Genomic DNA, 57,671 nt, shown 5'->3' on the forward strand with positions numbered 1-57,671 from the left:
GCCCTTGCCGATCTGACGCATCGCTACCGCCGGCCGCCCGCCGACGGTGGCGAGCACGCTGATCTCCGAGGTGCCCGGCAGGGTGGTGTAGTCGGCGCCGTACCAGGGCGATCCGTCCTCATCAAGAAACGGGCTTGCATCCATCCCGGACAGGCGTGGCTCGAGCTCCACGAGTGCGTCGCCGACCTCGATCGATGCGTTCTCGGCCATCTCCTGCCTGCGGATCACCGTGTCGAACATCACGGTGTTCGCGAGGTCGTATGGCAGCTCCCCGAGGTTCTCGGAGGCGTCGATGATCACCGCGCCGCCGTTGCGCACGTAGTCGAGGAGCGCCGCCTCGCCGTCGGCGCGCTCGCGCCAGCGCACGCCGTAGACCGCCACCGCGTCGTAGGCGGCAAGTTCCTCGGCGGTCATCGAGTCCAGGAACGCCGTGCCCTCCCAGCCGTAGCGGCCCGAGTCGCCGTCGAGGTAGAAGGTGTATCCGGTCACCGTCTCGAGGTAGTTGTCCCACGCCTTGCCGAGGTAGAGCACGTGCGGCAGTTCCTCGGGGGCCGACTCGACGCGCCGCAGCACCGTGGCGCCACCGCCGGTCTGCACGGCCTCGAACCCATCGAAGGTGCGGCTGCGCAGCGTCACGTAGTAGTCGACCGGCACCTTGTCGAGCGCGTGCTGCCGGGCTTCGTCGTCGTTGTAGAAGGGCATGGGTCGCGCGGGGATGCGCGCATACCATGCCGTAAGCGGCCAGACGTCCGAGAAGACCGCCGCCTCGGCGATCCCGTCCTGATGCGAGAGCCACAGCGCGGTTTCGCGCGCGGCCTGGACTGTGCGGTTCGCCTCGCTGGATGTACCCAGCATGGCAGCCGCAATCGCGATCGCCACGAGCACACCGAGTCCCACAGGCGCGCCGAACCGAAGCCATGCGCGCATCCCGGCATCCTCGGGCACGTCCTCCTCGCGCGTGAGCGTGCGGCGGATGTCGACCATGAACATCTGCCAGCCGTAGAGAATCACAAAGACGAGGCCGGGCAGCATGGCAACGAGGTAGCGGGCCACCTGCACGGTCTGGTGTCCGTACGCGTCGAAGTAGATGAGCAGCCACGCGAGCATCGCCGCGAGCGGTGCCGAGGACGCTGTCACGCGTCGGCCCCGCTCGTCTTCCTCGTAGGGCGCCAGCGCGTGCCAGATCGCGTAGACAGCGATCGCAATCGTGACCTGGCGTGTCACGAGGCCACCCGCGATCTGGGCGAGCACCGCAGGTATCGTGAGGAGCACCGCCATCAGGAGTCGTGATGGTCTCGGCTTGTGAGTGCGCAGGAACGAGACCGTGCCGAGCAAGGTGCCCAGGAACGCGACCAGCAAGATGAGCACGCCCATCAAGACGAGCTTCTCACCTGCGAGATGGCCCGGGAGTTCGGTCAGGTACCACATCGCGGAGGACCGCACCGCGCCCTCACCGTCAGGTGCGCTGATGTTCTCAGAGACCCCGAAGGCGAGGATGAATGGGAAGAGCACGTCACCGAAGCGCTCGGCGTAGAAGCGTGCGGCCGGCAGGTAGCTTGCGATCGCGAGGACGACGCCCCCGGCGATCTGTTTCGCCTGATGGAACGGTCGCCAGCGCAGCGCCACCCAGATGAGCGCGGGGAACAGCGCGAGCAGTGCCGTGTACCGGGTCATCGTGGCCGCGACGAACAGGGGTCCGGCGAGCAGATACCACCACGGACTGTCCTCGGTGGCCTTCATGCATGACCACAAGAGCCACATCGAGAGCGCCACCGACGGGAAGTCCGTGTAGCCGCTGCCCAGGTACGCCCACAGCGGCGCCACGCCGAGGAACATGAGCGCCCCGACGCCAGACAGCAGCGGCCGGAAGCGGCGTCGCGCGATGAGGTAGAAGGCGATGATGCCGGCGAAGCTGAGGAGGCCATCCATCCACTGGATGACCCACTCCTCGAGCGGCGCGCCGAGCGCGAACGCCGCAGCGGTGAGCAGCGACAGCGCCGGGGGACGGTGCAGCTCGGTGTAGCCGTAGCCCTTGCCCGCGAACTCGGCAGCGTTGGCAAGGAACGCGTAGGTGTCCCATCCCGGTCCCGTCGAGGTGGACGCCATGACCTTGAACGTGATCACCGCCGCCGCGATGAGGGCGACCGCCGAAAGCGTGATCGCACCATCCCGCGTGGGGCGGTTGAGCCGCCTCACGGGCCGCACCTAGCCGCTCCTCCGTACCGTGTCGAACCAGCGCACGATGAGCACGTACCCGAAGAGCAGTGGTGCCACGAGCGTCGTCACGATCCGCACGGTGCGCATCCATGACGCCAGGAACATACCGAAGAGGCCCGTCGCGATCTCGATCGACCGCAGCTGGAGACGGCGGAAGTCCTTCGTGGTCTGCTGCACGGGGCCGGGCATGGTCCACTGCTGCTTCTCCGTGAGCGTAACGAGGAATCCCGAGAAGCGGAAGTGGAACACCGCGAACCGGTAGAAGGGCAGACCGATGAGCGCCCACAGGCTGCGTTCGATCCGGTTCTTCGTGTGCTCGTCGCTGAACGAGAACACGGCAAGCGTGTTCACGACTTCGAGGCCCAGATAGAAGATGTACATCCCGATTGCAGCGAGTGCTACGACCCGCATCGGGTACCCGAGCAGGGGGAAGAAGAGCAGCAGTGGCGCCCAGATGAGACGGGGGAATGCGAGGGTGTGGTCGAAGACGAGCATCTTCGGCAGCGCGAAGCGGCCAAGTCGGCCGTGTTTCTTGGTGCCGATCATGTCCTGGTTGAGGCCGCAGACCTCCATCTGACCGCGCGACCACCGGGCCCGCTGCGCGTAGAGGCTGTCCCACTCCACCACCGGCTCGAGGTAGACGCGCGCGTCTTCGACGAAGCCGATGTGCACGCCTTTGCGGTGCAGGTCGAAGGTGAGCAGCGTGTCCTCGGAGACCGTGGTGTTGGCGTACGAGAAGCCGGCGCCCACCATGCTCCGCCGGAACGCCGAGCACGCACCCGCGAGCGTGTACATGGTGTCCGAGAGCGACTGCGCGCGCCGGCCGAGGTCGAAAGACGCGAGGTACTCCAGGAACTGCGAGCGGGCGAGGAAGCTCTGCATCGGGCCGAGCTTCATCGTCTCGATGTCGCCGTTCTCGTCGAGAAGCAGGTTGCCATCCCGGTCGCGCGCCTCGAGCATTTCCCAGTCGATCTCGATGTTGCCGGTAGCGGCGCCCATCTCGGGCTTGCGCACGAATGCGACGGCGATCGCGCGGATGGCGTTGGGGGCGAGCACCACGTCGCTGTCGATGTTGACGATGATGTCGCCGGAGCTGGCCGCGATGCCGGCGTTGAGCGCGTGTGCCTTGCCCTGGTGCCCGTTCTTGATGAGCGCGAGCGTTCCCCTGTATGGACCCACCTGGATCGGCGTGCCGCGCAGCAGGAACGTGCCGTGGCCGTTGCCGTCGTAGTGGTGGTTGCCGTTGACGTGCTCTTCCACCCGGTCGGCCGTGTCGTCGGTCGAGCCGTCGTCGATGACGATGATCTCGAGCTTGTCGTGCGGGTAGTCCTGCGCCTTGACCGAGTTGAGACACCGGTCGATGACCGCGGACTCATTGTGCGCCGGCACGATCACGCTCACGGTGGGCAGGTCGTCGTAGTGGACCGGCTCCTCCTTCGCGCGCTCGCGCTTGCGCGCCGACACGCGGATGAGGCGCGCAAGCGCCTCGGCACCGTCCACGAGCACCGGCGTGATGAGCCACACGCCCCAGATGAGCAGGAACGTCCAGATGCTACTCATCGGCGATCGCCTCGCGCAGGTCGGCGCCGATCCAGTTCACGGTCGGTCGGGTGATCAGCCACCAGTAGAGCACCACCGTGCCGACGAAGAAGAGCACCCGGCCGAACACCGCATGCGCGGCGAAAACCCAGTCGGTGCCGAACGCGTTGATGAGCACTACGATCAACATGATGCGCGCGATGTTCACGGCGTAGGTCACGGCCGTGCCGATGAGCACTGAAGAGACCTTCCGGCCTGCGCTGAACGCCGGATAGAACGCCACCAGTCCGATGATCGCCGACATCTCGAGCAGCGCCGAGCACTCGATGCCCACATCGAAGACCGCCCAGCCGGTGTGGTTGGGGATCGCGAGTCCGGTCTTGCCGAGCAGGGAGAGCGCGATGCCCGTGAAGTTGGCGATGCCCACGGCCTGGCGCGCCTCGAGGGCCTCGAGTGCGGTGTCGAAGCCGAGAAAGGATGCCCAGAAGAGCACCACCAGCACGAAGCCCAGGCCGCCGGTGAGGTAGAAGGTCAGCCAGCGGCGCGAACGCCGAAGGGCGAGGGTGAGGCCCGCCCACGCGAGCGTTCCGAGGATCAGCAGGCCGATGTTCACATCCACTGCTGCTCACCACCCTCGCCGCGCCGGCGGCGCCAGAGCGCCCATGCCGCGCCGCCGATGGTGAGGCCGAAGAGCGGCCAGCCGAGGGTGGGGATCGAGTAGAACTCGGTGGTCTTCCGGTCGATCTCGATGCCGTCCTGGGTGCGCCAGACCGCCGTCACGCGGTACGTCCCCTGGTTGGGGAAGAGCGAGTTGCTGACCGTCCACGGTGCGGCCTCGGTCCAGGTGCCGCCGCCTGCCACGTCGATGTCGTAGGTGGTGTGCGTGGGGTCGATCGGGTCCAGGCCGTCCCAGGTTACCGGCCCCCCGCTCGGGCCGATGTAGACGTCGCCCGCCCCAAACGCGCCGTTACCGTTGGAGTCCCACCAGATGAGGTAGGTCATGAGCGAGTCGGTGATCGCCGAGGTATTGTGGTTGACCGCCGATGAGGTGATTTCGACCTCGTCGCCCACGCTCGGCGCGTCGGTGGCCGAGAGCGCGGTGATCTCGGCGTCGAACGTGACCGTGAAGTACACGGTCTCGAGCAGCGTGCCCCCCGAGGTGTAGACCGCAACCGACCAGTCGTCATCGGGCAGCTGACCCTCGAGGGAGGTGTACTCGTCGAACGCGGCGCCCTGGGTGTCGACCTTGCGGGTCGAGCTCGTACGTACGAGGTTCCCTGCACCGTCGCGCCACTCGAAGTACACGTTGCTTCCGGGGTCTAGTCCGGTCGCCTTGGCGTAGATGGTCCCGCCGAGGACGAACGTGTCCTCCTGGTTGACGAAGCCGCCATCGGCGAAGGTCGAGAGGCCGCGCACGGTCGTACGGTCGGTGGCCGAGTCGGTGTAGGTGGTGCCGCCCGTGGTGGTCGTGGCAGTGACGATCGTGTCATCCACGGTGTTGATCGGGGTGCCTGCCGGTACCTGGAGGCGGACGATGATGTCCTCGGTGTCTCCGTAGGGGCCGACCGTGACCTGCGTGATGGGCGTGACGCCGTCTGCGGCGAAGAAGGAGGCCGGCCACCCCTGCGATGAGACATAGCTGAGGGTCACGTCGCGCTCGATCGGCCAGCTGTTCGTGATGGTGTGGGTGTACTGCACGAACGTGTTGGCGCCGGCGAACCCCGAGTTTTCCGGAGTGATGGAGAGTCCGTCCGCCACGGTGGTGGTGCCGGTCGCGCTGCTCGTGGCCGCGGGATTCCCCTGCATCGTGGCGCGCAGTCGCGTGATGTCCTGGTCGCCGGTGCTCGCGCTCAGAGGTACGGTCACCTGCACCTTCACGATGGCAGACTCGCCCGCATTCAGCGCGACGGTGCTGATCGGGTTGCCGAGCGCATCCGTCATCGTGCTCGGCCAGCCCAGTGTGGAGGTGCGGGAGAGATCGAATACGCCGTACACCCCGGTGTTGTTCTGCACGGTGAACGTGTATTCGATCGTCTGCCCCGGTGCCATCGTGCCGACCTGGTCAGGGGAGACCGTCACGAGCCCGACGCGCGTGGCGTCGGTAGCCGAGTCGCTCACGCCCGGGTCGGACTGCGCTGTCGCGGACAGCGTGGTGACGTCCTGGGTGCCGTTGATCGCCCCTCCGGGGATGGTCACGTTCACCAGCACGGTCGTGCTCGCATCCCGGGCAAGCGTGACGCTCGAGACCGGGGTGCCGCCCGCATCGGTTATCGTGACGCTCCAGCCGAGCGACGAGAGTGCCGCAAGGTCGAACGTCTCGGTGACGTTGCCGTTGTTGGTGATGGTGTGCGTGTAGGTCACGGTGGAGCCTGCCGTGCCGCCGCCGCTGTTATCGGGAGACACAGTGACGCCGCGATTGAGGATGTACATGATCGGCTCGACGTTGTCCTCGACCTGGCCGCGATCCTCCTCGAGATACCGGCCGCCACCGATGCTCTTGTACGTGACGCTCGGCTTGTTCCTCACGCCCCACGATGAACCGTTGCCGGCGGCAAAGTGGACCGCGAACGGGTGCCCGGGCTCCACCCCCAGGTCGCTCCACGCCACGCGCGCCTCACACTCGATGCCATCGCCGTTGGGCGAGAGGTACCCGTCCATGGTCTTGAGCGGCACGTCGTAGCCGTGCACCTTGCCCGCGTAACCGTCAGGGGTCTCGCCGTCGCCTGTAGGCACGCCGATTCGGTGCGTGTCGCGCATCGGGTCGCCCTCGGGATGGTAGAGAACGCCCTGATTGTTGTGCGCCTGGTGGTAGTGGAGGATCTCCGCACCACCGTTGGCGTATGACGCATAGGGGCCACCGGTCGAGACCGTCCAGACGACGACCTTGTCACCGTCCTGCAGGAGGCCGTCGCCCTCGTAGTCCAGATACGCGCCGAAGGTGATCGCCTTCGTGCCGCCCGCTGTGCGTCGCCATGAGAAGTAGAGATACTCCTCGTCGTAGGTGGTACCCACGAGGTAGACGTCGCGGTCCGGCTGCCCCGGCCAGTCGGGGTCGTCGGGCAGCTGGGTATCGGCGACCACGTTGTCCGGGTCGGCGCGCACCCCGATCCAGTCGCTGAAGTCCCCGTCGATCGCGATGGTTGTGGTGGTGAATGCGGCGCCGGGCGAGGGCAGCACCAGGAGGTTCGCGAGGAGCGTCACCACCATGAGGGTGCGCGCAACCACGCCACGCCGGCCGTGGTCAGCCGACACGGCACGCCGGACATGCCGTCGTGTACCGTGCTGTCGCATTCCCCGCTCCCGTGCGCCTGGAGTCGATGGCGGCCCCGCGGCCACATCCGCCCCGCCTGACTCAGGGGCTTCCCACTCCAATTGCCTTTGAGTGAATGTTCGATGCGAACATCAGGCCACTCAACGCGCTCAGCAGGTCGAAATGGTGAACGATGCTGTCTGGAGTGCGAAAGCTGCGTTAAGGCTACCTGATACCGCCTGGGTATACCATGGCGGCGGCGGTCACAGCCGTTTGCGCGAGCGAGAGACAAACTCCTCGACGGCGTTCATCTCCTGCACCCAGGAGGCCACCGATGAGGTCGCTTCCTCGAGCCGAATCCTCGTGCGCTCGACGTCGGTGACATCCCGGAGCACGGTTGCGGTGCCGACCATGCCGCCGCTGGCGTCGCGCAGCGGCCAGGCGCGCGCGTCGATACGGCGTCCGGCCGGGGTCTCGAGCATCGCAGTAACCTCGCCCCGCGTTCCTGCCCCGCCGGCTCCGAGCAACCCGAGGCCCGACCACCCCGTGAGCGCTTCTTCGAGGCGGAGTCCCTGCAGATCCTGTGGGTTGGCTGCGCCGAGCAGGTCCCGTGCGGCGTGATTCGCGTCGGCGATCCGCCCGGACAGATCGAAGACGAGATGGGCGTCGGGCGTGCTGTCGAACATCTCGGCGCGGCCGACCGGGACCGCCGCGAGGAACTGAAGCCGCTCGATGGCGAACGCAACGACTCCCATCGCCACGCCCGTGGACATCGCCGGATACAGGCCCGGTGGCCACTCGGACAGGGACATGAAGACGCTGTACGTTGCGATCTGCGCCACGAGTGCGATGACGAGCGCGATGCTCTGCGTGCGGTAGAGCCCCCGGCTGCGATAGGCCGCGATGACGAACAGCAGCGTTGCCGGTGCGAACGCCGCCACCCCCAGAATGATCGTGGCGGTGTAAAGCGGCCCACGCGTGAGGATGAGGATGTCTGTCTGAGGATCAAGGGCTATGGAGGTCCAGAACCACCCGTGGAGAGGGTTCGTGGCAGCCGCGACCATCAGCAGCGCCGGCACGACGAGCAGCACGGCAGTGAGTGCTCGCGACGCGCGAAAGCCACGGATGCAGTACTCCAGCGCGAACAGGAACCAGAGTGCACCCTGGTAGACGCCGATCGCGCTCACATATGCCCAGATAGTGCGTGCCTCGACCGAGAGGGGCATGTGGGTCAGCGCATTGGCGAACATCCACACCGCGCTCATGCCGGCGAGCAGCACGAGCCATCGGCTGCCGGGCGCGCGGATGTGCCGCCGGGCGAGCACCATGCCGTAGACCGCGACGAGGCCGGAGGCGATGTAGACATAGCGTGCGAGCGCCGCAGGCGAGTACTCGATCACAGGCGCTTCTCACACTCGTCCGCGGCGAGGGGAAGTCGGATGACGAAGCGGCTGCCCGTGCCGGCCGTGCTGGTGAGCGAGAGACTCCCGCCCGCGCGCTGAAGCAGATACTGCGTCACGGCGAGCCCCACGCCTGAGCCACTGACGTCGTCCGCGTTGCTGCCGCGAACGAACTCGGTGCCGATTGTCTCGATCTCGTCTTCCGGGATGCCGATGCCAGTGTCCTCGACCGCGATCTCCACGCTCTCGTCATCGCGTGCACACGTCACCCGGATACTGCCGTCGAACGTGAACTTGACCGCGTTGTGGAGCACGTTGCCGAGGACGCGCTCGATCGCGCCCTGCGCGGCGCACACGGGCAGCGGGCCCTCGTCGGCGAACTCGAGGGTGAGGTCCAGCCCCTTCGCACTCGCCGCCGAGCGGTGAGCGTCCACGGTACGGATCAGCGCCTCCCGGACGTCGATCGCCGCATGCTCGAACGCCGCGGCGTTCTCGCCGGCATCTCCCACAGCGTAGAGCGCCTGCGCGATCGCCGTCAGGTTGCGTGCCGATTCGGCGATGAGGCGACACGTCTCCGCCTGATCGGGCTCCATCGGGCCGAACTCGCCAGCGGCGAGCGCCTCGCTCGAACGAAGGATGGAGGCGAGCGGCGACTTGAAGTCGTGACCGATGCCGCGGATGAGACGACTCTGCTGTTCGTAGGCGAGCTTCACTTGCTCGAGAAGCGCTTCGATCTCCTCGGGGACCTGCGCCCCGGTCTCATCGTGCGGTTCGGGCGCGGGCGCCTGACGCTCCCCGGCGAGATCCGCCGCGGGCACGTCGTGCCGGACTCGTAGGCGTGCAAGCAGCTTTGTCAGCATCGTGACCCTCCGCCGCGATTGTGACGGCGCTGCCCGGGTGTGTCCACGTCAGGTCGAGTCCGTACTAGTATGGAGCCGCACCTGCATGCAACGCGTCGGGGAGAACGCATGAGCGAGCGTCAGCCGCGAACCATACTCGTCATCGACGATGACCCGGTCTTCCGCCAGTGGGCCATGGCCGTTCTGCGCAACGCCGGGTACCGGGTGCTCACGCTCGCGGCGCTCGCCGATGACGAGCTGCCCCCCGAGCTGTACGAAGCCGACGCCATCCTGCTCGATCTCGCGCTTCCCGGCCGGGACGGCTTCGAGGTGCTCGATATGCTTCGGGCAGACTCGGCCGCTCGCACCACGCCGGTGCTCATGCTCACCGCGCACGACCCCGTGGCATACCGGCTGAAGGGGCTCGCCCTTGGTGCCGACGACTACATGGTCAAGCCGCCCAACAAGCAGGAGTTGCTGCTGCGCATCCAGGCTCTGCTCCGGCGTGCGGGCGCGAGCGAGGCTTTGCGGCTGGCCGTGGACGCCGCTGACCGCAGCCGCGTGCTGCTCGATCTGCGGGATGTCGTATACGTGCAGGCGGCGAACAACTTCTGCTACGTGTATGTGGCCGAACGCCGCTACATCCTCTCGGAGAGCCTGACGACCGCTGCCGAGCGCCTGCGCCCGCAGCTGCTGCGCACGCACCGGTCGTACCTCGTGAACCCCGCGCGCGTGCTTGGCGTGCGCAAACCTACGCGTTCGACGCTCGCGCTCGAGATGGACACCTCGGGCCGCGACCTGGTGCCGGTGGGCGCGCAGTACCGCGACGGCGTCCGGAGCGCGCTCGGCATGTGACCCGGCGGCAGGACGTCCACGCTACAGCGGCAGGTCCCAGATCCGCCACGTCTTGGAGCGATGGCCGCCCATCGACTCGGCCGCCCGGATGATCAGGTCGTTCACCTCGAGCAGCAACGAGACGTCGCACTGCTTGTAGCCCTTCGGCCGCGCGTACTCGAGCACCTCGCTGTACAGCAGCGCGTCGGCGCCGTGACGCCGGTAGCCGGGCACGATGCCGAAGAAGATGAGCCGCACGCGGTCGAGCTTGCGGCGGGTCGCGAACATCCTGGCAAGGCGCGTGTAGTCCGAGTCGCCGTACCACTTCCAGCGTGGCTGCAGCGCCTGGTTCGGATCGGGAAACGCGCCGAGGACGGCGATGGGCTTGCCGTCGAGGAACGCGAAGCGCACGAGTCCCGGATCGATGATCGGCTTGAGCGCCTCAACGAGTGCGTCGACCTCGTACTGCTGGATGGGGAGGAAGCCCCAGTTCTGAGCCCACGCCTGGTTGTAGATGTCGATCACCATGGCGAGTTCCTCTTCGAACCTCGACATGTCGAGCGCGCGGGTCTCGATCGCACTGCGGTTACGCACGGCAGCGGCCAGGGTTTCGATACGGTCGGGAAGCGGCGCGGTCACGTCGATCAGGTACGCGTGGTAGTCCATCACCTTGCCGAAGCCGTACCGCTCGATGAACTCGCTGTAATACTTGGGGTTCCACGTATGCTCCACGAACACGTCCTGGTCGAAGCCGTCGATCAGGCACGCCTGGCGCTCGTGGGTCACGTTGCCGTACTCGCCCGGCCCGCGCAGCACCTCGGCCCCATGCTCTTTCGCCCACGCGCGTGCCGCGTTGAGCAGCGCTTCGGCGACCGCATACTCCTCGAAGCACTCAAAGAAGCCGAAGAACGCGATCTTGCTGTTGTAGTACTCGTTGAAGCGGTGGTTGACGGACACCGAAACGCGCCCCACAACGCCGCTGTCCTGGTACGCCAGGAAGTGCGTGGTGTCGGCGGTCTTGTGGTACGGGTGCTCGGGCGTGAGAAGCCCCTTCATGCCGAGCAGACGATTGCCGAGCAGGTCGGCGTCGAGCTGTGGCACCCAGTAGGGATTCAGATGGTAGAGGTTCCAGTGGAACCCCACGAAGTCCTTGATCCGCGGGTCGCCGAGTGGAATCTCCTCCACGCGCACGCTGGCGGTCTGCTCGGTCACAGGCGTCTCCTCCGCTGCCGGTTGCAGCCGAGAGTAGCACTGCGGGTGGTGCTGGTACACTTGTCAGACGCCGGAAAAGGGGCTCGCCACGATGCTCGATTCGCTCTCAAAGACACGCGCGGGGATGCGCCTGGCGCTCGGTGCGGCGCGCGCGCTGCCGAGGCGTGCCGCCGAAGCGGCAGTACCGCTGGTCGCCTCCCGGATGATGGCCGATCCCGATTCGGAGCTCTCGCGCGCCGCCCGATCGAACCAGTACGTGGTGTCCGGCAAGACGCTCAGCGGGGCTGCGCTCGATGAGGCCGCACGCGAGAACGTCCGCAATATGGGGCGTTTCCTCTACGACCTCTATCACGTGCTCGGCCGCGAGGCTGCCGAGGAGGCCATCGTCATCCACGACGAGGTGTTCGAGGAGTTCGTGGAGCGCGAGCGCACGGACGGACCGTTCGTGTATGTGGGAGTGCACCTGGGCAACTTCGATCTCATCGGCCGCGCGCTCGGCCGGGCCGGGTGGCGCATGCAAGTGCTGTCGGTGCCCGATCCCAACGGCGGCTACGAGTGGCAGAACGACGTGCGCGCTGAAATGGGGTTCGAGGTCACGCCCGTCTCACTCGAGTCGCTCAAGGCTGCCGCACGCCGGCTGGAGGCCGGGGGTTCGGTGCTCACCGGTCTCGATCGGCCCTTGCTCGAACCCGACAAGGCGCAGCCGCGCTTCTTCGGCCACCCTTCGCCGCTGCCGCTGCTGCACGTTCGGCTCGCCATGCGTGCCGGCGTGCCGGTGATCCCGTTCACCGCACCGCGCATGCCCGACGGACGATACCGACTGCTTGCGGCCGATCCGATCCCGCTGGAGACCGGGCGTGCCACCCCGGAGGTCCTGCTCACTAACGCCGAGCGCTGCCTGGCGCCTGCGGAGCGCTGGATCGCCGAGTACCCGCGGCAGTGGGCGATGCCGCATGTGGTGTGGCCGGACATCGAAGTTCCTGACTGACGAGGAGACCTGCATGGCCGACATGAGCGACATCAAGCAGCACACGCGCGTGAACAAGATGCTCCTCGGACCGCTCGAGCGGCCCGCGCTGCAGTGGATGGCCGCGCACTCACCCGCGTGGGTGACGCCCGACGTCCTCACGGGACTTGGCGTTGTGGGCTCGCTCATGTGCTTCGCCGGCTACTGGCTCTCGGGCCAGAACGTGCTGTGGCTGCTGCTCGCCTGCGTCGGCCTCTTCGTGAACTGGGTGGGGGACAGCCTCGACGGCACCCTCGCGCGCTACCGCAGGATCGAGCGGCCCAAGTTCGGCTTCTACATCGATCACACGGTGGACGCCATCACCGAGTTCCTCACCATCATCGGCATCGGCATGTCGCCATTCCTGCGTCTCGACATCGCGGCGTTCGCCATGATCGGCTACCTGCTCATGAGCGTGCACGTCTACGTCCGCACCGCCGTGGATGGCGTCTTCAAGATCAGCTTCGGCACGGTCGGCCCCACCGAGATGCGCGCGATCATCGTCATCGTGAACATCGCCATCATGCTCGCCGAAGGCTGGTTCCTCACGCCGATCGCCGGCAGCCTGCTGCCCTTTGACGTGATCGGCATCGTGCTCGCCGTCGCGCTCTCGGGCGTCTTCCTCGTCACGTCCATGCAGCACGCGGTGCGGCTCGCCCGGGAGGGTAAGTGAGCCTGGTGGCCTTCCAACGACTGCGGGGTGAGCAGCGGTGACGTTCTTCGGTCCGAAGCGGATCGGCCTCGTGCTTGGCAGCGGCTCGGCGCGCGGTTTCGCCCACATCGGCGTGCTCAAGGTGCTCGAGGAAGAGGGTCTCGCGCCGTACGCGATCGCCGGCACGAGCATGGGCGCCCTCATCGGCGCCTTCTACGCGGCCGGGGTCCCACTCGCTGAGCTCGAGGAGATCGCGCTCGACTTCGACGTGCGACAGGTGACGAGCGTTGGGGACGTGGCGCTCGGCAAGGGCGCCGTCTTCTCGGGCGAGAAGGTCCAGGCCTTCTTGCGCCAGTACCTCCCCGCCACGTTCGAGGAGCTGGCCATGCCCTTCGGGTGCGTGGCCACCGACCTCACGCGCAACCAGCCGGTGCGCTTCACTTCGGGCGATTTGATCGCCGCGGTGCGGGCGAGCGTGTCGGTCCCCCTGGCGTTCCTGCCGGTCCGGATGGACGACGCGCTGCTCATCGACGGTTACGTGACCGAGCCGGCGCCCGTGCGCCTCGCCAGGCATCTCGGCGGCGAGACGATCGTGGCTGTGGACGTCTCGGGTGACGGCACCGTGGGCATGCCCGAGGGCGATGCTTCGCCGAGCGCCGCGGTCAGGATATGGGAGCTGCGTGACACGATCAGGTCCGGCTCGGCCTACCGGCGTGGCTCGGGAAGCCTCGACGTCCTCGGCGCGGTGTCCGAGGCGTTCGAGGGCCGGCTTGCGGCCGAGGCGCTGCGGGAGGCCGACATCGTCATCTCGCCGCCTGTCCACCACCTGACCGGCATGGACTTCGGCCAGGCCGCCGAGCTCATCGAGGCGGGCGAGTTCGCCACCCTCGTCGAGCTGGACGCGATCCGCCGCAAATCCCGCCGGCCGGCCCCTTCGGATGCGTAGCCGCGCTGCCCGGCACCGACCGCACGCCCAAGCGGCACGCCTCCTGCTAGAATCTGCGTCGCCGGGGCGCGTACCGTCCCTCTCCGTCGCAAAGGAGTTCGTGTGCCGCTCTCAGTGAAGACCCGCAACGTTCTCGTGGGCGTCATCGCGGCCGCCGCGATCGCATGTGTCGTCGCCGTGCTCTCGATTCCGCCGGACGAGCGGCTCGGGACGATGGTGCGCTTCGTGATGTTCCACGGCGCATCCACCTGGGTGAACATGGGGACCTTCACGCTCGCCGGTGCTTTCGGGCTTGCGTTCGCACTCGGCGCAGGCAAGCTCGGCAGGTGGGGCGAGGCGTTCCGCTGGTTCTCGCTCCCGCTGTGGACCGTGAACGCCGTGCTCGGCATCCTCTCGATGCAGCTCATCTGGGGCGGGATCCTGTGGAACGAGCCACGGCTGCTCATGACGTTCGGCCTGCTGGCCTCCTCGGTCGTCATCCTCGCCATCCAGCTCATCTTCGACCACCCGAAGATCCCTGCGGTGCTCGATGCGGTCCTCGCAGCCGCGCTGTGGTACCTCGTGCTCGCGCTGCCGAACCTCTTCCATCCCGACAGCCCGGTCTTCAGCTCGGACAACTCGGCGTTCATCTATGGCTTCCTGGGTATGGTGAGCTCGATCGCGGTGGCGGCGCTTGCCATCGTGACGCTGGTGGCGCGCCGGAAGCATCCCGAGCACCCACACGCCCACGCGCTGCCGTAGTATCGAGACCGTACGGCACCAACGGCTCACAGGAGGGGATGCGGCGATGGCCCGGCCCACCAAGTATGCGGGCATCATCTGTGCGGTCCTGTCGGTGATCGCCCTCGTCGGGATCATCATCGGCCTCACGGCCGAGAGCCCGATCGTGGTGCTGCTCGCGATGGCGCCGAGCGTGGCCTACGAGGTGTACCGGACCGAAGGTGAGACCACCCGTTGGGCGTCGTGGGCGCTTGCCGGCGTGCTCGTGGTCGAGTTCTTCCTCATCGTCTTCAACGTGAGCATCGACCTCGGCGGACTCCTCGGCAGCTCCACGCAGGAGGTCGCGGGCTACCGGATACCCCTCGGCGACCTGCGGGTGGTGGGCCCCGCGATCATCGCTGTGTGCGCGCTCATCCTCATCGCACGCACGCGGGGCGTCTACACGAAGTGGCTCGCCGTGAATATCATCGTGAGCGCGCTCGCGCTCACTTACGTGCTCGATCCTGGCGTGTTCGGCGAGCTGCTTCGGCAGGGTGCACAGGAAGGCCTCGACGCGCTCGACTAGCGGCCGGGAGGAGCGGCTACGCGCTCAGTACGCCGAGCTCGCGCCCGATCCGGCCGAAGGCCTCGAGCACGAAGTCCATCTGCTCGTCGGTGTGCGTGGCCATGTAGCTCGTGCGCAGAAGCGAGCGTCCGGCCGGCACCGCTGGCGGGCGCACCGGGTTGACGAACACACCCGCGTCGCGCAGGCGCCGCCAGAACTCGAAGACGAGCATCTCGTCGCCCAAGATGATCGGGATCACTGGCGTCTCGCTCGTGCCCGTGTCGAACCCGAGCTCGCGGTAGCCCGCCTGCATCCGGTTCACGACCTCCCAGAGCCGCTCGCGGTGCTGCGGCTCGGTCTCCATCACCTCGAGCGCGCCGAGTGCCGCGCCCACGTTCGCCGGAGCCATCGCTGCCGAGAAGATGAACGGCCGCGACGAGTGTTTGATGTAGTCGATCAGGAGCGCGTCGCCGGCGATGAAGCCGCCGAGTGAGGCGAAACTCTTCGAGAAGGTGCCCATGATCAAGTCGACTTCGTCGGTCACGCCGAAGTGGGCGGCCGTGCCGTTGCCCTGTGGCCCGATCACACCGGACGCGTGCGCGTCGTCCACCATCAGGCGCGCGCCGAACTCCTTCAAGACCGGCAGCATCTCGGGAAGCGGCGCGATGTCGCCCTCCATCGAGAACACGCCGTCCACGATCACGAGTGCGCCGCCACTGCCGTTTGCGCCCCGGCTCGCGCGTTCGAGACTCTCGCGGAGGCTCGCCACGTTGTTGTGCTCGAAACGCTCGACCTTGCCATACGAGAGCTTGCAGCCGTCGTAGATGCTCGCGTGGTCGTCTTTGTCGATGACCGCGGTGTCGTGTCGGCCGACGATCGCCGAGATGGTGCCGATGTTGGCGCCGAACCCGGTCGAGAACACGAGGCACGACTCCTTGCCCACGAAGCGCGCCAGGCGCTCCTCCAGCTCCTCATGGATGTCGAGGTTGCCGTTGAGCAGGCGGGACCCGGTGCACGACGTGCCGTACTTGGCCAGCGCCTCGGCCGCACGCTCCCGCACGTGCGAGTGGGTGGTCAGGCCGAGGTAGTTGTTGGAGCCGAGCATCACGAGCTCGCGCCCGTCGATCCGCACCTTCGAATCAGACTCGGACTTGATGACCTGGAAGTACGGGTAGTAGCCCGATTCGCGGGCGGTACGTGCCTCGGTAAAGTCGAACGCCTTCTGGAAGATATCCACGCTGCCCCTTCTCGTGAGTACCGTCCGCCACGTACCCCTGCGGCGCAACGCTAGGTCATTGTAGCGCTTTGGCGGGAGGGCTATGATGGCGCGGACAACCGAAGACGGTGTAGGTGCCCGGGCAACCGGGAGAATAGGGAAGCCGGTGCGACTCCGGCGCGGACCCGCCACTGTAACGGAAGCGAGCGCTTCCGAAGCCAGGAGACCTGCCTACACATCGGCGACGCGGCCTTCGTGGTAAGAGGCACACTCGCAGCGCTCGTACAGCGCTCCGAAACCACCTCGAGATCACCTCAGGACCCCGCCACCGGCGAGGGTCCTTTCGATTCTCGAGGCGCGTCTATCTTCGGCGGAGTGCTGGCATACGACGCAAGGAGGCATCATGCACCACCGGTTCCGCACCACCGTTCGCACGTTCGCACTCGTTCTGGCGCTCGCGCTCATCGCGGCGCTCGCGTTCGCGGGGCTTCCCGGCTGCACGCGTGCGGAGGAGACTGCCGAAGAGACGCCGGCTGAGGCCGCGTTCCCGGTCGTGATCACCGACGACACAGGCCGTGAGGTCACCATCGCCGAGAGGCCCGAGCGCATCGTGAGCCTCGCGCCGGCGAACACCGAGATCGTCGCCGCGCTCGGCGGACTCGACCGGCTCGTGGGTGTCACGACCTACTGCGACTATCCCGAGGAGGTCGCCGAAATCGAGAAGGTGGGCGACTTCGTCGGTCCGAACCTCGAGGCGATCGCGGCGCTCGGTCCCGACCTCGTGCTGGTCACCACCGGCGTGCAGGCCGATGTGATCGAACAGCTCGAGGCGCTAGGAGCGGCTGTCGTGGCGATCGACCCGCAGACGCTCGACGACCTGTACGTCTCCATCGGCACCGTCGGCGATGCGATCGGCGAGCCGGAGGCCGCGTCCGAGCTCGTGGAGTCCATGGAGCTTCAGATCGACACCATCAGCGAGCGCGTGGAAACCGCGCCGGTGACCTGCTTCCTCGAGATCGCGCAGGACCCGCTCTTCACCGTCGGCTCGGGCACGCTGCTGAACGACCTCATCGAGCACGCGGGTGGGGAGAACGTGGTGACCGAGGAGGGCTATGTGGCGTACTCGGTGGAGCAGCTCGTGGCCGCAGACCCCGAGGTCTACCTGGCCACCCTCGGCTCTATGAGCTCACCCACGGACATCACCGGCCGACCCGGCTACGAGAACCTGGCCGCCGTGATGAACGACCGTGTCTACCTGCTCGACGACAACCTCGTGAGCCGACCCGGCCCGCGCGTGGTCGAAGGCGTCCGGCTGCTCGCCGAGGCGCTTCATCCCGATGCGTTCGCCGAGTAGCGTGACTCCCTCCTCCGACACCCGGCGCGGCGTCCTCACCCTCACGGGTCTGGGCGTCGCGCTCGTGCTCGCGATCGTCGCGGGCGTCGCGTTCGGCGCGGTGTCGGTCCCGCTCGGCGACGTCGTCGGAGCGATCTCGCGGTCTGTCGCCGGGCGCGGTTCGACAGCGCTTGCCGATGCCGTGGTGGTGGACCTCCGCCTGCCGAGGGTGCTCCTCGCAGCGCTCGTGGGCGCGTCGCTCGCGCTTGCAGGCGTGCTCTACCAGGCGCTCTTCAAGAACCCGCTCGCCGACCCGTACGTCCTTGGCGTCTCGTCCGGGGCCGGTCTGGGCGCCACACTCGCGCTCACCGTCTTCGGCACGAGCTTCGCCGCCCGGGCGCTGGGGGTGCCGGTGGGCGCCTTCCTTGGAGCGATCCTCACGATGCTGCTCGTGGTGCGGCTCGCGTCGAGACGCGGGCGGGTGGACGCTACATCGCTGCTGCTCGCCGGTATCGCCATCTCCTACACGCTTTCGGCACTCACCTCGTTCGTGCTCGTCTTCGAGCGGCAGTCGATGACCAGCGTGGTGTTCTGGATGATGGGCGGGCTCGGGAGCCGCACGTGGGGTCACGTGGCCCTGCTCGCGGTCATGTTCGCCGCCGGGGCGATCGTGCCGCTGCTCTTTCATCGGGAGCTCGATCTGATGCTGCTTGGTGACGAGCGTGCGGGTCAGCTCGGCGTGCGTGTCGAGCGATTCAAGCTCGTCGCGCTCGGCGCCGCCTCGCTCGTGGTGGCAGGCGCGGTGTCGGTATCGGGGCTCATCGGGTTTGTGGGACTCATGATGCCGCACATGATGCGGCTGATCGTCGGGCCGCGACACCGGCTGCTGCTGCCCGCGTCGGTGCTTGCCGGCGCGATCGCGCTCGTGGTAGCTGACTTGCTCGCGCGCGTCGTGCTCGCTCCTGTGGAAATACCGGTGGGCATCGTCACAGCGCTCGCCGGTGGCCCGTTCTTCGTCTGGCTCCTGGTGCGCAAGGAGCGTCTGCGGTGACCGGCCGGGCACTCGAGTTCCGGAAGCTCGCCGTCGGGTACGGTGCCCGCACGGTTCTGCGCGAGGCGTCGTTCGAGGTGCGCCCGGGTGAGTTCGTCGGTCTGGTCGGCCCGAACGGTGCCGGCAAGTCAACGTTGCTCCGCGCGGTGACCGGTGGTGCCGACGTGCTCGACGGCGACATCTGGTGCGGCGCATCCGTGTTGAGCATGCCCGAGCGAGAGCGGGCGCGCCTCGTTGGCGTGGTGCCCCAGTCGCAGCCGGCGGTCTTCGCGTTCTCGGCGCGGGAGTTCGTGGAGATGGGCCGCCACCCGCATCTCGGGAGGCTCGAGTCACTCGATGCTGACGATCGTGCGATCGTCGCGGAGGCGATGGAGCGCACGGACACGGCGCGGCTGGCCGACGAGCTCATCGACGAGCTTTCGGGTGGCGACTTGCAGCGGCTCACCCTCGCGCAGGCGCTCGCCCAGCAGCCGCGGGTGCTCCTGCTCGACGAGCCCACGAGCCATCTCGACCTCAACCACGCGCTGCAGGTGCTCGACTTGGTGCGCGCGCTCGCCGACGGCGGCATGGCCGTCCTCGGCGTCTTCCACGATCTCGGTCTGGCTGCGCGATACGCAGACCGCATAAGCATCGTCGCGCAAGGTGGCGTCACGGTGCCGGCCCCGCCCGCCGAGGCACTGAGCGCGCGGGTGATCTCCGATGTATTCGGCGTCCGTGCAGTCGTGCGCACCGATCCGGTCACGGGAAGCGTTGCCGTCACGCCGGTGCTGCGCGGCGAGGACATCGGGTCCGGGGCCGCACGCGGAAAGGTGGGACTTGTGTGCGGCTCGGGCACCGGGAGCACGCTCATGCGCGAGCTCATGCGCGCGGGCTACGAGGTGACAGCCGGCGCGCTCAACAAAGGAGATGTCGATCAGGCGGTTGCCGAGGCGCTCGGCGCGCACCACGTGGTGCTCCCGCCGTTCGGCGAGATCGATGCCGAGTCGGCCGCTACCGTGCGGCGCGCGTTCTCCTCCGCGCGCTGCGTGATCGTGTGTCCCACACCGTTCGGCCGGTCGAACCTGCCGAACCTCGTAGCCGCGATCGAGTCCGATCGCCCGCTCGTGCTCGTTGGCGACATGGGCGCGGACCGTGACTTTGCCGGCGGCGAGGCTTCCCGGCTCTGGGCCGAAGCGGTCGGGCGGGGTGCCGTTCTGGCAGCAGGGGAGTCCGACGTGCCCGCTATAGTGGAGTCACTCGGCGCAAGGGAGGCGTGATGGCCACGATCGATCGCGGTCTCGTGCAGGTCTACACCGGTGACGGCAAGGGCAAGACAACGGCCGCGGTGGGGCTTGCGGTGCGTGCCGTCGGTGCAGGGCTCACCGTGGCGTTTGTGCAGTTCGTGAAGGGCGGCGCGCGCTCGAGCGAGCTGGCGGTGCTCGAAGGCCTCGGCGTACGTGTCGAGCGCCCGGCGCTGCGCTCCACAGGGCTTCTCGGCACGGGCCTGAACGACGAGGACCGGCGAGCGGCCGGCGAGGCGTGGTCGATCGCCGCCGACATGATCTCAGGTGCCCAATACCAGCTGGTCGTCCTCGACGAGATCAACGTAGCGATGCGCTACGGCCTGGTGCCCGAGGAGGACGTGCTGGCCGTCATCAACGCGCGATTTCCCTCGATCGAGGTCGTGCTCACGGGTCGGGGCGCCTCGGATGCGCTCATCGGGAAGGCCGATCTCGTCACGGAGATGGTACCGGTGAAGCATCCGTTCGATCGGGGGATAGCCGCGCGGCACGGGATCGAGTTCTAGCGCTCGCTCCGGGTGCGAACGGGTGCGCAAGTCGTTCGCCGCGCGCTCCTACAGCGTGCAGCCGGCGATCTCGTTGCGCGCGATGGTCTCGAGCGTCGCCGAATCGCCGAGCGAGCGGACGAGCGCTGCCTGCGCATGCTCGGGCGTGTTGTTCTGCTCCGAGAGGTGGAGCGCGTAGACGTGCGCGAGGCCCTTCCAGCCGAGGCCTCCCAATGCCACGGCGGCCGCGGCGTTCGAGAGGTGGCCATGGTCTCCCGCGATGCGTCGCTTCAGAAACGGCGGGTACGGACCGGCCTCCAGCATTCGCACGTCGTGGTTCGACTCCAGGCCGAGGGCATGGCACCCGGCGAGCGCATCAGCGATCTCGGGGGTCACCACGCCGGTGTCGGTTGCGACACCCGCCCGGTGGCCGCGCCGGCTCTCGAAGACGTAGCCGCACGATTCCGATGCGTCGTGTTCCGTGGCGAACGAGCGCACACGGAGACCGGCCACCGAGAACCGGTCGCGGCGCCCGATCTCCGTAGCCTCCGGCACATCGGCCAGGCAGCCGGCGGCGGACTGCAGCGTCCCCGCCGTGGCCATCACCGGTATGCCCAGCCGTCGTGCGAGCACGCGGGCCCCACGCACGTGGTCCACGTGCTCGTGCGTGAGGAGTATCGCCTCGATCCGCGCGCCGTCGGCTCCTGCCGCCGCGATGCGGCGGAGCGTCTCGCGCGCCGAGATGCCGGCGTCGAGGAGCACCGCACGCCCGCCCGATTCGACGAGTGCGCAGTTGCCCGACGACCCGGATGCGAGGACGATCAGGCGCACGGGTACACCGCTGGTGTGGGGTGGCATGGCATGCGAGGATTGTACCGTGCCGGCCCGACATGTGCCGCCAGGTGGCCTCGGCGGGGAACAATCCGGTGAGAAGCGATCACCGAGCGAAGGAGCGCACCGTGGCAAAGGACCGCTGGTCTCTTCGGAACATCTATCTGTATCTAGTCTGCCTCATCACGCTGATCATGGTGATCGTGTCCGTCGTCGGCGTTGTCCGGAGCGCGGTCGAGTTGGCGTATCCCGACCCCGGCTACTACTACGACGTGCCGAAGGAGGAGGGTGGCTCGTCCGAGCGCACAGCAGAGGACATCGAGGCCGAGCGGGAGTCGCAGGAGGCGCAGTCGCGTCGCTACGCGATCATCGAACTCGTCGGAAACGCGGCGATGCTCCTGGTGGCCGGGCCGCTGTACGTGTACCACTGGCGCAAGATCGAGGTCGAGCACGTGGAGAAGCCGGAGATCACGCCGACGGCTGCCGGCTAGGCGTGGCGACGACATCCTGCACCGCCCCTGACGCACGAGGAGGACACCATGGCCGTGAAGGTCTTTGCGCTTTCGACCTGCCCGTACTGCCGTATGGCGCGCGCATACCTCGACGAGAACGATGTCGAGTACGACGTGGTAGAGGTCGACATGCTTGCGGGTGATGAGCGCTCGGAGGCGATAGACGAGGTCAAGGCCATGTCGGGTGGCACGTCGTTCCCGGTGGTGCTCGTGGATGAGGAGGTCATCATCGGCTTCAACAAGAAGCGGATGAAGGAGTTGCTCGACCTGTGAGCGGCGCCTCCGACCGGCCCCGGCGTCAGCTCTTCCACCCAGGCACGACGATCGACGATCTCAAGGCCTACATGGGGCCGTTCGTGGCCACGCTCGGCTACCGGTTCAACAGCGACGATGAGTTCGTCGAGGCAGTGTTGACCGCCGAGCTCGGCATCCTTGAGACCGCAGGCGACGTGTACTGTCCCTGCCGCATTCGGACCGGGGACCCGAAAGAAGACGCGCAGATCGTTTGCCCGTGCATCCCGTTTCACCGGGAGCAGTTCGCCGCCATCCGAAAGTGCTGGTGCGGGCTGTTCGTGCGTACCGACGTCGAGGACGACACCGAGCTGTGTGGGGTGATCGACGAGCCCGGGCCCGGGCAGGAGGTGGACGTTCCCGTCTGTAGGGCGAGCGACCTCGCGCCCGGCACGGTGCGTCACGTGAAGATCGGGAAGACCGACCTCGCCGTGGTGCGGGTGGGTGACGAGTTCCATGCGGTCTCGAACGTCTGCCGTCACGCGTTCGCGCCGCTGTCCGACGGCATCGTCGAGGGATACGAGCTCGTGTGCCCCTGGCACGGCTGGCGTTACGACGTGCGGGATGGCACGACCGACCATCCCGGGGCTGACCTGCGGGTCTACCCCTTGTTCGTAGTGAACGAATGCGTGATGATACGGCTCAGCGTGTAGTTCGACGCGTGTCGGTGGCCGACAGGCCGCGGGGCCAGCATGCGTGAGAATGGAATCCAGTGACGCGAGGAGCGGACGCAGTTCGCCGACTAAGCCTGTGTGCCATCGTGACTATGGTCGCGATCGGCGTGCTTGCGTTCGCGTCTCCTGCAGTCGGCTTTCAAGAGCCGAACGGACTCCCCGGTGGGCCTGCGGACTGCCAGGACTGCCACTGGGACTACAGCGTCTATGCCGGTGAGTGCACCGACTGTCACGGCGATCTGGACACGCTCGACGAGGATTCCACGAGCGACGGCTGGGGCTTCGAGTTCGGCAACCCCGCTGGCCCGCATGGCGGCTACCAGACGGCGACGCGCAAGTGCCAGACATGCCATACCGTGCACGACGCCCCCGATGCGGGCGTACTGCTTCTCCCGGCCTCGACCATCTACGCGACTTGCTCGACGTGCCATGACGGTACCGGTGGCTGGGGCGTGTACGGAGCGCTCGATGCGCGCAACGTGCCGGTGGGCAGCGGCCACTCCTACGACCAGACGAATGTGATCCCGGGCGGCGATTCGGTCACCGGCGGTCCGAGTTCGGCCACCACGTTCGAGGGCAGTGGCGGTACGCTCACCTGCACCGACTGCCACTCCCCGCACGGCAACGATGTGGTGAGTCCGTTCATCGGCGATCGTGTGCGGATGCGCCAGTCGGTCCCGGCCTACTCCTCCTCCAAGATCCTGCGTGCGTCGCCGACAGGTGCTCTGGCCCCGATCGATGATTACGGCTCGGACTGGTGTCTCGCCTGCCACCAGGGCAGAGACTCCGAGCTCGCGGACGTTCACAACCATCCGGTGGAGACGGCAGCGTCGGCGGCACCCCTCACCGCGTTCACGTACGCGAGCGTCGCGCGGCTCGTGAGCAACGATCCCACGGGTGTCACGGAGTACGGTGCGCTGGGGGGCATCACCACACGCGGCTCCAACCACGCTGGCTTCGCCCCGGTGGTCGGTGCCGACAACCGGGGCTTCCTGATGCCGTATCCGCGCACGACGGGTGCCGCAGGTCAGGAGGGACACGACCCGATCTGCCAGCAGTGTCATGAGGACAGTCGTGTGGTAGGCGAGCTTACGGGCACTGGTTCGACCGGGGATGCCGTGCCGGCTTCGGTCGGCTACGCGGACAGCGTGACGTGGAACGGCTCGGCGTGGGTGACGTCGAGCACCGACAACCCGCGCTTCCAGAACTTCCCGCACGAGACGGTCAACGCCTACATGCTGGTGGAGACGTCGGACGATCTGTGCACCAACTGCCATCCGACGAGCGCGCTGCCGTAAGGCCGTGCGCGAGTCCGGGCGAGCGGCGCAGCGCCTCGTTCAGGTCGGCCCTAGTTCGGCTTCTCGTCCGCCTTGTCGCCCAACGGGGTGAACCCGCGCTCTGCGGCTACCGTCTCAAGCGGTACGAGCATGACCTCCTCGACCACCGGGATCGCCAGGAACTTCAGCTCTCGCTCGACGACAACCGGCGTGTAGCCGTGGCAGACCTGGCACGTGTGGACGCGATGACCGGGATCCTGCTCGTCGAAGAGGTACTCGAGCTGCTTCTGGTCGCGCGAGCCGCACCGTGCACACCGAATCCGGGCGTACTCCCAGCGCGTGCGACACAGTGGGCACTCGAGCCACCGGCGCCCGCCCTGCAGCTCGCCCTCGTCACGGACAACACCCGAGGAGGCGGGCGTGCCGCACGCGGGGCAGAGGCCCGAGTCCCACATGAGCCAATCGAACTTACCGGCGGTCTTGACCGCGGCCTTCGCCGGCTCGCGCAGGAACGGTGTCATCGCTTCGGAGAGGATGAACGCTACGAGCGTCTCGGTGAGACGTTCGTCGGCGACTGCAGTCGTGACCGCCTGTACGAAGACATCGAAGCCGGCGAGCGCGCCGGCAAGCGCATCGGCGGTGATGGCGTCACCGAGATCGACCTCCGTGAGCGCCGTAGTCTGAGCCTCTGGGAGGCCGGCTTCGGCCATGACGACCGATATCGCCCGGACTGCCTCTTGATAGGCCTCGAGTGGAATCTCAGGGGCAGCAAGCGAGAACATGGTCTGGTGGCTCATGAGCGCGCGGCTGATCTCATCTTCGGATGCGGGTTCGTAGGCGGCGGCCCGCCCGCCGAACTCGTCCTGCGCATCCCAGAGCTTCTCGAAGAACGCGAGCTGCTGGGCAAATTCAGGGCGTTCCGATGCGTAGTGCCGGATCGCCTTCGAGCGTGCGGAATCAGTCATGGTGCCTCCAGAAATGCCGATTGGTCTCCCTACCCGTCGTGACACCGACCGAGCCCCCCCGGGGGCGCCGTCACCCGTCTGCTGGACAAGGTGCGGCGGGGGTACAATCGAGAAAAGGCCACTTGGTCAGTCTACACGTTTGCGGAGGGGGATGGGGCATGAGGATCAGACCAGCACCGCTGTTTCTTGCGGGGCTCGCGCTGGCAGCGTTCGTCTTGACCGGGTGTACGGGGGATGGCGGGTCGGCTGACGACGGCGCGGACGCTGGCACGGCCGAACAGGACGGGCTCGAGGTCGGGGCGACCGCCCCTGATTTCCGCCTCAAGAACCAGGACCAGACGACCGTCGCCCTCTCGGACTACAAAGGCACCAAGAACGTGATACTCGTCTTCTATCCCGCCGACTTCACGCCCGTTTGAGAGGGCGAGCTGTCCGGGTACCGTGACAACTACGAGTTCTTCCAGGAGCGCGAGACCGAGGTCTTCGGCATCAGCGCAGACGGGTACGCGTCGCACGCGGAGTTCAGGACGCAGCTCGAACTGCCCTTCGACCTGCTGTCCGACTGGGACCGCACCGTGATGCCTGCGTACGGGGCGTTCAGTTCCCGCACCAAGACGGCGATCCGCTGGAGCTTCCTCATCGACAAAGAGGGCGTCATTCGCTACACCCAGCACACCGGCCTGAACGAGCCGCGCGATGTCGAGGCGATGATGGCCGAGGTCGACAAGCTCTACCAGGAGCAGTAGAAGCGGTCCGAGCAGCTGCGTCGACCGGCGCGGCGTCGATAGGAGGAGTATTCATGAAGCGTCTTGTTACCGCGGCCCTCGTGTTCGGGGTGGTGCTCGCGCTCGTTCTCGGCGTGTCGGGATGCGACGGCGGCACCACCACAGACGAGAAGGCGCCGCTCCAGTTCATCCAGTTCTACGATCCCGACTGCCCCTTCTGCCAGGCGATGGAGCCTACGGTGGAGAGCCTCCAAAAGGAGTACGAGCCGAGGATCGACAAGTTCGAGATCATCGACGTCTCGACCACCGAGGGCATGGCACAGGCCGACGAGTTCGGCGTCTTCATCACTCCGACCTTCGTCCTGCTCGACGCGGACGGCAACGAGCTCGATCGCGTACAGGGCGCGGCCACCGAGGAGAACATGGTGAAGTTCATCGACCGTGGCATCGCCGACGTGACCGGTGAGGCGGCCGGGGCCCGCGAGGACATCCCGACCACCGGCGGCACCGAGCAGGGGAGCGAGTAGCTCGCGACTCGATCATCGGGACGAAGAAGAGGGCCGGCTCCCTGATGGGATCCGGCCCTCTCGTCGTGCGGGTGGAGCAAGGGAGTGACTACTCGGTAGTCACGTCCTTGCCGCCGGCCTTCAGGACCTCGCGAGCCCAGGTGCCCCAGTGGTACAGGGCGTCGGCCTCGGAGACCTTACCATCGCCGAACATGATGCGACCCGAACCCTTGTAGGGCTGGAAGATGCCCGCACCGATGTAGATGTGCGCGATCATCATCACGCCCAGGAGCACCATGACACCGTCATGGATGAGCAGACTCCAGCGGACGATCGAGCCGCCGCCGAAGAAGTCCGGCCATACCAGGACGATGCCCGACAGTGCTATCGCGATCGACAGGACCACGACGGGGATGTCGGCGATCGCCTGACCTGACTTCATGTACTTCTGGTCAGGCATGTGCTCCTTGCCACCCAGGAACAGGTACTTCGGGAACTTCGCCATGAACTCCTTGTCCTTCTCGTCCCACTTGAAGAACCAACCCTTGAGCACGTGCACAAAGCCCTTGGGCTGGATAGCGATGGACACGACAGGAGCGATGATGAAGATCGCCGCCATCACCCGATGGATCATGCGGGCGCCCTGGACGGTCGTAGGACCCACCGCCGCCGCCACAGCTGGGATGAAGAGGATCAGACCCGTCACGTACAGTGACAGACACGCGATCGTGTGGATCCAGTGAAGGCTGCGGGCGTACATGCTCTGCCTCTGGATGTATCTCACTTCTCCACCTCCTCTGCCTTGACGAGCTGGCCCGTGGCGTCATCGAGCACCATTGCGTCGCGCTTGTAGCCGCGAGCCATGATGTACGAGATACCGAGGCCACCGACGGTCGCTGCGGCGGCGATGCCACCGAGCGGCTTGAGGAGCTGCCAGAAGTCGGTCGTGCCGACCTTCGGGTCACGGATGAGGCCGTGCGCCTCGATGCCGCGCTGCGCGACCATGATGGTGTGCAGGCCGCCGAGCTCCTTGTCGCCATAAAGCTCCGCCTTGTTGAAGCCAAGGCCCTTGAGCTCTTCCACGCGCTCGCGTGCGACTGCCAGCATGTCGGCACGATCGCCGAACTGCAGTGCGCCAGTGGGACACGTGCTCACGCATGCAGGCGAGCGCTCGGCCGCGGTGCGGTCCTGGCACTGCCAGCACTTGAAGGTGGTGTTGGTCGTCTCGTTCCACTGCGGGACACCGAACGGGCACGACGCCACACAGTAGCGGCAGCCGATGCACTTCTCCTGGTCGATGACGACCGAGCCGTTGTCCTTGTGGGAGATGGCGCCCACGGGGCATGCCGTCTCACACGCGGCGTCGGTGCAGTGGAAGCACGACTTGCGCATGAAGTTCCAGTCGATGCCGACCTTCTTGTCTTCCTCGATGAAGTTGATGATCAACCACGTCTTCGGAGCCAGACGGATCGGAGCCTGGAAGCCCTTTGTGTACAGGTACTCGTCGTTCGTCATCGGCGACGAGAGCTGGTTCCACTGCTTGCACGCAACCTGGCATCCTTTGCAGGCGGTGCACTTGGAGCTGTCGTACATGATCGCCGTCTCAGCCATTGCTACACCTCCTGCTTCCGCATGTCGACCAAGAAGGTCTTGTACTCCGGGATGTGCGTGTTCGCGTCGCCCACGTTCGGCGTGAGGTCGTTGGCGATGCCACCGATGGAGCAGGTGCTGCCGTAACCCCAGTGCCACGGTGCGGCGATCTGGTGGATCGTCTTGCCACCCGCGGTGAGCGGCTTGATGCGGCCGGTGACCATCGCGAATGCGGTGATCGCGCCACGGTTGTTCTCGATGACCACGTTGTCGCCTGAGACGATGCCCTTTTCCTCGGCGAGCTCCTTGGAGATCTCGACGAACATCTTCGGCATGGTCTCAACCAGCCACGGCAGGTTGCGGGTGAGTCCGCCGGTCTGCCAGTGCTCGGTGAGGCGGAAGGTGGTCATGACGATCGGGTAGTCCTCCGGCTTGCCCAGCGTCTTGGCGGCAGACGCGACGACCGTGACGGCCGGGTTGTTCTGCTGGCCCGAAAGCGCGTTGGAAAGCGGAGACTCGAACGGCTCGTAGTGCTCCGGGAACGGACCTTCCTTCATGCCCGACGCGAACAGCTTGGCGACTGTCTCGTTGGTCATCATGAAGGAGAGGGTCTTCTCGGGAGCCGTTGGGGTGACGGTGCCATCGGCCGCGACGGCCTGGAACCCGAAGTCGGGCACGTCGTTGCGGAGCCACTTGGTGCCGTCCCACTTCACGAGGACCCTATCGGCGTTGTAGGGAGTGCCGGCAGCGTCGCACGAGCAGCGGTTGTAGATGATCCGGCGGTTGAGTGGCCATGCCCACGCCCAGCCCATGTAGAGGCCGAGCGGCTTGGTACCCTCGATGACGGGCTCATCCGTGTTGTTGCGGGCGCCGGTCTTCATCTTCGTCGGATCCATGGAGGCGATCGTCTTCTTCTTCTCCGGATCATCGGGATCGATGTAGTTGCCGGTGAAGTAGCCGGTGTAGATCCACACGCCAGACGCGGTGGTGCCGTCGGCCTGCAGGTTCGCGAAGGACGCGAGTCCCACGTCGCCCTTGGGACCGCCGGTTGCCGGGTCGATCACATAGCCGTTGATGCCGAGTGCGATCTTGGCGACGTCGATGTGGCCTTCTTCATTCAGGTAGGGCCAGTGGAGCTTCGTGATCTGCTCCGGATTGGCACCGCCCTCGGCCTCGTAGAGCTCCTTCAGCTTGAGGTGAAGCTCGCTGATGATCTCGGCGTCGTCCTTGCAGTCTCCGGGCGGCTCCACGGCCTTGTAGCGCCACTGGATCCAGCGACCGGAGTTCGCGACTTCGCCCTGCTTCTCGAAGTGGCACGCGGCCGGCAGCATGAAGACCTCGGTCTGGATGTCGGCGGGGCTGACGCCCGGCGCCTTCCAGAAGATCGCGGTCTCGGTCTCCCACAGGTCCACTGCGACCATCCACTTGAGCTTCGCCATGGCACGACGCTCCTGGGAGCAGTTCGGGCCACCGACGGCGGGGTTCTGACCCCAGAGCATGAGGCCTTCGATCTCGCCGGCCTCCATCGCTTCGAACATGTGGATGTGGCTGTGCGGCGTACCGTCGTTCTTCGGGATCATGTCGTACGCGTAGTTGTTCTCCAGCGTCGCGTACGGGCCGTACCATTCCTTCAGCATGCTGATGAGGAACTTGGGACGGTTGCTCCAGAAGCCCGCGTACTGCGTCTCCTTCTCGATGTACGAGGCGAGCGTCGGGCGGGCGGCCGTCGGCGCGTTCAGGTAACCGGGAAGGTTGCCGAACAGCAGACCCATGTCGGTCGAGCCCTGCACGTTCGACTCGCCACGCAGCGCGTCCACGCCACCACCGGCGATGCCGATGTTGCCGAGGAGCAGCTGCAGCACGCTCATCGCGCGGCAGTTCTGCGACCCGTAGCTGTGCTGGGTCTGACCCATGGCGTACATGATGACGCCGGCCTTGCCGGGCTGACCGGTGGCGGCGTACATCTCGTAGGCCTGCAGGAGCAGGTCCTTGTCGATGCCCGTGATGTCGGAGACCGTGTCTGCGTCGTACCGAGAGTAGTGGGTCTTCATGAGCTGGAAGACGCACTTCGGATCCTGCAGGGTCGCGTCCTTCTTGGCCTTCTTGTTCACGAGCGGCGTGAAGGCCGGGGTGCCGGGCTTGGTTACCCAGGAGTACGCGCCGGTCGGCGACGTGTCCCACGGAACCTCTTCGGCGATCTCATAGTTCCACTGTGCAGCGTCGTACGACTTCTTCTCGGCGTTGTAGCCGGAGAAGAGACCGTCTTCGAACGTGTAGGTGTCCTTCACAAGGTAGGACGCGTTCGTGTAGCTCTTGACGTAGTCGTCTTGCCACAGCTCGTTCTCGAAGATGTAGTTGTACAGGCCGCCATAGAAGGCCATGTCCGAACCCGAGCGGATCGGCACGTAGAGATCGGCAAGTGCCGCACTACGGCTGAAGCGCGGGTCGATGACCATGAGCTTGGCGCCCTTGTCCTTCGCCGCCTGGACCCACTTCATCGAGATCGGATGGTTCTCAGCGGCGTTCGAGCCGTTGATCATCACAACGTCGGAGTTCTGAAGGTCCGTCCAGTGGTTCGTCATGGCACCGCGACCGTATGTTGCCCCCAGACCGGAGACAGTGGCGCTGTGTCATATACGGGCCTGATGGTCGATCCACACGACGCCGAGCGCGCGCGCGAACTTCGACAGGATGTAGCCCTCTTCGCCGTCGAGCGCGGCGCCGCCGAGATTGGCGATCGCCGTGCAGCGGTTGACGGTGACACCGTTCTCATCGACTGCGGTGTAGTTCGCATCGCGGGTCGCCTTGATTCGCTTGGCGATCTCGTCGATGGCCCACTCCCAGTCCTTCTCCTCGAACTCGGTGGCGCCAGGTGCACGGTACTTCACCTTGGTCACGCGAGCCGGGTTCAGCATCGAATCGCCCGTCTCAGGATCGTAGACGTTGCGGATGTTGAACTGAGCACTACCCTTAGAACACAACGCGCCTCGGCTGATGGGATGATCCGGATCGCCCTCCAGGTTGATGAGCTCGCCGTCCTTGACTGACAGCACCATGCCGCAGCCTACGCCGCAGTAGCAGCAGACGGACGTTGACTCAGTCGCCCCGGTGATTCGCATCTCCGGAACCGCATCAGCAGCGAACGCGTTCGAGGGGCCGAACAACTCGGCGAGCGCACCGGCTGCGAATGTCGCACCGGTGAGCTTGAAGAATCCTCGCCTCGAAAGGTCCACGCTTACCTCCCTACCGTAACTCGGGAATCAGACACCTCATGGAAGCAGTCTGTGTGCCGGTCACCCCCTCATGTTGCGCAACGGTGCGGACCATGGATCGACGGAGGGTCGACGTTCCGACCGCATGCTCCGAACCTCGGATCCGCTCATGAACAGGACGGGCCCGCGTCTTCCGACAGCGGGCGGTGAGGGGCGTCGCTGAGATAGGAATGAGGAGACACCACATATGCACGGAAACGCCGTTCGGTGGCATATATCATGCCTCCGACTGTGCCGTGCGATGAGAATGCCGGTTCTCAAGCGATCCCCTTGCCGCTGACGACAGTAACATACCCACTTACGTTGATTAGCCGAAGAGCGCGGTGGAGCGGATGGTTCGCGCTGATCGGAATCGGCCGCGTGGAAACAACACGGCGCGTTCGCGGGTCCACAGGAACCCTTCGCCACGGTGGCGCATCTTCCTGCCTAGTTCTTTCATTCGGCGGCGCCCACCGGCGCCTGCAGCCAGAAGTCAGTAGTCTGGTGCCCTGATCGCGCTGACGCGCCCTCGATTGACGACCTCCCGGAAAATGAATGAGGCTTGACGCGTGGTTCATACGGATTAATCTATAGGTTAGACGCGAGCGTGGAGGCGGGCATGCAGCAGATGGCGTACGACCCGGCAGAAGAGCTCCTCGAGGACGGGCGGGCGTTGGACCGCCTGGCGAGTGTGGCCGTTCACGAGGTGATGCGTTCTCCTGCTGCCGTGTTCGTCGGCGCCGAGCACATGTCCCTGCGCGAGGCCGCAGGTCGTCGCCGGTTCATCTATGTAATAGAGCGCGATGGTCGGCTCGTCGGATGGCTGGACACGAGCGAGTTGCAGCCGGGACAGAGTGCACACGACCTGACCACGCACGCGGATCCCGGCACGGTCTCGGTCACCCCGGACGATACGCTGGACGTCGCGCTCGACCGAATGCTGACGCTCGGCTTTCGCGCCATCTCGGTCACCGACGATCGCCACCGTCTCGTGGGCGAAGTCACCATGATGACGATCGAAGACGCAGCCGCGGTGGAAGAAGCCACCTGACCGGTAGCGCGTCGTCCCCGGGGGCTCTACCCTGAGGACATGACCGCACTGGCCGACATCGCGCGCGAAACCGTCCGGCAGCACGGGATGGTACCCGACGCGTGCGTCGTGCTGGCGATGGTAAGCGGTGGCGCCGATTCGGTGGCGCTCCTGCGCCTGGCAGCGGAGGGCGTGCTGGGCGCGCCATCTGCGTTCTCGGTCCTTCACGTCAACCACTGCCTGCGCGGCGCTGAGGCGGATGCCGACGAGGCGTTCGTCCTCGCGCTCTGCGACTCACTCGGCATTCAGGCGCGATCCGTGCGCTACGACGTCACCGCGTATGCTGAGGCCGAGGGACTCAACCTCGAGGACGCCGGGCGGCGCATCCGGTACAGCCTCGCCGAGTCGGAGCTCGATCGGTGTTGTGCCGCGGCCGGGGTGCATCCGCGCGAGGGACGGGTGGCGACGGCTCACACCTTCGACGACAGGCTCGAGACGTTCCTTGCGCGACTCGCGACCGGCGCCGGGAGCGCCGGCCTGCGATCGATCGCGCCGGTGCGCGGGCGAGTGGTCCGGCCACTCATCGATGCGGGCCGCGCCGACGTGACCGCCTACCTGACCGGGCTCGGGCAGCCCTGGCGGGAGGATGCGACCAACGCCGACACGTCCCGGCAGCGCGCCTGGGTGCGCCACGATCTGCTGCCGGTGATCGAGCGCAGGAGCCCGGCGTTCAGGACGACGATGTCCCGGACGCTCCGTATCCTTGCCGAGGAGGACGACCTCCTCGCGGAGATGGCGGCGGCGTTCTCGCACGACTTCGCGCAGGTAAGCGATGGGGTCCTCGGGTTCGACCGTTCGCTCATGCAGACGCTGACCCGGCCGATGGCCCGGCGCACCGTGCGCGGGGCGCTGATCGACGCCTTTCCCGAGGCCTCCCGGCTCGAGTTCGAGCACACCGAGGCGATCGTGGACGGGCTTGCCGATGAGGGTTTCGCACGCGATCTCCCCTTCGGTCTGCGTGCTGAGACGGAGTACGGTAGACTGAACATTTCCCGCAAGGAGGACGTGCATGGGCTCGTGGCACCGGGGTTGCTCGGACTGCCGGGCAGGCTCGATCTTGGGGCCGCGGGCGTGATCGAGGCGCGCGAGGTCCCGCTGGCCGCTGTGGCAGCCGGTGCTGACACCGTGACGATCGATACGGATGCCGTGGCGTGGCCGCTGCTGGTCGACTCCATGCGCGACGGTGACCGGATCAGGCCCTTCGGCATGACAGGCACGAAGAAGGTCGGTGACCTGCTGACCGACGCGAAGGTGCCGCGCAGACTGCGTGGCAGGGTCCCTGTGCTGAGGGACGGTGACCGCGTGGTTTGGGTGGCAGGCGTCAGGCTTGCCGAGGACGTTCGCGTGACCGCGGAGACCGCACGAGCCGCGGAGCTGACATGGCATCGGCCGGGAGCGGGTACGAACCCGCTGTCGGAATGAGTGTCGAGCCGGGAGAGTGACGATGAGCATTCACGACGACATCGACCACGTGATCATCACGGAGGATGGTATCGCCGAGCGCGTCGCGGAGTTGGGCGCCCAGATCCGCGATGACTACGCGGATGCTCAGCGGCCGCTGTTGCTCGTGGCGGTGCTGCGAGGGGCAGCGCTGTTCGTTGCCGATCTGGCGCGCGCGGTCGGCGGCAAGGTCGAACTCGACTTCATGGCAGTCTCCAGCTACGGCTCGACCACGAAGTCCTCGGGCGTGGTCCGCATCCTCAAGGACCTCGATGAGGACATCGAGGGCCGCGACGTCCTGGTGGTCGAGGACATCCTTGATACCGGACTCACCCTTAAGTATCTACTGCGTAACCTCGCCTCGCGCAGGCCCAATAGCCTGGAGGTTGTGACGCTGCTGTCGAAAGAGGGCAAGCAGCAGGTACGGATCGAGTGCAAGTACGTCGGTTTCAATGTTCCCGACGAGTTCGTCGTCGGATACGGTCTCGACTACGCCGAGCGCTACCGCAACCTTCCCTACATCGGCGTTCTCAAGCCCGAGATCTACGCCGACTAATGGCCAAGAAGGAGCTGCCCCGAGTGAACCGCAATCTGAGAACCGCGCTTCTCTACCTCCTGCTTATCGTGCTGGCGCTGCTGTTCCTGGCCCGGTCACTCGCTCCGGCTGAGATCGTGCCACTCGAGAGTTCCGAGTTCCTGGCGGCGCTTGCGGAGGACAGGGTCGTCTCGGCGGAGGTCTTCGCGCGCACGCAGGTCGTAGACGGCGAGTACTATCCCGACGAAGCGACGCAAGACGCCGAGGAGCCGGTCGAGTTCACGACGACCTACCTCGACAGCACGGCGCTCACGACGGCGCTTGACGAGAACCCGCCAAGCGACGGATACACGGTCAACATGCAGGACAGTTCGGTCTGGCTGAGTGTGCTCGGCACGATCATCCCGGTGATCCTCATCGCCGTCATGCTGTTCTGGCTCATGAACCAGATGCAGGGTGGCAACTCAAAGGTGATGTCGTTCGGCAAGAGCCGGGCGAAGCGCATCACGCGCGATCAGCCGCGCATCACGTTCAAAGACGTCGCGGGTGTGGACGAAGCGGTGGAGGAGCTTGAGGAGATCAAGGAGTTCCTCGCCAACCCCGGCAAGTTCCAGGCGCTCGGTGCGAAGATCCCGAAGGGCGTTCTGCTCGTCGGCCCTCCGGGAACCGGCAAGACGCTGCTGGCCCGCGCGGTCGCGGGTGAGGCGGGCGTTCCGTTCTTCACCATCTCAGGCTCGGACTTCGTTGAGATGTTCGTCGGCGTGGGTGCGAGCCGTGTGCGCGACCTGTTCGAGCAGGCGAAGGCCGCGAGTCCCTGCATCGTCTTCATCGACGAGCTCGACGCCGTGGGTCGGATGCGCGGCGCGGGTCTCGGCGGCGGGCACGATGAGCGTGAGCAGACGCTCAACCAGCTGCTTGTGGAGATGGACGGCTTCGACATCAAGGACAACGTCATCATCATGGCGGCCACCAACCGCCCCGACGTGCTCGACTCGGCACTGCTTCGTCCGGGCCGATTCGACCGGCAGATCCTCGTCGATCGTCCCGACCTCAAGGGCCGTCACGAGATCCTCAAGATCCACTCGCGCGGCAAGCCGCTCGGCCCGGACATCGACCTCGAGGTTCTTGCGCGCCGCACGCCCGGCTTCACCGGCGCCGATCTCGCCAACCTCGTGAACGAGGCCGCGCTGCTGGCTGCGCGTCACGGCAAGAAGGAGATCGACATGGTGGAGCTCGAGGACTCCATCGAGCGCGTCATCGCCGGTCCCGAGAAGAAGAGCCGCATCATCTCCGAAAAGGAGAAGCGCATCATCGCGTACCACGAGTCGGGTCATGCACTCGTGGGGCACGTCCTGCCCAACACCGACCCGATTCACAAGATCAGCATCATCAGCCGCGGTCGTGCGCTCGGCTACACCCTCGCGCTTCCGGTGGAGGACAAGTTCCTCTCGGCGCGCGGTGAGATGCTCGACGACATTGCGATGATGCTCGGTGGGCGCGTGGCCGAGGCGATCGCCATCGGCGACATCACCACCGGCGCGAGCAACGATATCGAGCGCGCCACCAAGCTGGCGCGGCAGATGGTCACGCAGTATGGAATGAGCGAGAAGCTCGGTCCGATGATGCTCGGCGAAGGTGCGCACGAGGTCTTCCTCGGCCGCGATTTCTCGGCGCAGGCGAACTACTCGCAGGAGATCGCGTTCGAGATCGACAAGGAGGTGCGTCGCCTGATCGACGAGGCGTACGACACCGCCTTCAAGATCCTCACCGAGCGCCGCGAGCTGCTCGATCTGATGGCCGACGTGCTCGTGGAGCGCGAGACGGTGGACAAGGGCGAACTCGAGGCGCTGCTCGACGGGCGCTGGGCCGAGCACCTAGAGCTCGAGAAGCAGCGCGAGGCCGAAGAGGCCGCGACGCCCAAGCCGAAGAAGAGCAAGCAGACCGAGGTTACGCCGTCCGTCGAGGAGGCGCCGGCTGCCGAAGAGCCCCCGTCCGATCCGCGCCCGATCGTGGACGTGTCGACGACCGGTATCAGCGACTAGGCCCCGCCGCACCGCGTCGGGTTTCGATGAGAGGCGTCGCCCGCACAGGGCGGCGCCTCTCTTGTCGGAAGCGGTTGACCAAGTCATATATATGTTCTATACATCTAGTCACACGAATGAGAGAGGCCGCCGATGAGCACAGCCGAACACGAGCACGGAGACGACGCGCCGGTGGCGGGTGCCGTGCCCGGTCTTCGGCGCAGGCGCTGCTGTGAGTCAGGCGATGGCACCCGACGCGGTGTGGGCGCGGGGCGCGGGGCGTTCGTCGAACCCGCGCTGCTTGCGGTCCTCGCCCGGTCGGAAGGCTACGGATACGACCTGGTGCGGGCGATCGAGGATGCGACCGGCGGCGAAGTGGTGCCGGACGCCGGCGGTCTCTACCGCTTGCTCCGACGTTTGGAAGAGGACGGATTCGTCACCTCCGAGTGGCAGGACGGCGGCAGTGGGCCGCAGCGCCGTTCGTACCGCATCACCGACGACGGGCGTGCGCTGCTCGAACACTGGGTCGGCCATCTGGAAGAGCGCCGACGTGCGCTCGAAGTACTCATAGGTGCGGCGCGGGGTGCCTCGGAAGGCGCTGCCGGCCGCGGAGAGGGGCAGGACGGATGAAAGTCGCAGTCTCATCGCTCGGCACGTCGCTCGACGACCGCGTCGACGACCACTTCGGCCGGGCGCGCTACTTCGTCATCGCGGACACGGACTCCGATACCGGAGAGGCCGTGGACAACGCCACGAACATGAACGCGCTGCAGGGCGCCGGGATCGCGGCCGCCGAGACCGTGTCGGACCACGGTGCCACGGCCGTGATCACCGGCCACCTCGGACCGAAAGCGTTCGCCGCGCTCAAGGCGGCGGAGATCCCCGGCTACAACGGCAGCGGCATGACGGTGCGCAGCGCGGTAGCGGCGTTCGCGGCCGGGGAGTTGCCGGCGCTCACCGAAGCAGGAGAAGCACACGCCGGCTGAGGCCGGCCCGATGAAAGGACCGACGCGTGACTGAGAACGGACGAATCGTACTGGCGGTGCCCACCAACGGCGCGGGTGGACTGGACTGCGAGCGGTCGGGCCACTTCGGGCGCTGCGACTGTTTCACCGTGGTGGAGATCGAGGACGGGGCCGTGGTGGGCGTGCGCATCGTGGGCAACCCGCCGCACGAGGAGGGCGGCTGCCTCCGGCCGGTCAACCTGCTGGCGGGCGAGGGAGTGAACGCGCTCGTGGTCGCCGGCATCGGCGGGCGTCCGCTCGCCGGGTTCACCGACGCGGGCATCGCCGTCTACTTCGATAACACCCGTCCCGTGGTGTCCGAGGTCATCGACGCCATGCTCGCGGACGAGGTCGAGCTCATCGACCCGTCGTACGTGTGCGGCGGCCACTAGCAGATGTCCTCGCTCGGTCTTATCCCCGCGCACTTGACCGTGGCGATCGCCTCGGGCAAGGGCGGCACCGGCAAGACGCTCGTCGCGACGAACCTGAGTGTCGTGGCAGCTCGCGCGGGGTCCCCCGTGGCGCTCGTTGACTGCGATGCGGACGCACCCAACGATGCCCTCTTCCTGGCGCCTGAAGCGCCACAGGTGGCCCCCGCAGAGGTTCCTCTCCCGGTCGTGGACCAGGAGGCGTGCGTGCTCTGTGGCGCCTGCCGGGAATCCTGCGCGTACGGTGCGATCAGGATCCTCGGCGGGAAGGTACTCGTGTTCCCCGAGCTGTGTCACGGATGCGGCGCGTGCGTGCGCGTGTGTACCCCGCACGCGATCACCGAGGAGCGGCGGCGCGTCGGTGAGGTCGAGTGGGGTGCAGCCGAGCGTTCGCTGGTGGCCCCGGCCGGCCTTGATGTCGTCACCGGCAGGCTCGATGTCGGTGAGGTGAAGACGCCCACGCTGGTCCGCGCTGCGCGCGGCCGGGCGAAGATCCTGAATCGCGCGGTGACGGTGCTGGATGCACCACCCGGTGTCGCGTGCGCGGCGGTGGCTGCGGTGCGCGACGCCGATGTGCTCGTGCTCGTGACCGAGCCGACTCCCTTCGGACTGCACGACCTCGAACTTGCTGTCGAGTTGGGTCGCGACATGGAGGTCCCGATGGGTGTCGTCATCAACCGCGACGGCGTGGGAGGCACCGACATCGCAGCCTACTGTGAGCGCGAGTCGCTGCCTCTGCTCGCCCGGATTCCGTTCGATCGAGCGGTGGCGGCGATCTACGCCGATGGCGGACTCGTCGTGGACGAGCATCCCGAGGGCGCGGCATGGTTCGGGGGACTGTGGTCCGCGGTGCTCGGCCTGACGACGGAGAGTGACCAGTGAAGCGGGTGGTGTTCGCGTCGGGCAAGGGCGGCACGGGCAAGACCACGCTCACGGCTCTCGTCGCCCGCGAGATGGCCGCCGTGGTGCCGCTCGTGCTGGCCGACTGCGACGTGGAGGCGGCGAATCTCCCGATCGCCCTTGCGGCGCGGGAGATCGAGTGCGAGCCGTTCGCGGGGGCCTCGTCGGCCGCTATCGACGCAGCCGCGTGCCGCGGTTGTGGCGCCTGCGTGCCTGTCTGCCGATTCGATGCGGTTGGTACCGCCGATGGCTTCCCCCGCGTGCGCGCCTTCGAGATCGACCGCTGGGCATGCGAGGGTTGTGGAGCTTGCGTACCTGCCTGTCCCTTCGGCGCCATCACGATGCAGCCCTCGCAGGCAGGCGAAGTGTGCCACGCGCGAACCGACGTGGGCAGCATGACGTTCGGCCGCCTTGCGCCGGGGGAGGACCTCTCCGGCAAGCTGGTGACCGAGGTGCGCGGGCGCGCTGACGCGCTCGCGGATCGGGACAGCGCCGGGCTGATGCTCATCGATGGACCACCGGGGGTGGGGTGTCCTGCGATAGCCGCCATCACCAACACCGACCTGCTCATCGCGGTGACCGAGCCCACGCTTTCGGGGGAGCACGATCTGCTTCGTCTGCTCACGCTCGCCAGACACCTGCGCGTGCCGGTGGGCGTGGTGCTCAACAAGGCCGACCTGTCCAACACGGGTGCCGAGCGGATGCGCGCCCGCGTCCAAGACGAGGGTCTCGGGCTGATCGCCGAGGTGCCCTACGACACCGGCGTCGCCCGCGCGTTCATTGCACCCGAAGCGTCGACCGAGGGTATCGCGCCGGCAAGTGCGGCGGCGGTCGCAGCGGTCGTGCGCTGGGTAACGGAGCGCATCTGAGCGCCTGCGGGTACAATCCAGGCAGTGACGCCGGCCCCCGGGGGACTCCATGGATCGTGCCAAGATCGAACAAGGCGTTCGTCTCATCCTCGATGGCATCGGAGAAGAGCCGTCTCGCGAGGGGCTGCTCGACACGCCGCGTCGCGTGGCCGACATGTACGAGGAGATCTTCGCGGGTCTCGGGCAAGACGCGTCCGAGCACTTCCAGGTCACCTTCAATGAAGGCCACCAGGAGATGGTGCTGATCCGCGACATCCCGCTGTACTCGGTGTGCGAGCATCACCTGCTGCCGTTCCTGGGTCGCGCGCACGTCGCCTACATTCCCGGCAAGAACGGGCGGATCTGCGGGCTTTCGAAGATCGCGCGGCTCGTCGACGTGTTCGCGAAGCGGCCGCAGGTGCAGGAGCGGATGACGTCGCAGATCGCCGAGACGCTCGTCGAGCAGCTCGACCCCACCGGCGTGCTCGTGGTCATCGAGGCCGAGCATCTGTGCATGTCGATGCGCGGCGTGCAGAAGCCGGGCGCGGTCACCACGACCTCGGCGGTGCGCGGCATCTTCGAGCGCAATCCCGCCACGCGTGCCGAGGCGATGAGCCTCATCAAGGGCGCACGATGACGAACGCGCCCGCCTCGCGCACGTGGCGCTGCGGGGCCTTCCGGCTGTCGCTCGACCACACGCTCGTGATGGGCATCGTGAACGTCACGCCCGACTCATTCTCGGACGGTGGCCGGTTCGCCGATCCGCTCGTCGCCGTCGAGCACGCCCGCGGGCTCGCCGATGTCGGCGCAGATGTCATCGATGTGGGCGGTGAATCGACGCGGCCGGGTTCCGGCGCCGTACCGCCCCGCGCCGAACTCGCGCGCGTGTTGTCGGTGATCACCGCGCTCGTGCACTGTCTCGATATCCCGGTCTCGATCGACACGCGGCATGCCGAGGTCGCTTCGGCGTGTGTCCGCGAAGGGGCGAGCATCGTGAACGACATCTCGGGCTTTCGCGACCCGGCGATGGTGGCGCTCGCCGCTCGCTGCGAGGCCGGCCTCGTGGTGATGCACATGCTCGGCGAGCCCAAGACGATGCAGGACGAGCCGGTCTATACCGACGTGGTTGCCGAGGTGCGCGACTATCTCTCGAAACGGGCGGCGGAACTCGAGAGCGCCGGCGTGGCCCGCGACCGGATCGCACTCGATCCGGGGATAGGTTTCGGGAAGACGACCGCGCACAACCTCGAACTGCTGCGGCGCCTCCCCGAGATCGCTGTGCTCGGCTATCCCGTGCTCGTCGGCGCGTCGCGTAAGCGCTTCATCGGCGAGCTCACCGGCGAGGTCCGCCCCGACCGCCGCCTTGCGGGGAGCGTGGCCGCGGCGGTGTGGTCGGCGCACCACGGCGCGGACATCGTGCGCGTGCACGATGTCGCGGACACCGTGCAGGCGCTCGTGGTGGCGCACGCGATCGAAGGAGCGAGCGATGACTGATGCGTACGTGGGGCTCGGCAGCAACCTCGGCGATCGCCTCCTCAACCTCGCGCGTGCGCTCGAGGCCATCGAAGCGCTCGACGAGACCCGGGTCGTTTCGGTCTCCAACGTCGTCGAGTCCACGCCGTGGGGCGTGACCGACCAGCCGCTGTTCGCCAACGCCGTGGCGCGCGTTGCGACGGCGATTCCTGCCGACCGCTTCCTCGGCCTGCTGAGAGAGCTCGAGACGGCCCTCGGCAGGGTCACGGCCGAACGCAACGGGCCGCGCATCATCGACCTCGACCTACTGCTCTACGGCGATGACGAGTGGCAGACGCCCGAGCTCACGGTGCCCCACCCTCGCCTGGCCGAGCGCGACTTTGCCGTGACGCCGCTTCTGGAGATCGCGCCGCATGCCGAGTGGCCGGACGGCTCTCCAGTCACGCGCGATCGCGCCACCGAAGGACGCATCACCGCGTCGCTCGGGCCGGTCCCCGGCTTCAGTGAGGTCACGCCGCCCGTCGGCGGATGGGCTGGCGCGCATGGGTACGGCGACGAGTTCGGGGCGTGGGAAGAGGTCGCCGCCCGGCGGTTCTCCGCAGGTCAGGGCACATCGTTCGCGCTCGACTTGCTGTTCGACGCCGCAGTGCTTGAGCAGGAGGGGATCCCGTATGGCTGGGATCCACTGCCCCCGCAGCAGGAGTACAGTCCCTGGGCGCTGCCGCGGCTGTACCGGCTGCTCGTGCCGCCGCCGCTCGCCCCGCGCGCCCGCGAACTGCTCGCGGCGGTGCGCGCGGCCAGCCCGTCGCCTGAGGACGCTGTCCGGCTGGTGAATGCCACCGAAGGCGACTCCGACGAAGGTGACGAAGGCGGGTTCTGATCGCGTCTCCGCCACGCTCCCGCCGCTGCGCCGGTGTATACTCGTGCTCCGTTTTTCGGAGGCGGCCTGGACCGATGAAGCGGCCGGGACCGCTGGGAGGGAGCAGACGATGAGTAGCACACCGGCTTCGGGGCCCGTTGCGCGGGTCACCACCACCGGTCTGGTCGCGATGAAGGCCGCCGGCGAGCCGATCGTGATGATCACCGCCTACGACGCGCCGGGGGCACGTCTGGTGGAGGCGGCCGGCGTGGACGCCGTGCTCGTTGGCGACTCCCTCGGCATGACCGTCCTCGGCTACGACAGCACCCTGCCGGTCACGATGGACGACATGGTGCGCGCCACTTCGGCGGTCTCGCGCGGCACCTCGCGGGTGCTCGTGGTGGCCGACATGCCCTTCATGAGCTACCAGGCGAGCGCCGAGGATGCCCTGCGCAACGCGGGCCGTTTCCTCGCCGAGGCAGGTGCGCACGCCGTCAAGCTCGAGGGCGGCGTGGCGGTTGCCGAGCTTGTGGGCCTCATGACCGACGCCGGCATCCCCGTGATGGGCCACGTGGGCCTCACGCCGCAGTCCGTGAACGTCTTCGGCGGCTACAAGCTGCAAGGGCGCGACACCGAGAGCGCCGTGCGCCTCGTGGAGGACTGTCTCGCGCTCGAGGCGGCCGGTGCGTTCGCGGTCGTGCTCGAACTCGTGCCCGCCGAACTCGCGGCGCTCATCTCCGAGGAACTCACGATCCCCACGATCGGCATCGGCGCCGGCGCCGGCTGCGACGGGCAGGTGCAGGTCTTCCACGACATCCTCGGCCTGGGCACGTTCACGCCCAAGCACGCGAAGCGCTACGCCGAGGTCGGCAGCGCGATCACCAAGGCGGTTGCGGCGTACGCCGCCGACGTGCGGTCCGCGGCGTTTCCCGGTGAGGCTCACTTCTCGCACCTGGACGCCGAGGTCGTCGCCGAACTCGAGCGGCTGCTGCCGCTCACCGACGGAGAGGACTAGCGCGTGGAGCGCCTTGGCTCGAAGCAGGAGGTGCGGCAGGCGGTCGGCGAAGCGCGCCGCGAGGGCAAGCGCATCGCGCTCGTCCCCACGATGGGCGCTCTGCACGACGGGCACCTGTCGCTCGTGAGCGCTGCCCGCGAGCGCGCGGACTACGTGGTGGTCTCGGTCTTCGTGAACCCGACGCAGTTCGCGCCGGGCGAGGACTTCGAGGCGTATCCGCGCGACGTGGCGCGGGATATCGACTTGCTGGGCGCCGAAGGGGTGGACCTCGTGTTCACGCCGTCGACCGAGGCGATGTACACACTGGATGCCGAGGTGATGGTCGAGCCGGGCCCGCTCGGCGCGGTGCTCGAGGGCGCCACGCGGCCTGCGCACTTCCGCGGGGTCTGCACGGTCGTCACCAAGCTTCTCAGCATCACCGCCCCCGACCTGGCGTTCTTCGGCCAGAAAGACTACCAGCAGCTCGCCGTGCTGCGGCGCATGGTGCGTGACCTCGACTTGCCGGTGAAGGTCGTCGGCTGTCCGACCGTGCGCGAGTGCGACGGGCTGGCGATGTCGAGCCGCAACGTCTACCTCTCGCGTGAGGAGCGCGCAGCGGCGATCGTGCTCTACCGCGCGCTCCGCAGCGCCGAGACGCTTGCGCTCGACGGCGAGCGCGACGCGCATGTGCTCGAGGACGCGATGCGCAGCCTGATCGAGAGCGAGCTGCTCGCAACACTCGACTACGCGGTCGTGGCCGACGCCGTCACACTCGAGCCGCTCGACACGATCGGCCCCGCCCCCGCGCGCGGGCTGATCGCGGCCAGGGTGGGCGCCACCCGACTCATCGACAACCTCGCCCTGGAGGTGGTGTAGATGGCAGACGCTCCGGTCATGCCCGCCGAGGTGCGCGTGCTCGCCCGCGACCGCGGTGCGGTCATCTTCGCGCACAACTACCAGCGTGCCGAGGTGCAGGCGGTCGCCGACGTGGTGGGCGACTCGCTCGAGCTTGCGCGCCGCGCCGCAACGGTCGCCGCGCAGGTGATCGTGCTCGCGGGCGTGCGGTTCATGGCCGAGACCGCGGCGATACTCGCGCCCGGCAAGACGGTGCTGCTGCCGCGCGCTGACGCCGGCTGCCCGATGGCCGATATGATCACCGCGCCGCAGCTCGCCGCGTGGAAGGCCGAGCACCCCGGTGTGCCGGTCGTGATGTATGTGAACACCTCGGCAGAGGTCAAAGCGCTCACCGACGTGTGCTGCACGTCGGCCAACGCCGTCGAAGTCGTCCGCTCGCTCGGGGCGCCCAAGGTGCTGTTCGGGCCGGACCGGAACCTCGGGGCGTGGATCGCGGCGCAGCTGCCCGAGGTGGAGATGCTCCTGTGGGACGGCTACTGTCCGGTGCACGACGCCGTGACGCTCGAGATCGTGCTCGCGGCGAAAGCCGCGCATCCGGGCGCTCCGGTTATCGCGCATCCCGAGTGTCGCCCCGAGGTGAGCGCCGAGGCCGACGAGGTGCTCTCCACGAGCCAGATGATCCGCTACGCGGCCAGGGCGGGAGAGCCTGAGATCATCGTGGTGACCGAAGGCGGTCTGCTCACGGGCCTTGCGAAGGCGGCGCCCGATACGCGCTTCATCGGCCTCACGCCGCCGATGCTGTGTCCGAATATGAAGCTCACGCGCCTCGAGCACGTGCGCGACGCGCTCCGCGACATGACCGGAGCGGTCGTCGTCCCGGATGACGTGGCGACAGCGGCGCGCGGCTCGCTCGAGCGCATGACGGCGATCGGGTAACCGCGATGGTGTCCGCCGTGCCGGAGCTCCTGGAGCAGCGATACGTCCTGTCATTCGATACGGCCGCGATGCCGGCCGAGCGCAGTGACGTGCTCATCATCGGCTCGGGTATCGCCGGGCTCACCGCGGCGCTCCACGCCTCGCGTCTCGGCAGCGTCACGCTCGTCACCAAGTCCGAGGTCACCGACGCCAACACCTGGTACGCGCAGGGCGGCATCGCCGGCGCGGTGGGCGAGGCCGACTCCGTGGAACTTCACCTCGCCGACACGCTCGTGGTGGGGCAGGGCCTGTGCGATACCGCGGTCGTGCGCTCGGTCGTGAGCGAGGCGGCCGACGCGCTCGCGGAACTGCAGGCGCTCGGCGTGCGCTTCGACCGCGGTGCAACCGGCAAGGTCGACTTGCACCGCGAGGGCGGGCACAGCCTCCCGCGCGTGCTGCACTCGGGAGACGCTACCGGCGCCGAGGTGCAGAACACGCTCTCGGCGGTGGTACGGCAGACGCGCGGTATCAAGCTCGTGGAAGACGCGTTCGTCGTGGACCTCCTCACCGAGGACGGCCGATGCACGGGCGCGCTCGTGATGGACAGCGGCTCGCATGCGCTCATGGCGCTTCACGCGGACGCGGTCATCCTCGCGAGCGGCGGGGCCGGTCAGATCTACCGCGTCACGACCAACCCGCTCGTGGCCACCGGCGACGGCATCGCGGCGGCATGGCGCGCGGGCGCGGACATCGCCGATATGGAGTTCGTGCAGTTCCATCCCACCGCGCTCGACAGCGCATCGACCGTGAAGTTCCTCATCACCGAGGCGCTCCGCGGGGAGGGCGCGTACCTGCTCGACTGCGATCAGAAGCGCTTCATGCCCGAGTTGCACGCGCTCGCCGAGCTCGCGCCGCGCGACGTGGTAAGCCGCGAAATCGAGCGCGTGATGCACCGTTGCGGCCGCCCGAACGTCTGGCTCGATGCCCGTCACCTCGGCGCCGCGTTCCTTGCCGAGCGCTTCCCGACGGTGACCGAGGGCTGCCGCGAGGCGGGCTTCGACCTGTCGCGCGATCTCATCCCGGTCGCGCCCGCGGCGCACTACCTCGTCGGCGGGGTGCGCGTGGACATCGACGGCCACACGTCCGTCCCCGGGCTCTATGCAGCCGGCGAGTGCGCGGCCTCCGGTCTGCACGGCGCCAACCGGCTTGCGAGCAACTCGCTCCTCGAGGGGCTCGTGTGCTCGCGGCGCATCGTGCGCGCGCTCGAAGGCGAGGCCGCCCGCACGCGTCCGGGGCGGATCCACGCCGTCGTCGGGGAGCCGATCGGCTCGGACCAGCGCGCGGTGCGCTCGGCCCTGCAGCTGCTGATGAGCCGCTATGTGGGCGTCACGCGTTCGGCCGAGGGGCTGGAAGGTGCCAGCGAGGGGATCGCCGAGCTGGCGTCCGGGCTCGGTGGCACGGACCTGCATGCGATCGAGACACGCAACCTGCTCGTGAACGCGGCGCTCGTGGTCTCGACCGCGCTCGTCCGCGAGGAGAGCCGCGGCACGCACTTCCGCAGCGACCATCCCCAGCGCGACGACGAGCACTGGCGGTCGCACATCGTGTGGCGCCAGGGCGCCGAGCCGCGCATGGAGCCGGTGCCTGACGACGTGGCTGCCGGCGGGGGCGCGTCATGATCTTCACGCCGCCGCCCTCCGACGAGCTGCTCGCCGCCGCACTCGCCGAGGACCTCGGCATCGCGCCGGACCGCATCCTTGCGCCCCGCGTGGGTGCTCCTTCGATCCTCGACCTCGACGTGACGTCCTCGGCGACCGTGCGCGATACGGCGTTCTTCGGCCTGATCGTTGCGCGCGACGCGGGCGTGGTGTGTGGGCTTCCGCAAGTCGCTCGCGTGTACGAGCTGCTCGCGGCGGCCGCGTCGAGCCACGTGGAGTGCTACCCCGCGGTCGCCGAAGGGGTGGATGTGACGCCGGGCATGCCCGTGATGGAGATCGAGGGCTCGGTGCGCACCGTGCTTGCGGGCGAGCGGTCCGCGCTCAATCTGCTCATGGTGCTCTCGGGCATCGCCACCGAGGCGCGGCGCTGGCAGCGAGCGGCCGGACCCGACTTGGCCGTGACCGACACGCGCAAGACGCTGCCCGGACTCCGGGCGCTCTCGAAGTACGCCGTGCGGGTCGGCGGGGCGCATAACCACCGCGCCGGTCTCTACGACATGGTGCTCATCAAGGACAACCACATCGCGCACGCTGGCAGCGTGGCCGAGGCCGTGGCCGCCGCCAGGCGCTTGAATCCGAATCTGCTCGTCGAGTGCGAAGCGGAGACCGTGCCACAGGCTGCCGAGGCGGCTTCGGCAGGCGCCGACTACGTGCTGCTCGACAACATGGACGACGCGACGCTCACGATCGCGGTGGAGGCGGTGCGCGAGGCCGCGGGCAAGCGCGTGTGTCTCACCGAGGCATCGGGCCGCATCACCTTCGAGCGGCTGCCCGCGCTTGCCGCGGCTGGCGTGGACCGCGTCTCGACGAGCGCGCTCACCTTCGCGCGGCCGCTGGACTTCGGACTGGACGCGAGGGATCGCACGTGACCGAGCCGGCACTCCGCGACACCTACCTCTCCTGGACGCGACGGGCGGTGCCCGTGCTGCTCGTTCCGCTCGCGCTCACCGGAGCGCTCCAGGCGGGAGCGGCGAGCGCATGGTGGACCGACCCGGCACCCTCGGCAGGTGCGATGCGCTACCTGTTCATGGCGGTCGGGGTGGCGTCGGTCATGATGGGCCGCACCGCCCGCATGCGAGAGGTCGCTTCGGCTCCGCTCACCGCGGCAGCGCTCACGTCGCTCTCGTGGCGGCTCGTGATCTACGCGCTTGCGCCGGCGGTGGTCGGCGCTGTTCTCGCGTTCATGACGCGTGAGCTCGGCGACTACTACGTCATGCTGCTCGTGACGCTTGTCGGGCTCGCACTCCTGTATCCTCGCTTCGACCAGTGGGTCACCTGGTCGGCGCCCGTGATCGACACCGCGGCGGCCCCTGAGGCCGACACCGCCACCGGACCGGAGGCCGAGTGATGGCGCCTGAGACCGGCTTCGCGCTCCTCGACTGGTTCCTCCGCGCGCTCGACGCCTGGGGCTACCTCATCGTCGTGCTCTTCACCATCTCGGAGAACCTCTTCGTGATCGGCTCGTTCACGCCGGGCGAGACGGTCGTGATGGCCGCCGGGTTCGTCTCCGAGATGGGCGGCCTGAATGCGTGGCTCGTCGGGATCGCCTCGCTCGTCGGCACGATGACGGGGAGCAACCTCTCGTACTGGTTCGGCAGGCGCGGCGGTCGCGAAGCACTGCTCAAGTGGGGCAGCAGGTTCTTCGACGAGGAGCACATCACCGCTGCCGAGGAGTACTTCGAGCGGCACGGCAACAAGACGGTGCTCATCTCCCGGTTCGCCGCCGGGTTCAAGAACTTCGTCCCGGTCATCGCGGGCGTTTCGCGCATGCGCGTCTGGATCTTCGAGCTCTACACGTTCATCGGCGCGCTCATGTACACCACGCTCATGGTGGTGCTCGGCATCGTCTTCGCCGACAACTTCGACGAGGCCCTCAGGATTGCCCGCAACATCGGCTGGGCAGGGCTGATTCTGCTCGTGGCCATGCTCGCGTTCCTGTTCTGGGGGCGCCGTCGCTTCATCGCCAGTCGTGTGGACAAGTTCGCCGAACTCGCCGAGGAGCGCGAGGACGAGGACGCGGAGGAGACCGAACTGGCCGAGACCGACGGTGAGGCCCCCGGGGCAGACGATGCTGACGCTCTCGACTAGAGCCGCGGTCGCATCCGCGCTCACCAGCGCGGGCGAGCGTGGCATCTCCGGCGAGACCATCGCCGCATCGCTCGGCATCTCGCGCGTGGCAGTCGGCAAGCACGTGGCCGCGCTGCGTGCGCTCGGCTACCGGATCGCTTCGGCATCGCGTACCGGTTACCGGCTCGAGCTGGCGCCCGACGTGTGTCTCCCCGAGGAGGTCGGCCCCCGGCTGGCCGACCCGTTCTGGGTGGCCTGCCAGGGCGCGGCCGAGCTCGGCTCCACCAACGACGAGGCGAAGCGGCTCGCCCGCGCAGGCGCGCCGGAGGGGACCGCCGTGGTCGCCGCGCACCAGACCGGCGGGCGCGGCCGGTTCGACCGGGAGTGGGCGTCCCCGGCAGGCGGCGCGTACGTGTCGTGCATCCTTCGCCCTCCGCTGCCGCCGGCAGCGGTCGCGCCGCTGTCGCTCGTGGTGGCACTCGGCGCGGCACGCGGTCTCGCGACGCTTGGCATCGAGGCGGGCATCAAGTGGCCGAACGACCTCGAGGTCGCCGGGCGCAAGCTCGCCGGCATCTTAGTCGAGCTGGCAGCCGAGGCCGATCGCGTGGAGTGGGTGGTGGTCGGCTGTGGCGTGAACGTTTCGGCGCCCGCACACGAACGCGGCGCACGGGTGTGCGAGCAGCTGCCGGAGGCGCGCGTCGCCGAGGTGGCCGCCCGCGTGCTGGACGGCATCGCAGGCGCCTACCGGGAGTTCCTCGAGAGCGGGTTCGATGCGCTCGCGCAGGAGTATGCGGCGCGCGCCACCCTCACTGGGCTCACGGTCACCGTGCGGGACGCCACCGGTGCGGTGGTGGCCGAAGGCATGGTGGCCGGCATCGGTCCCGACGGTGCGCTGCTGCTCGACCGGGCGGGCACCGTGACCGCGATCCACGCGGGCGAGGTTACGCTGCGGGATTGACGGGACTGCGGCTGATTCCTATCGTGAACGCTCACACAGCAGCAGTTTACGATTGGACCCGCATGCGCCGTACCCGCACCCGCCTGTTCCTGCGCGCCGCCCTTGTGGCCGCCCTCGTGGCGGCCGGCGCGCTCATCGCGGTACCGATCGGGCCGGTCCCCGTGACGCTCCAGGTGCTCGTCATCGCTGTCGCCGTGCTCGTGCTCACCCCTGCCGAGGCGCTTCTCGCGCTCGTCGCCTACCTCGCGGTGGGAGCGATGGGGGCCCCGGTGTTCTCCGGCGGCACAGGGGGTGTGGGCGTGCTCGTCGGGCCCACCGGTGGCTTCCTTCTCGGGTTCCTCGCAGGCGCTCCTGCGGGCGCGCTCGTGCGCACGGCACTCGCCGGGGCGGCCCGGCGCCCGCGCCCCTGGCTGGCCGACGTGCTGGCGCTGCTGACGTTCATCGTGGTGACCTACGGGATGGGGTGGGCGTACTTCGCGGTGGTGACCGGGCGGACCGCTGCCGATGCATTCGCCGTGGCTGTCGCGCCGTTCGTGGTCATCGACTTGCTGAAGTGTGCGGCGGCCTGGGCCGTTGCACGCGCCGTCAGGGCTGCGGGGCTGGGAGCGGACTAGTCCCCCCGCTCCGGCGGTGTGCTAGCATCCCGGCATCAGCGAAATCGCACTAACGCTCGTCAACAAGGAGGCGCCTCATGGCGGCAGGTCTGGGTGACACGGTCGCGGTCGACTACGAAGGCCGGCTCGACGACGGAAGCGTCTTCGATTCGAGCGCAGACGGCGAACCGCTTCGCTTCACGCTCGGCGCCGGCACCGTGTTGCCGCTGTTCGAAGCGGCGGTCGTGGGGCTCGAGATCGGCGAGCGCGCCACCATCACCATTCCTGCCGAGGAAGCCTACGGCCCCTACATCGAGGGCGCACGGGATGTCGTCCCCGTCGATGTCTTCGGTGAGGGCGAGCCCCCGGTGGGTGGGATATTCAACGTCTTCGCGGACGACGGGACCGAATTCACGGGGCGCGTGGTCGAGGTGAGCGCCGATCGGATCAACGTGACCGTGGACTTCAACCATCCGCTGGCCGGTCAGGATCTCACGTTCGACATCGCCCTCGTGGAGATTCAGCCGCCTCGGCCCGAGAGCGGTGCTGACGAATCGTAACGATTCGTTGACACACCTCGGGTGCGCCGATATGGTTTGCACAGGTCACGCGACCCATCGGCGTCGGCGGCCCAAGAGGACGTTTCTTGAGTGCAGGGTGCCGGCACACCATGTACGCGAGGCGATGGTAGGCGTTGACCCCAAGTCGAGCAGTCCGGACACCGTCCGGGCGTTGTTACGGGTAGGGGGTGTCTGCGATTCTTCTCGCGCAAGTGAACGTCTGGATGGACGCGGTCTTCTTGGCACTATGGATCGGCGTCCTTTTGTTTGTGGTGTTTCATTTCTCTTTGAGCGTGCCCAAGGGGAGATATCGCAAGAAGTTCATCGAGGGCAAGTGGCCCGAGCACGATCACACCCCGGTGGCACTGCCGAAGCTCATGCACTGGATCCATCTGGTGTCCATGGTGCTCCTCGGCTTCACCGGGCTCATGATCAGGTTCCCCGCCTTCGATGGCTGGCGGACCCCCATGCGCTACATACATTATGTGGCGATGACGATCGTGCTTCTCAACCTCTTCTGGCGGCTGTGGTACGCGTTCCTCTCCAAGGACCGCGACTACAAGAAGTTCGCCGTCACCAAGCGCGATATGCAGTCTGCACTTGGTGTGCTCGCGTACTATGGCTACTTCTCGAACAACAAGCCGCACGTGGCCGAGTACAACGTGATGCAGAAGATGTCCTACCTGCTGTTCCTTGCGATGATGCTCGCGCAGGGGTTCACCGGGCTCGCGCTGCTTACGCAACCGTTCATCTTCGGGCTCAGTCCACGCGAGGTCCTGCTGGGCTGGTGGCTTGCGCCGCTGCTCGGTGATGTGGCCATCGCCGGCGCATGGGTGCGGGTCGTCCACTACGCGCTCACGTGGCTCTTCATCCTCATGACGACGATCCACATCTACCTCGCGGTTGCCGAGGACCTGCCGATCAGCCTCGACTTCTTCGGCTTCAAGAAGTATCCGGAGGACAAGCTCGTCAAGGGCGGTCACGGTCACGAGGAGCCACACGCTCCGGCGGTGGCTGCAGCCGCGGAAGCGGACTAGGAGACGTGATGCACCCTCGCGTGCCGCGCCTGGCCGTTGCGGTCCTCTTCGTGATTGCGTGTGGTCTGAGTTCGGTTGCGTACGCCGAAGAGGCGTCGCCGTCGACCGGTACTTCGGCCACCGCGCCCTACGAACTCGACTTCACGCTGCCGAGCGAATCGCGGTCGGGGTGCATGGTCTGTCACGGCGACCCGGCGCTCATCCGTGTGCGCGAGGGCGCTGCCGTCAGCTTCTACGTGAACGAGGAGGCGATGGGGGCATCCACGCACGGCGATCAGCAGTGTGTGGGCTGCCACATCGACTTCACCTTCACGGCGCCGCACAGTGCGACCGACTGGCCCACAACAGCCAAGACCGCCTGCCGCAACTGCCACGACGAGCAGTCGCGTTTGTTCAGCACCGGAGTGCACCGGCCAACGGTCGACTCGGAGGCACAGGCTTCCGAGGAGACGAGTGTCGGTCCGCGTCCGCTCTGCGGTGACTGCCACGGCGGTCACGACATCATGGCGCTCACCGAGGCTGGTGGCGAGGACTTCAAGAAAGGCACCGCCGCGATACACGACCAGGGCTTCGAGGTCTGCGGCCGGTGCCACGAGGACTACTGGGACAGCTACCACGACTACTACCACGGTGCCGCCTACAAGCTCGGCGCCGAAGACGCGCCGGCGTGCTGGGACTGCCACGGCTGGCACGACATCCAGCCGTCCGACAACCGCGACTCGCTCGTGAACGAGGCGCACCTGATCGAGACCTGCGGCCAGGACGGCTGCCACTCCAATGTGGACGAGAAGTACGTGGAGTACGCGGAGTTCATCCACACGCGGGAGCAGGTCAAGGAAGACAATCCGATCCACTCGCTGTTCAGGGCGATCACCGATGCGCTTGGACGTCTCTTCGGCGGAGGCGATGACAGCTAGGCGCACGCGTGCATCCAACGAGAGAAGGCAGGGTCTGGGGGTATGGGCAAGCGATTCAGAACACTCACCGGCATGAGTGCCAAGAAGATCGTGATCGTCGCCGCTATCGTGGCGGTGATGGTGGCCGCGCCGCTTCTGGCGCGCGCCGTGACGATCGAGATCACGGGAGACGTGTATGCGTCCAAGTGCACTCCGTGCCACGCGAACTACTCGCAAACTGACAAGCACCCCAACTACATCTTCACCCACGGCAACCACATCACGTATGAGTGCAGAACGTGCCACCCGGAGTTCCCGCATCGCCCGGAGGGCACCGATCTGCCGGTGATGAAGGACTGCTTCAACTGCCACGGCCTGAACCACGGTCCGCAGAGCGTGATTGCCACCGGCACCTGTACCGACTGCCATGGCGACAAGTTCGAGGAGCTGCGCCCGGCATCGCATGTGGCCAACTGGGCGGATAAGCCGCATGTGGCTCCCGCGAACGAGAACCTGATCTCCGAGTGCTCGATGTGCCACACGCAGCAGCAGTGCGACACGTGCCACTCCGAGGAGGATGTCTGGTGGACGCCGGTGGAGCCGATGGTGTACAACGCCGGCTCTGGTTGCCTGGCGTGCCACGGCAATCCCAACCTGGTCAAGTCCTCGGCGCTCGGCGTGCAGTCCTTCCAGGTCACCGGCCTCGACGAATCTGCGCACCGTGACCTGGCGTGCATCGAATGCCACGTGGACTTCGCGTATGTCGAAGTCGTCGGCGAGACCAAGATCTGGTCGGTGAACGCAGGTCTGTCATGTGGGAAGGCCGGCTGCCACGACACCGATGACACCGCTACCAAAGACAGCAACGAGGACCAGGCGACCGCCTATGAGGCCTCGATCCACGGCATGAAGATCGCCGACGGAGATCTCACCTCGGCCACGTGCGGCTCGTGCCACGGCGGCCACGATATCCGACGTCTCGACACGCAGTCGGCGGTTGATGAGCTCAAGCTTGCTGGTGAGGAGATGTGCGCGGACTGCCACGAGGACCGCTGGGACAACTACGGCGACTCGTACCACGGCGCCGCGTACAAGGCCGGTTCGCTGGATGCACCCGCATGCTGGGGTTGCCACCCGGCGCACTCCGCGCAGCCGTCGAGCAATCCCGAGTCGAGCACGAACGAGACCAAGCTCGCCGCCACCTGCGCGGGTTGTCACGACCAGCACGGCGATGCCTCTGAGGACTTCATCACCCAGTCGGCCGAGATGATCCACGGTCAGTCCGACGTGCGCAAAGAGAATCCGATCCTCAAGTTCCTGTCGATCGGGGATGGAGGCTCGTAACAGCCTAGATGCGAAGAGCGAACCGAGCACGCCTTTGGATAGCCATGACGGCAGCACTCGCGGCTGCCGTCATGGTCGTGCTTGCGTACCCGCATATGGTCGCCATCGGTGCCCCCGAAAGCGTCACGGTGGGTGCGTCCGCCACCGGTGACGTGTGCGCGCCGTGCCATCCGCAGGCGGGCGCATCCCGCAATCCCGCTGTGCTGTTCGATCACGCGTCACACCTGCTCACGCAGTGCACCGCATGCCACACCACGCCCGCGCACGCCGACGGCGCTTCGGCCACTCCGCCGATGACGTCCTGCTTCAGTTGTCACGGCCTGTTCCACGGCAGCATGGGTGCCATCGCCTCCGGCGAGTGCTCGGACTGCCACCCCGCTGACTTCACGCTGCGACCGGCCTCGCACGGCGAGGACTGGAAGGTGGAGCCACACGCGCTTGCCTCGGCGCAAGGCGTGAACGAGTGTCTGATGTGCCACAACGCGCCCGAAGACTGCGACGTCTGCCATCAGACCGAGGCGCCCGAGATCGGGCCGATGCCCGCCATCTACCTGAGCACCACGCCCGTGATCGTCGAGGGTCCCACGTTCACGGTGGAGCCCGAGACGCCGGTGAACATCTCGCAGTGCGCCTACTGTCACCCCGACCTCGACGACTTCGCGGTTCCGGGGCTCGTATTCGGACACAACGCGCACCTCGAGCGCGCGTACCGGTGCGAAACATGCCACCCGGTGTTCCCACACGGGACGTCCGGCACGCTTCGTCCCGAGATGCGCAAGTGCACGCGGTGTCACGGGCTCACGCACAGCGATCATGGCGAAGTGGCGTCCGCCGAGTGCCTGAAGTGCCACACGGCCGAGTTCGAGTTGGTACCCCCGGATCATACCGTCGCGTTCCTGTCCGGAGAGCATAATACGGTCGCGAACGACGACCCGGCATACTGTTCGCAGTGTCACGCTCCAGAGTCGTGCGTTGCATGTCACAACGGCGGGGTCGTGCTTGCCGACAACCGTGTCAGCGAACAAGTCATCCCAGAGAACCATGTCGGTCCCGAGTGGAGTGCGGAGCACGGGAGGCTCTACCTCGAACAGAAGGGCATGTGCGTGGTCTGCCACACGTCCGAGTTCTGCCAGCAGTGCCACCAAACGACGATGCCGCACCCTGTCACGTGGCTGAACGATCACGCCGCTGGCGACGGCAACCTCGCCGAGGACTGCGTGGTGTGCCATGCGGACCGTGAGGCGTGTCAGGACTGTCATCACGACAGCGTGCGTTCGACGGCACTCGTGCTGGAGAACTGCGTAGACTGTCACGAGGAGATGGCAACGGTGCCGCCCACCGACATCGAGGTGGCCGGTCTCGCCGAGCACGCGGTGCATTTCCAGGTCGCCCTGCCCGAGAAGAAGGGCGAGCCCTACTACTGCGATGACTGCCATATCGGGTTCGGGCGGGCGGGCATCCACGTGCTCACTCCCGCCACCGGGCCGCACGACATGCGCGTCTGTTATGAGTGTCACGGCGCGCTCGACTACCAGAGCACCCTGATCGCGCCATACCGCGGAGCCGAACTGTGTCTCCGTTGCCACACGGACCTGATCTGACGGAGTCTCACCGGATACCTGGAGGCCAAGCTTGGCAGCATCACTTTCACCTCGCGACCAGTGGTTGACCTGGGCTCTCCGCATCGTCGGCGTGCTCGTCATCGGCGCGTTCGCCTTCCTCGCCTACACGGTGTTCCAGGGTCAGCGTCAGGCCGACCAGAGCTCGATCGCCACCCGTGCGGTTGATAGTCTCGAGCAGGCAGTCAGGGACGACCCGGAGAGCGCCGAGACGCGCATACTCCTCGGCGACGCGTACCGCGACACCGGACGGCCGGCTGACGCGATCGAGCAGTACGACAAGGCGCTCGAACTGTCAGTCGATCACCCGCTCGCCCTGACCGGTCTCGCTCTCACGGCGATGCAGCAGGAGGAGTGGCGCACTGCCGAGGGGTACTGGCAGAACGCCATCGAGGTGATGTCCAAGAACGAGTATGCGTCCCAAGACGAGCGTCTTGAGAAGGCCTACTACTACTACGGCACGGTGCTCATCAAGCTGGCAGAGTACGAGGACGCCGTGGCGTATCTCAAAGAGGCGCTCCGCATGAATCGCTCCGACGCCGACACGCACTACGCACTCGCGGTGGCGTACCGGGAGCTCGATTCGGTGAGCAAGCAGCGCGAGTCGCTCGAAACCGCACTGCTGTTCGTGCCCACCATGCCCGAGGCCAACTACGACTTGGGGTTGCTCTACCTGGCGGACGGCGACGAGGCGACCGCGGCTGAGCTGTTCCGGCGCTCGGCCGACAACGCGCCGGGACGCGAGGAGCCGATCGACGAGCTCATGGCGCTCGGCCCGTTCGAGGACCGTATGAAAAAGGCCGAGTCGCTCGCTGATTCCGATCCGGGTGCCGCGCTGCACCAGGCACGGATCGCAGCAGCGCTCGATCCGACAAGCATCGACGCCGCGCGACAGGTAGCGCGCTTGCTGAAGACCATCGGGCTCAGCCCGGATGATGAGAAGGCGGCATGGGAGCGCGTGCTCGATCTCGTGCCCGAAGACCAAGAGGCAGTCGAGGCTCTTGCGGCCCTCGGCAGCGATTCGTGACGCTTGAAGGAGCGTGACTTGTGACCGAACGTCCGACCAAGCCGATCTCCGAATTCGCTGCAGATAGGCGGAAGAGCAGCAAGATGCGCAGGATCCTGCTTCTGCTCGCACTCTCGGTGTTTCTCATGCTGCTGCTGTGGACCGCGATGTACTACGCGGCGAACCGGCAGCTGCCGTTCCCGCAAGTGGAGGCGCTCACAGGCGAGGAGACGGCTGCACCGGAGTTCCTGTACGCCATCTCGGGGCCTGAGGGCGCGGATTCGCTCCTGCAGCCTCTCGGCGTGGCGGTGAACGAGGACGACCGTCTGTTCGTCATCGACGTGGGAGCCCGCGTAGTGCGGGCCTACACGACCGAGGGCGACTACCTGTTCTCGTTCAGCGCGATCGTCAGCGACAAGGGTACCGAGCTCAGGCTTCCGCAGCGGCTCGCGATCGGGCCGGACGGCAACGTATGGGTGACCGACCGCCACCTCAAGGCCGTCTTCGTCTTCAGTCCCGAGGACGGCTCGTTCGTGAGGGAGTTCATCCCAAAGGGCGACATCGTGGATACGTGGGGCCCGATGGCGCTCGCGTTCGATGCCGACGGCAACCTCTGGGTGGCGGACGTGGGTGTGAGCCAGAACCACCAGATCGTCGCGTTCGATGCCGAGGGCACCGAGGTCGCGCGCTGGGGCACGACGGTGCAGACCACCATGATGACCGAGTCGCCGGGCGGCTTCTACTACCCCAACGGGATCGCGTTCTCCGACGAGGGCGAAGTGTTCGTCTCGGACATGAGCAACCATCGTGTCCAGGTCTTCAGTCCCGAAGGTGAGTTCAAGCGCTTCGTGTATACGTCCGGCTCGCCGCTGGGCCTTGTCGTCGATCGCGAGCAGCGTCTGTGTGTCGTGGATCCGTTCGCGCATGCCATCGACATCTACGATCTTGATGGCGAACGGCTCACGGGCTTCGGCGGACCCGGCATGGAACTCGGGCGGTTCCGCTTCCCGAGCGACATCGCGCTCGACGAGACCGGCCGCTTGTTCGTGAGCGATCGCGAGAACGCCCAGGTGCAGGTCTGGGGCTGGCCTACCGGGATCATTCCGCCGATCGTGTTGCCGGAGGAGCCGGTCGAGTGGGGTATTTGCCTGTCGCCGCTTCTGCTGCTGCTGATCCCGCTGTTCCGGCGGCGCACCTCGTTCGTCACGACCGAGGACTTCCTCATGAACGCGATCGAGACGGGCATCGTTCCGCAGATGAATGACCGCCACCTGAAGTGGGTGGTCACCGAGCCGGTCTACGAGAAGTACCTCGACCGTTCGGTCGGCGACATCCGGTTCGAGGAGCTGCTGGACGGTCAGCCGT

The 57,671-nt window shown here is 67.1% G+C and carries 57 protein-coding genes and 1 riboswitch (2 of these 58 cut by a window edge); of the genes, 44 read left to right on the forward strand and 13 right to left on the reverse strand.

Annotated elements, in window-relative coordinates; translation table 11 throughout:
* From Q7W51_11310 to Q7W51_11335, 6 genes are all read right to left on the reverse strand, one after another.
* Positions 1-2,205: the 5' portion of a glycosyltransferase family 39 protein gene (locus tag Q7W51_11310; GenBank protein MDO8848961.1), read on the reverse strand. 120 nt of this gene lie to the left of the window's left edge; only the first 2,205 of its 2,325 coding nucleotides appear in the window; its start codon is at positions 2,203-2,205; its stop codon lies off the left edge, out of view.
* Positions 2,206-3,777, reverse strand: coding sequence for a glycosyltransferase (locus Q7W51_11315; GenBank protein MDO8848962.1), 1,572 nt, complete (start codon positions 3,775-3,777; stop codon positions 2,206-2,208). It lies immediately after the preceding gene.
* A complete protein-coding gene (locus Q7W51_11320; protein ID MDO8848963.1) occupies positions 3,770-4,375 on the reverse strand; it encodes an archaeosortase/exosortase family protein in 606 nt (201 codons plus the stop codon). The genes Q7W51_11315 and Q7W51_11320 overlap by 8 nt, the downstream gene beginning before the upstream one ends.
* Positions 4,366-7,047, reverse strand: a complete 2,682-nt coding sequence (locus Q7W51_11325) for a hypothetical protein (protein MDO8848964.1) — start codon at positions 7,045-7,047, stop codon at positions 4,366-4,368. The genes Q7W51_11320 and Q7W51_11325 overlap by 10 nt, the downstream gene beginning before the upstream one ends.
* Positions 7,048-7,269: 222 nt before the next feature.
* Positions 7,270-8,406 carry a histidine kinase N-terminal 7TM domain-containing protein gene (locus Q7W51_11330; protein ID MDO8848965.1) on the reverse strand — a complete coding sequence of 379 codons (1,137 nt, stop codon included), beginning with the start codon at positions 8,404-8,406 and terminating at the stop codon, positions 7,270-7,272.
* The gene (locus tag Q7W51_11335) at positions 8,403-9,266 is read right to left on the reverse strand and encodes a HAMP domain-containing sensor histidine kinase (GenBank protein ID MDO8848966.1); all 864 of its coding nucleotides are present in this window, start codon (positions 9,264-9,266) and stop codon (positions 8,403-8,405) included. Before Q7W51_11335 ends, Q7W51_11330 begins: the two co-directional genes overlap by 4 nt.
* 108 nt (positions 9,267-9,374) lie before the next feature.
* On the opposite strand from Q7W51_11335, the gene Q7W51_11340 reads away from it, so the two are divergent.
* Positions 9,375-10,100 carry a response regulator transcription factor gene (locus Q7W51_11340; protein MDO8848967.1) on the forward strand — a complete coding sequence of 242 codons (726 nt, stop codon included), beginning with the start codon at positions 9,375-9,377 and terminating at the stop codon, positions 10,098-10,100.
* 21 nt (positions 10,101-10,121) lie between these two features.
* Here Q7W51_11340 and Q7W51_11345 read toward each other — a convergent pair whose 3' ends face one another.
* Positions 10,122-11,291: a hypothetical protein gene (locus Q7W51_11345; GenBank protein MDO8848968.1), complete on the reverse strand. Its 1,170-nt coding sequence runs from the start codon at positions 11,289-11,291 to the stop codon at positions 10,122-10,124.
* 91 nt (positions 11,292-11,382) lie between these two features.
* Between Q7W51_11345 and Q7W51_11350 the strand changes: the two genes are divergently transcribed.
* The 5 genes from Q7W51_11350 to Q7W51_11370 all read left to right on the forward strand — a co-directional run bounded on the left by Q7W51_11350 (position 11,383) and on the right by Q7W51_11370 (position 15,180).
* On the forward strand, positions 11,383-12,279 hold the full coding sequence (locus Q7W51_11350; GenBank protein ID MDO8848969.1) for a lysophospholipid acyltransferase family protein: 897 nt from the start codon (positions 11,383-11,385) through the stop codon (positions 12,277-12,279).
* Positions 12,280-12,292: 13 nt separating this feature from the next.
* A complete protein-coding gene (locus tag Q7W51_11355) occupies positions 12,293-12,970 on the forward strand; it encodes a CDP-alcohol phosphatidyltransferase family protein (protein ID MDO8848970.1) in 678 nt (225 codons plus the stop codon).
* A gap of 37 nt (positions 12,971-13,007) precedes the next feature.
* Entirely contained in the window at positions 13,008-13,895 is an 888-nt protein-coding gene (locus Q7W51_11360) for a patatin-like phospholipase family protein (protein MDO8848971.1), read from the forward strand.
* A gap of 102 nt (positions 13,896-13,997) precedes the next feature.
* Positions 13,998-14,636: a hypothetical protein gene (locus tag Q7W51_11365; protein ID MDO8848972.1), complete on the forward strand. Its 639-nt coding sequence runs from the start codon at positions 13,998-14,000 to the stop codon at positions 14,634-14,636.
* Positions 14,637-14,682: 46 nt separating this feature from the next.
* Complete coding sequence (locus Q7W51_11370) at positions 14,683-15,180, forward strand: hypothetical protein (GenBank protein MDO8848973.1); 498 nt, start codon at positions 14,683-14,685, stop codon at positions 15,178-15,180.
* 16 nt (positions 15,181-15,196) lie between these two features.
* Here Q7W51_11370 and Q7W51_11375 read toward each other — a convergent pair whose 3' ends face one another.
* Entirely contained in the window at positions 15,197-16,396 is a 1,200-nt protein-coding gene (locus Q7W51_11375) for an aminotransferase class I/II-fold pyridoxal phosphate-dependent enzyme (protein ID MDO8848974.1), read from the reverse strand.
* Between the two features lie 94 nt (positions 16,397-16,490).
* A riboswitch (cobalamin riboswitch) is annotated at positions 16,491-16,625 on the forward strand.
* 153 nt (positions 16,626-16,778) lie between these two features.
* On the opposite strand from Q7W51_11375, the gene Q7W51_11380 reads away from it, so the two are divergent.
* Genes Q7W51_11380 through cobO form a run of 4 tightly spaced genes read left to right on the forward strand, consistent with a single transcriptional unit; the run spans position 16,779 to position 20,545 of the window.
* Positions 16,779-17,729, forward strand: coding sequence for an ABC transporter substrate-binding protein (locus Q7W51_11380; protein MDO8848975.1), 951 nt, complete (start codon positions 16,779-16,781; stop codon positions 17,727-17,729).
* On the forward strand, positions 17,713-18,759 hold the full coding sequence (locus tag Q7W51_11385) for an iron ABC transporter permease (GenBank protein ID MDO8848976.1): 1,047 nt from the start codon (positions 17,713-17,715) through the stop codon (positions 18,757-18,759). The genes Q7W51_11380 and Q7W51_11385 overlap by 17 nt, the downstream gene beginning before the upstream one ends.
* Entirely contained in the window at positions 18,756-20,015 is a 1,260-nt protein-coding gene (locus Q7W51_11390; protein MDO8848977.1) for an ABC transporter ATP-binding protein, read from the forward strand. Before Q7W51_11385 ends, Q7W51_11390 begins: the two co-directional genes overlap by 4 nt.
* Complete coding sequence (cobO, locus tag Q7W51_11395) at positions 20,015-20,545, forward strand: cob(I)yrinic acid a,c-diamide adenosyltransferase (protein ID MDO8848978.1); 531 nt, start codon at positions 20,015-20,017, stop codon at positions 20,543-20,545. Before Q7W51_11390 ends, cobO begins: the two co-directional genes overlap by 1 nt.
* A 48-nt stretch (positions 20,546-20,593) precedes the next feature.
* Here the strand turns inward: cobO and Q7W51_11400 are convergent, their stop codons facing one another.
* Positions 20,594-21,355: an MBL fold metallo-hydrolase gene (locus tag Q7W51_11400; protein MDO8848979.1), complete on the reverse strand. Its 762-nt coding sequence runs from the start codon at positions 21,353-21,355 to the stop codon at positions 20,594-20,596.
* Between the two features lie 128 nt (positions 21,356-21,483).
* On the opposite strand from Q7W51_11400, the gene Q7W51_11405 reads away from it, so the two are divergent.
* Genes Q7W51_11405 through Q7W51_11420 form a run of 4 tightly spaced genes read left to right on the forward strand, consistent with a single transcriptional unit; the run spans position 21,484 to position 24,130 of the window.
* Entirely contained in the window at positions 21,484-21,846 is a 363-nt protein-coding gene (locus Q7W51_11405; GenBank protein MDO8848980.1) for a hypothetical protein, read from the forward strand.
* A gap of 48 nt (positions 21,847-21,894) precedes the next feature.
* A complete protein-coding gene (locus Q7W51_11410) occupies positions 21,895-22,140 on the forward strand; it encodes a glutaredoxin family protein (protein ID MDO8848981.1) in 246 nt (81 codons plus the stop codon).
* Positions 22,137-22,811, forward strand: a complete 675-nt coding sequence (locus tag Q7W51_11415) for a Rieske 2Fe-2S domain-containing protein (protein ID MDO8848982.1) — start codon at positions 22,137-22,139, stop codon at positions 22,809-22,811. Before Q7W51_11410 ends, Q7W51_11415 begins: the two co-directional genes overlap by 4 nt.
* Before the next feature lie 59 nt (positions 22,812-22,870).
* Positions 22,871-24,130 carry a cytochrome c3 family protein gene (locus Q7W51_11420; protein ID MDO8848983.1) on the forward strand — a complete coding sequence of 420 codons (1,260 nt, stop codon included), beginning with the start codon at positions 22,871-22,873 and terminating at the stop codon, positions 24,128-24,130.
* 50 nt (positions 24,131-24,180) lie between these two features.
* Here Q7W51_11420 and Q7W51_11425 read toward each other — a convergent pair whose 3' ends face one another.
* Positions 24,181-25,074, reverse strand: a complete 894-nt coding sequence (locus Q7W51_11425; GenBank protein ID MDO8848984.1) for a formate dehydrogenase accessory protein FdhE — start codon at positions 25,072-25,074, stop codon at positions 24,181-24,183.
* A gap of 158 nt (positions 25,075-25,232) precedes the next feature.
* On the opposite strand from Q7W51_11425, the gene Q7W51_11430 reads away from it, so the two are divergent.
* Both Q7W51_11430 and Q7W51_11435 read left to right on the forward strand, forming a co-directional pair.
* Positions 25,233-25,820: a redoxin domain-containing protein gene (locus Q7W51_11430; protein ID MDO8848985.1), complete on the forward strand. Its 588-nt coding sequence runs from the start codon at positions 25,233-25,235 to the stop codon at positions 25,818-25,820.
* Positions 25,821-25,873: 53 nt separating this feature from the next.
* On the forward strand, positions 25,874-26,326 hold the full coding sequence (locus Q7W51_11435) for a thioredoxin family protein (protein MDO8848986.1): 453 nt from the start codon (positions 25,874-25,876) through the stop codon (positions 26,324-26,326).
* A gap of 88 nt (positions 26,327-26,414) precedes the next feature.
* On the opposite strand, the gene Q7W51_11440 is transcribed toward Q7W51_11435, so the two are convergent.
* From Q7W51_11440 to Q7W51_11450, 3 genes are read right to left on the reverse strand one after another with little or no spacing between them, the layout of a single operon-like run.
* A complete protein-coding gene (locus Q7W51_11440; GenBank protein MDO8848987.1) occupies positions 26,415-27,089 on the reverse strand; it encodes a cytochrome b/b6 domain-containing protein in 675 nt (224 codons plus the stop codon).
* On the reverse strand, positions 27,086-27,916 hold the full coding sequence (locus Q7W51_11445) for a 4Fe-4S dicluster domain-containing protein (GenBank protein ID MDO8848988.1): 831 nt from the start codon (positions 27,914-27,916) through the stop codon (positions 27,086-27,088). The genes Q7W51_11440 and Q7W51_11445 overlap by 4 nt, the downstream gene beginning before the upstream one ends.
* Before the next feature lie 2 nt (positions 27,917-27,918).
* Entirely contained in the window at positions 27,919-31,128 is a 3,210-nt protein-coding gene (locus Q7W51_11450) for a molybdopterin-dependent oxidoreductase (GenBank protein ID MDO8848989.1), read from the reverse strand.
* 637 nt (positions 31,129-31,765) lie between these two features.
* Here Q7W51_11450 and Q7W51_11455 point away from each other — a divergent pair.
* The 28 genes from Q7W51_11455 to Q7W51_11590 form a co-directional block, all read left to right on the forward strand.
* Positions 31,766-32,197, forward strand: coding sequence for a CBS domain-containing protein (locus Q7W51_11455; protein MDO8848990.1), 432 nt, complete (start codon positions 31,766-31,768; stop codon positions 32,195-32,197).
* 39 nt (positions 32,198-32,236) lie between these two features.
* Complete coding sequence (gene tilS / locus Q7W51_11460) at positions 32,237-33,658, forward strand: tRNA lysidine(34) synthetase TilS (GenBank protein MDO8848991.1); 1,422 nt, start codon at positions 32,237-32,239, stop codon at positions 33,656-33,658.
* A gap of 28 nt (positions 33,659-33,686) precedes the next feature.
* Complete coding sequence (hpt, locus tag Q7W51_11465; protein ID MDO8848992.1) at positions 33,687-34,232, forward strand: hypoxanthine phosphoribosyltransferase; 546 nt, start codon at positions 33,687-33,689, stop codon at positions 34,230-34,232.
* Positions 34,233-34,255: 23 nt separating this feature from the next.
* Positions 34,256-36,253: an ATP-dependent zinc metalloprotease FtsH gene (gene ftsH, locus Q7W51_11470; protein MDO8848993.1), complete on the forward strand. Its 1,998-nt coding sequence runs from the start codon at positions 34,256-34,258 to the stop codon at positions 36,251-36,253.
* A 132-nt stretch (positions 36,254-36,385) separates the two neighbouring features.
* On the forward strand, positions 36,386-36,862 hold the full coding sequence (locus tag Q7W51_11475; GenBank protein MDO8848994.1) for a PadR family transcriptional regulator: 477 nt from the start codon (positions 36,386-36,388) through the stop codon (positions 36,860-36,862).
* Positions 36,859-37,218: a NifB/NifX family molybdenum-iron cluster-binding protein gene (locus tag Q7W51_11480; GenBank protein ID MDO8848995.1), complete on the forward strand. Its 360-nt coding sequence runs from the start codon at positions 36,859-36,861 to the stop codon at positions 37,216-37,218. Before Q7W51_11475 ends, Q7W51_11480 begins: the two co-directional genes overlap by 4 nt.
* A 26-nt stretch (positions 37,219-37,244) precedes the next feature.
* The gene (locus Q7W51_11485; protein MDO8848996.1) at positions 37,245-37,628 is read left to right on the forward strand and encodes a NifB/NifX family molybdenum-iron cluster-binding protein; all 384 of its coding nucleotides are present in this window, start codon (positions 37,245-37,247) and stop codon (positions 37,626-37,628) included.
* A 3-nt stretch (positions 37,629-37,631) separates the two neighbouring features.
* Complete coding sequence (locus tag Q7W51_11490; GenBank protein ID MDO8848997.1) at positions 37,632-38,546, forward strand: ATP-binding protein; 915 nt, start codon at positions 37,632-37,634, stop codon at positions 38,544-38,546.
* Positions 38,543-39,433 (forward strand): ATP-binding protein, encoded by an 891-nt coding sequence (locus tag Q7W51_11495; GenBank protein ID MDO8848998.1) that lies wholly within the window; start codon positions 38,543-38,545, stop codon positions 39,431-39,433. The genes Q7W51_11490 and Q7W51_11495 overlap by 4 nt, the downstream gene beginning before the upstream one ends.
* Before the next feature lie 49 nt (positions 39,434-39,482).
* Positions 39,483-40,049: a GTP cyclohydrolase I FolE gene (gene folE / locus Q7W51_11500; protein MDO8848999.1), complete on the forward strand. Its 567-nt coding sequence runs from the start codon at positions 39,483-39,485 to the stop codon at positions 40,047-40,049.
* Positions 40,046-40,906, forward strand: coding sequence for a dihydropteroate synthase (gene folP / locus Q7W51_11505; protein MDO8849000.1), 861 nt, complete (start codon positions 40,046-40,048; stop codon positions 40,904-40,906). The genes folE and folP overlap by 4 nt, the downstream gene beginning before the upstream one ends.
* Positions 40,899-41,765 carry a 2-amino-4-hydroxy-6-hydroxymethyldihydropteridine diphosphokinase gene (gene folK / locus Q7W51_11510; GenBank protein ID MDO8849001.1) on the forward strand — a complete coding sequence of 289 codons (867 nt, stop codon included), beginning with the start codon at positions 40,899-40,901 and terminating at the stop codon, positions 41,763-41,765. The genes folP and folK overlap by 8 nt, the downstream gene beginning before the upstream one ends.
* 109 nt (positions 41,766-41,874) lie before the next feature.
* Positions 41,875-42,759: a 3-methyl-2-oxobutanoate hydroxymethyltransferase gene (gene panB / locus Q7W51_11515; protein ID MDO8849002.1), complete on the forward strand. Its 885-nt coding sequence runs from the start codon at positions 41,875-41,877 to the stop codon at positions 42,757-42,759.
* Between the two features lie 3 nt (positions 42,760-42,762).
* Positions 42,763-43,614, forward strand: coding sequence for a pantoate--beta-alanine ligase (panC, locus tag Q7W51_11520; protein MDO8849003.1), 852 nt, complete (start codon positions 42,763-42,765; stop codon positions 43,612-43,614).
* Positions 43,615-44,529 (forward strand): quinolinate synthase NadA, encoded by a 915-nt coding sequence (gene nadA / locus Q7W51_11525; GenBank protein ID MDO8849004.1) that lies wholly within the window; start codon positions 43,615-43,617, stop codon positions 44,527-44,529.
* A gap of 5 nt (positions 44,530-44,534) precedes the next feature.
* The gene (gene nadB, locus Q7W51_11530; GenBank protein ID MDO8849005.1) at positions 44,535-46,187 is read left to right on the forward strand and encodes an L-aspartate oxidase; all 1,653 of its coding nucleotides are present in this window, start codon (positions 44,535-44,537) and stop codon (positions 46,185-46,187) included.
* Entirely contained in the window at positions 46,184-47,095 is a 912-nt protein-coding gene (gene nadC, locus Q7W51_11535; protein ID MDO8849006.1) for a carboxylating nicotinate-nucleotide diphosphorylase, read from the forward strand. The genes nadB and nadC overlap by 4 nt, the downstream gene beginning before the upstream one ends.
* Entirely contained in the window at positions 47,092-47,574 is a 483-nt protein-coding gene (locus Q7W51_11540; protein ID MDO8849007.1) for a hypothetical protein, read from the forward strand. Before nadC ends, Q7W51_11540 begins: the two co-directional genes overlap by 4 nt.
* On the forward strand, positions 47,574-48,314 hold the full coding sequence (locus Q7W51_11545) for a DedA family protein (protein MDO8849008.1): 741 nt from the start codon (positions 47,574-47,576) through the stop codon (positions 48,312-48,314). Before Q7W51_11540 ends, Q7W51_11545 begins: the two co-directional genes overlap by 1 nt.
* Positions 48,295-49,251 carry a biotin--[acetyl-CoA-carboxylase] ligase gene (locus tag Q7W51_11550; protein MDO8849009.1) on the forward strand — a complete coding sequence of 319 codons (957 nt, stop codon included), beginning with the start codon at positions 48,295-48,297 and terminating at the stop codon, positions 49,249-49,251. The genes Q7W51_11545 and Q7W51_11550 overlap by 20 nt, the downstream gene beginning before the upstream one ends.
* Before the next feature lie 62 nt (positions 49,252-49,313).
* Positions 49,314-49,865, forward strand: a complete 552-nt coding sequence (locus tag Q7W51_11555) for a biotin transporter BioY (GenBank protein ID MDO8849010.1) — start codon at positions 49,314-49,316, stop codon at positions 49,863-49,865.
* A gap of 77 nt (positions 49,866-49,942) precedes the next feature.
* A complete protein-coding gene (locus tag Q7W51_11560; GenBank protein MDO8849011.1) occupies positions 49,943-50,404 on the forward strand; it encodes a peptidylprolyl isomerase in 462 nt (153 codons plus the stop codon).
* Between the two features lie 188 nt (positions 50,405-50,592).
* On the forward strand, positions 50,593-51,441 hold the full coding sequence (locus tag Q7W51_11565) for a cytochrome b/b6 domain-containing protein (GenBank protein MDO8849012.1): 849 nt from the start codon (positions 50,593-50,595) through the stop codon (positions 51,439-51,441).
* Between the two features lie 8 nt (positions 51,442-51,449).
* A complete protein-coding gene (locus tag Q7W51_11570; protein ID MDO8849013.1) occupies positions 51,450-52,358 on the forward strand; it encodes a hypothetical protein in 909 nt (302 codons plus the stop codon).
* Between the two features lie 42 nt (positions 52,359-52,400).
* Positions 52,401-53,681, forward strand: coding sequence for a multiheme c-type cytochrome (locus tag Q7W51_11575; protein MDO8849014.1), 1,281 nt, complete (start codon positions 52,401-52,403; stop codon positions 53,679-53,681).
* A gap of 44 nt (positions 53,682-53,725) precedes the next feature.
* Positions 53,726-55,282 carry a hypothetical protein gene (locus Q7W51_11580; GenBank protein ID MDO8849015.1) on the forward strand — a complete coding sequence of 519 codons (1,557 nt, stop codon included), beginning with the start codon at positions 53,726-53,728 and terminating at the stop codon, positions 55,280-55,282.
* A 31-nt stretch (positions 55,283-55,313) separates the two neighbouring features.
* Positions 55,314-56,327 (forward strand): tetratricopeptide repeat protein, encoded by a 1,014-nt coding sequence (locus Q7W51_11585; protein ID MDO8849016.1) that lies wholly within the window; start codon positions 55,314-55,316, stop codon positions 56,325-56,327.
* Positions 56,328-56,347: 20 nt separating this feature from the next.
* Positions 56,348-57,671, forward strand: partial view of an NHL repeat-containing protein gene (locus tag Q7W51_11590; GenBank protein MDO8849017.1) — the 5' portion only. Its footprint extends 218 nt past the window's final position; the window shows 1,324 of its 1,542 coding nt (coding positions 1-1,324); the start codon lies at positions 56,348-56,350; the stop codon falls past the right edge of the window.

This window comes from Coriobacteriia bacterium, from assembly GCA_030652115.1.
Taxonomy (GTDB): Bacteria; Actinomycetota; Coriobacteriia; order Anaerosomatales; family Anaerosomataceae; genus UBA6100.

Bases quoted from the DNA above. Each gene is read 5' to 3' on its own strand.
- nadB (MDO8849005.1), top strand. From the start codon at position 44,535: ATGGTGTCCGCCGTGCCGGAGCTCCTGGAGCAGCGATACGTCCTGTCA.
- Q7W51_11560 (MDO8849011.1), top strand. From the start codon at position 49,943: ATGGCGGCAGGTCTGGGTGACACGGTCGCGGTCGACTACGAAGGCCGG.
- Q7W51_11380 (MDO8848975.1), top strand. From the start codon at position 16,779: ATGCACCACCGGTTCCGCACCACCGTTCGCACGTTCGCACTCGTTCTG.
- Q7W51_11410 (MDO8848981.1), top strand. From the start codon at position 21,895: ATGGCCGTGAAGGTCTTTGCGCTTTCGACCTGCCCGTACTGCCGTATG.
- tilS (MDO8848991.1), top strand. From the start codon at position 32,237: ATGACCGCACTGGCCGACATCGCGCGCGAAACCGTCCGGCAGCACGGG.
- Q7W51_11355 (MDO8848970.1), top strand. From the start codon at position 12,293: ATGGCCGACATGAGCGACATCAAGCAGCACACGCGCGTGAACAAGATG.
- Q7W51_11575 (MDO8849014.1), top strand. From the start codon at position 52,401: ATGGGCAAGCGATTCAGAACACTCACCGGCATGAGTGCCAAGAAGATC.
- Q7W51_11370 (MDO8848973.1), top strand. From the start codon at position 14,683: ATGGCCCGGCCCACCAAGTATGCGGGCATCATCTGTGCGGTCCTGTCG.
- Q7W51_11455 (MDO8848990.1), top strand. From the start codon at position 31,766: ATGCAGCAGATGGCGTACGACCCGGCAGAAGAGCTCCTCGAGGACGGG.
- Q7W51_11550 (MDO8849009.1), top strand. From the start codon at position 48,295: ATGCTGACGCTCTCGACTAGAGCCGCGGTCGCATCCGCGCTCACCAGC.
- Q7W51_11385 (MDO8848976.1), top strand. From the start codon at position 17,713: ATGCGTTCGCCGAGTAGCGTGACTCCCTCCTCCGACACCCGGCGCGGC.
- Q7W51_11555 (MDO8849010.1), top strand. From the start codon at position 49,314: ATGCGCCGTACCCGCACCCGCCTGTTCCTGCGCGCCGCCCTTGTGGCC.
- Q7W51_11475 (MDO8848994.1), top strand. From the start codon at position 36,386: ATGAGCACAGCCGAACACGAGCACGGAGACGACGCGCCGGTGGCGGGT.
- Q7W51_11490 (MDO8848997.1), top strand. From the start codon at position 37,632: ATGTCCTCGCTCGGTCTTATCCCCGCGCACTTGACCGTGGCGATCGCC.
- Q7W51_11425 (MDO8848984.1), bottom strand. From the start codon at position 25,074: ATGACTGATTCCGCACGCTCGAAGGCGATCCGGCACTACGCATCGGAA.
- Q7W51_11325 (MDO8848964.1), bottom strand. From the start codon at position 7,047: ATGCGACAGCACGGTACACGACGGCATGTCCGGCGTGCCGTGTCGGCT.
- folK (MDO8849001.1), top strand. From the start codon at position 40,899: ATGACTGATGCGTACGTGGGGCTCGGCAGCAACCTCGGCGATCGCCTC.
- Q7W51_11570 (MDO8849013.1), top strand. From the start codon at position 51,450: ATGCACCCTCGCGTGCCGCGCCTGGCCGTTGCGGTCCTCTTCGTGATT.
- nadA (MDO8849004.1), top strand. From the start codon at position 43,615: ATGGCAGACGCTCCGGTCATGCCCGCCGAGGTGCGCGTGCTCGCCCGC.
- folE (MDO8848999.1), top strand. From the start codon at position 39,483: ATGGATCGTGCCAAGATCGAACAAGGCGTTCGTCTCATCCTCGATGGC.
- Q7W51_11315 (MDO8848962.1), bottom strand. From the start codon at position 3,777: ATGAGTAGCATCTGGACGTTCCTGCTCATCTGGGGCGTGTGGCTCATC.
- folP (MDO8849000.1), top strand. From the start codon at position 40,046: ATGACGAACGCGCCCGCCTCGCGCACGTGGCGCTGCGGGGCCTTCCGG.
- Q7W51_11340 (MDO8848967.1), top strand. From the start codon at position 9,375: ATGAGCGAGCGTCAGCCGCGAACCATACTCGTCATCGACGATGACCCG.
- Q7W51_11435 (MDO8848986.1), top strand. From the start codon at position 25,874: ATGAAGCGTCTTGTTACCGCGGCCCTCGTGTTCGGGGTGGTGCTCGCG.
- Q7W51_11335 (MDO8848966.1), bottom strand. From the start codon at position 9,266: ATGCTGACAAAGCTGCTTGCACGCCTACGAGTCCGGCACGACGTGCCC.
- Q7W51_11480 (MDO8848995.1), top strand. From the start codon at position 36,859: ATGAAAGTCGCAGTCTCATCGCTCGGCACGTCGCTCGACGACCGCGTC.
- Q7W51_11545 (MDO8849008.1), top strand. From the start codon at position 47,574: ATGGCGCCTGAGACCGGCTTCGCGCTCCTCGACTGGTTCCTCCGCGCG.
- Q7W51_11445 (MDO8848988.1), bottom strand. From the start codon at position 27,916: ATGGCTGAGACGGCGATCATGTACGACAGCTCCAAGTGCACCGCCTGC.
- Q7W51_11350 (MDO8848969.1), top strand. From the start codon at position 11,383: ATGCTCGATTCGCTCTCAAAGACACGCGCGGGGATGCGCCTGGCGCTC.
- cobO (MDO8848978.1), top strand. From the start codon at position 20,015: ATGGCCACGATCGATCGCGGTCTCGTGCAGGTCTACACCGGTGACGGC.
- Q7W51_11580 (MDO8849015.1), top strand. From the start codon at position 53,726: ATGACGGCAGCACTCGCGGCTGCCGTCATGGTCGTGCTTGCGTACCCG.
- nadC (MDO8849006.1), top strand. From the start codon at position 46,184: ATGATCTTCACGCCGCCGCCCTCCGACGAGCTGCTCGCCGCCGCACTC.
- panB (MDO8849002.1), top strand. From the start codon at position 41,875: ATGAGTAGCACACCGGCTTCGGGGCCCGTTGCGCGGGTCACCACCACC.